At 38.7% G+C, this 43,991-nt stretch carries 42 protein-coding genes; 11 read left to right on the top strand and 31 right to left on the bottom strand.

Annotated elements, in window-relative coordinates:
* Positions 1-208 precede the first annotated feature (208 nt).
* The 18 genes from Q0371_RS18720 to Q0371_RS18635 form a co-directional block, all read right to left on the bottom strand.
* Positions 209-2,659: an ATP-dependent Clp protease ATP-binding subunit gene (locus Q0371_RS18720; protein ID WP_169359396.1), complete on the bottom strand. Its 2,451-nt coding sequence runs from the start codon at positions 2,657-2,659 to the stop codon at positions 209-211.
* Entirely contained in the window at positions 2,656-3,750 is a 1,095-nt protein-coding gene (locus Q0371_RS18715) for a protein arginine kinase (protein WP_298474074.1), read from the bottom strand. Before Q0371_RS18715 ends, Q0371_RS18720 begins: the two co-directional genes overlap by 4 nt.
* Positions 3,740-4,279, bottom strand: a complete 540-nt coding sequence (locus Q0371_RS18710; RefSeq protein WP_169359398.1) for a UvrB/UvrC motif-containing protein — start codon at positions 4,277-4,279, stop codon at positions 3,740-3,742. The genes Q0371_RS18715 and Q0371_RS18710 overlap by 11 nt, the downstream gene beginning before the upstream one ends.
* Before the next feature lie 16 nt (positions 4,280-4,295).
* The gene (locus tag Q0371_RS18705) at positions 4,296-4,769 is read right to left on the bottom strand and encodes a CtsR family transcriptional regulator (protein WP_169359399.1); all 474 of its coding nucleotides are present in this window, start codon (positions 4,767-4,769) and stop codon (positions 4,296-4,298) included.
* A 166-nt stretch (positions 4,770-4,935) separates the two neighbouring features.
* Positions 4,936-5,394, bottom strand: coding sequence for a GNAT family N-acetyltransferase (locus Q0371_RS18700; protein ID WP_298474071.1), 459 nt, complete (start codon positions 5,392-5,394; stop codon positions 4,936-4,938).
* A gap of 11 nt (positions 5,395-5,405) precedes the next feature.
* Positions 5,406-6,467: a ribosome small subunit-dependent GTPase A gene (gene rsgA / locus Q0371_RS18695; protein WP_366518632.1), complete on the bottom strand. Its 1,062-nt coding sequence runs from the start codon at positions 6,465-6,467 to the stop codon at positions 5,406-5,408.
* A gap of 327 nt (positions 6,468-6,794) precedes the next feature.
* Positions 6,795-7,703, bottom strand: coding sequence for an ABC transporter permease subunit (locus Q0371_RS18690; RefSeq protein ID WP_298474065.1), 909 nt, complete (start codon positions 7,701-7,703; stop codon positions 6,795-6,797).
* A complete protein-coding gene (locus tag Q0371_RS18685) occupies positions 7,672-8,595 on the bottom strand; it encodes an ABC transporter ATP-binding protein (protein WP_169359401.1) in 924 nt (307 codons plus the stop codon). Before Q0371_RS18685 ends, Q0371_RS18690 begins: the two co-directional genes overlap by 32 nt.
* Positions 8,596-8,757: 162 nt before the next feature.
* Positions 8,758-9,720 carry an oligopeptide/dipeptide ABC transporter ATP-binding protein gene (locus Q0371_RS18680; RefSeq protein WP_169359402.1) on the bottom strand — a complete coding sequence of 321 codons (963 nt, stop codon included), beginning with the start codon at positions 9,718-9,720 and terminating at the stop codon, positions 8,758-8,760.
* Positions 9,721-9,731: 11 nt separating this feature from the next.
* Entirely contained in the window at positions 9,732-10,655 is a 924-nt protein-coding gene (locus Q0371_RS18675; RefSeq protein ID WP_298474061.1) for a C40 family peptidase, read from the bottom strand.
* The gene (locus Q0371_RS18670; protein WP_298474059.1) at positions 10,652-11,746 is read right to left on the bottom strand and encodes a mandelate racemase/muconate lactonizing enzyme family protein; all 1,095 of its coding nucleotides are present in this window, start codon (positions 11,744-11,746) and stop codon (positions 10,652-10,654) included. Before Q0371_RS18670 ends, Q0371_RS18675 begins: the two co-directional genes overlap by 4 nt.
* Positions 11,747-11,758: 12 nt before the next feature.
* Positions 11,759-12,682, bottom strand: a complete 924-nt coding sequence (locus Q0371_RS18665) for an LD-carboxypeptidase (RefSeq protein ID WP_298474056.1) — start codon at positions 12,680-12,682, stop codon at positions 11,759-11,761.
* 78 nt (positions 12,683-12,760) lie between these two features.
* Entirely contained in the window at positions 12,761-14,419 is a 1,659-nt protein-coding gene (locus Q0371_RS18660; protein WP_298474053.1) for a peptide ABC transporter substrate-binding protein, read from the bottom strand.
* 56 nt (positions 14,420-14,475) lie between these two features.
* Positions 14,476-15,600, bottom strand: coding sequence for an ABC transporter ATP-binding protein (locus Q0371_RS18655; RefSeq protein ID WP_298474050.1), 1,125 nt, complete (start codon positions 15,598-15,600; stop codon positions 14,476-14,478).
* Positions 15,601-15,606: 6 nt separating this feature from the next.
* A complete protein-coding gene (locus Q0371_RS18650) occupies positions 15,607-16,554 on the bottom strand; it encodes an ABC transporter permease (RefSeq protein WP_169359408.1) in 948 nt (315 codons plus the stop codon).
* Positions 16,554-17,489 (bottom strand): ABC transporter permease, encoded by a 936-nt coding sequence (locus Q0371_RS18645; RefSeq protein ID WP_169359409.1) that lies wholly within the window; start codon positions 17,487-17,489, stop codon positions 16,554-16,556. Before Q0371_RS18645 ends, Q0371_RS18650 begins: the two co-directional genes overlap by 1 nt.
* 13 nt (positions 17,490-17,502) lie before the next feature.
* Entirely contained in the window at positions 17,503-18,327 is an 825-nt protein-coding gene (locus Q0371_RS18640) for a M55 family metallopeptidase (protein ID WP_169359410.1), read from the bottom strand.
* 240 nt (positions 18,328-18,567) lie between these two features.
* A complete protein-coding gene (locus tag Q0371_RS18635; RefSeq protein ID WP_169359337.1) occupies positions 18,568-18,888 on the bottom strand; it encodes a hypothetical protein in 321 nt (106 codons plus the stop codon).
* Positions 18,889-19,341: 453 nt separating this feature from the next.
* Between Q0371_RS18635 and Q0371_RS18630 the strand changes: the two genes are divergently transcribed.
* The 3 genes from Q0371_RS18630 to Q0371_RS18620 all read left to right on the top strand — a co-directional run bounded on the left by Q0371_RS18630 (position 19,342) and on the right by Q0371_RS18620 (position 23,012).
* A complete protein-coding gene (locus Q0371_RS18630; RefSeq protein ID WP_169359411.1) occupies positions 19,342-20,832 on the top strand; it encodes a BCCT family transporter in 1,491 nt (496 codons plus the stop codon).
* Positions 20,833-20,934: 102 nt separating this feature from the next.
* Complete coding sequence (gene corA / locus Q0371_RS18625; RefSeq protein WP_298474042.1) at positions 20,935-21,897, top strand: magnesium/cobalt transporter CorA; 963 nt, start codon at positions 20,935-20,937, stop codon at positions 21,895-21,897.
* 20 nt (positions 21,898-21,917) lie between these two features.
* Positions 21,918-23,012, top strand: a complete 1,095-nt coding sequence (locus Q0371_RS18620; protein WP_169359413.1) for an RtcB family protein — start codon at positions 21,918-21,920, stop codon at positions 23,010-23,012.
* Between the two features lie 60 nt (positions 23,013-23,072).
* On the opposite strand, the gene Q0371_RS18615 is transcribed toward Q0371_RS18620, so the two are convergent.
* The 4 genes from Q0371_RS18615 to Q0371_RS18600 form a co-directional block, all read right to left on the bottom strand.
* Positions 23,073-23,882 carry a hypothetical protein gene (locus tag Q0371_RS18615; protein ID WP_169359414.1) on the bottom strand — a complete coding sequence of 270 codons (810 nt, stop codon included), beginning with the start codon at positions 23,880-23,882 and terminating at the stop codon, positions 23,073-23,075.
* Positions 23,883-23,975: 93 nt separating this feature from the next.
* Positions 23,976-24,350, bottom strand: coding sequence for a hypothetical protein (locus tag Q0371_RS18610; RefSeq protein WP_169359415.1), 375 nt, complete (start codon positions 24,348-24,350; stop codon positions 23,976-23,978).
* A gap of 16 nt (positions 24,351-24,366) precedes the next feature.
* Positions 24,367-24,825, bottom strand: a complete 459-nt coding sequence (locus Q0371_RS18605; RefSeq protein WP_169359432.1) for an acyl-CoA thioesterase — start codon at positions 24,823-24,825, stop codon at positions 24,367-24,369.
* Between the two features lie 93 nt (positions 24,826-24,918).
* Positions 24,919-25,881, bottom strand: a complete 963-nt coding sequence (locus Q0371_RS18600; RefSeq protein ID WP_169359416.1) for a DUF4003 family protein — start codon at positions 25,879-25,881, stop codon at positions 24,919-24,921.
* A gap of 94 nt (positions 25,882-25,975) precedes the next feature.
* Between Q0371_RS18600 and rluF the strand changes: the two genes are divergently transcribed.
* A complete protein-coding gene (gene rluF, locus Q0371_RS18595) occupies positions 25,976-26,680 on the top strand; it encodes a 23S rRNA pseudouridine(2604) synthase RluF (protein ID WP_169359433.1) in 705 nt (234 codons plus the stop codon).
* A 47-nt stretch (positions 26,681-26,727) separates the two neighbouring features.
* On the opposite strand, the gene murE is transcribed toward rluF, so the two are convergent.
* The 6 genes from murE to Q0371_RS18565 form a co-directional block, all read right to left on the bottom strand.
* Positions 26,728-28,266: a UDP-N-acetylmuramyl-tripeptide synthetase gene (murE, locus tag Q0371_RS18590; protein WP_298474037.1), complete on the bottom strand. Its 1,539-nt coding sequence runs from the start codon at positions 28,264-28,266 to the stop codon at positions 26,728-26,730.
* A gap of 334 nt (positions 28,267-28,600) precedes the next feature.
* Positions 28,601-28,894, bottom strand: coding sequence for a DUF6509 family protein (locus Q0371_RS18585; protein ID WP_169359418.1), 294 nt, complete (start codon positions 28,892-28,894; stop codon positions 28,601-28,603).
* Between the two features lie 284 nt (positions 28,895-29,178).
* Positions 29,179-30,198 (bottom strand): serine hydrolase, encoded by a 1,020-nt coding sequence (locus Q0371_RS18580; RefSeq protein ID WP_298474034.1) that lies wholly within the window; start codon positions 30,196-30,198, stop codon positions 29,179-29,181.
* Between the two features lie 24 nt (positions 30,199-30,222).
* Positions 30,223-32,838 (bottom strand): calcium-translocating P-type ATPase, PMCA-type, encoded by a 2,616-nt coding sequence (locus Q0371_RS18575; protein WP_298474031.1) that lies wholly within the window; start codon positions 32,836-32,838, stop codon positions 30,223-30,225.
* Positions 32,839-32,977: 139 nt separating this feature from the next.
* A complete protein-coding gene (locus Q0371_RS18570) occupies positions 32,978-33,640 on the bottom strand; it encodes a glyoxalase (protein WP_169359420.1) in 663 nt (220 codons plus the stop codon).
* 14 nt (positions 33,641-33,654) lie between these two features.
* A complete protein-coding gene (locus Q0371_RS18565) occupies positions 33,655-34,098 on the bottom strand; it encodes an ASCH domain-containing protein (RefSeq protein WP_298474028.1) in 444 nt (147 codons plus the stop codon).
* Positions 34,099-34,324: 226 nt separating this feature from the next.
* On the opposite strand from Q0371_RS18565, the gene Q0371_RS18560 reads away from it, so the two are divergent.
* The 6 genes from Q0371_RS18560 (at position 34,325) to Q0371_RS18535 (ending at position 39,601) form a co-directional block, all read left to right on the top strand.
* Positions 34,325-35,497 carry a DHHA1 domain-containing protein gene (locus Q0371_RS18560; RefSeq protein WP_298474026.1) on the top strand — a complete coding sequence of 391 codons (1,173 nt, stop codon included), beginning with the start codon at positions 34,325-34,327 and terminating at the stop codon, positions 35,495-35,497.
* Between the two features lie 61 nt (positions 35,498-35,558).
* Positions 35,559-36,083, top strand: coding sequence for a hypothetical protein (locus tag Q0371_RS18555; protein ID WP_298474023.1), 525 nt, complete (start codon positions 35,559-35,561; stop codon positions 36,081-36,083).
* Positions 36,084-36,204: 121 nt separating this feature from the next.
* The gene (locus tag Q0371_RS18550) at positions 36,205-36,609 is read left to right on the top strand and encodes a MarR family transcriptional regulator (RefSeq protein ID WP_169359424.1); all 405 of its coding nucleotides are present in this window, start codon (positions 36,205-36,207) and stop codon (positions 36,607-36,609) included.
* 6 nt (positions 36,610-36,615) lie between these two features.
* Positions 36,616-37,791: an MFS transporter gene (locus tag Q0371_RS18545; protein WP_169359425.1), complete on the top strand. Its 1,176-nt coding sequence runs from the start codon at positions 36,616-36,618 to the stop codon at positions 37,789-37,791.
* A gap of 173 nt (positions 37,792-37,964) precedes the next feature.
* A complete protein-coding gene (locus tag Q0371_RS18540; protein WP_251555631.1) occupies positions 37,965-38,501 on the top strand; it encodes a superoxide dismutase family protein in 537 nt (178 codons plus the stop codon).
* A gap of 17 nt (positions 38,502-38,518) precedes the next feature.
* On the top strand, positions 38,519-39,601 hold the full coding sequence (locus Q0371_RS18535) for a CAP-associated domain-containing protein (RefSeq protein ID WP_298474017.1): 1,083 nt from the start codon (positions 38,519-38,521) through the stop codon (positions 39,599-39,601).
* Between the two features lie 53 nt (positions 39,602-39,654).
* Here the strand turns inward: Q0371_RS18535 and Q0371_RS18530 are convergent, their stop codons facing one another.
* From Q0371_RS18530 to adh, 3 genes are all read right to left on the bottom strand, one after another.
* Positions 39,655-40,386 carry an NADPH-dependent oxidoreductase gene (locus Q0371_RS18530; RefSeq protein ID WP_298474014.1) on the bottom strand — a complete coding sequence of 244 codons (732 nt, stop codon included), beginning with the start codon at positions 40,384-40,386 and terminating at the stop codon, positions 39,655-39,657.
* A 193-nt stretch (positions 40,387-40,579) separates the two neighbouring features.
* Entirely contained in the window at positions 40,580-40,906 is a 327-nt protein-coding gene (locus Q0371_RS18525; RefSeq protein ID WP_298474011.1) for a DUF779 domain-containing protein, read from the bottom strand.
* 22 nt (positions 40,907-40,928) lie between these two features.
* Positions 40,929-42,449 carry an aldehyde dehydrogenase gene (adh, locus tag Q0371_RS18520; RefSeq protein ID WP_169359428.1) on the bottom strand — a complete coding sequence of 507 codons (1,521 nt, stop codon included), beginning with the start codon at positions 42,447-42,449 and terminating at the stop codon, positions 40,929-40,931.
* 414 nt (positions 42,450-42,863) lie between these two features.
* On the opposite strand from adh, the gene Q0371_RS18515 reads away from it, so the two are divergent.
* Positions 42,864-43,760, top strand: a complete 897-nt coding sequence (locus Q0371_RS18515) for a YitT family protein (RefSeq protein WP_353056462.1) — start codon at positions 42,864-42,866, stop codon at positions 43,758-43,760.
* Positions 43,761-43,991: the final 231 nt, after the last annotated feature.

The following is a 43,991-nucleotide window of genomic DNA, read 5'->3' as shown; positions in this document are numbered from 1 at the left end:
TGCGACGAGCTCGCGCAGGAGCAGTATTTTCCCATTTGACCCCGAGGGGCAAGGCACTGGAGCTAGACATCTTGAAAAGCGCAAGTGCCTGTTCTGCCCCGACAGGCACATGGAGAAAAGCGAGGAGGCAGTTCTTCAGCCACCTCACATACTCTTAGTTGCACTATGTAAAAAAAGGCATTCCGGTGATCTCGGAATGCCTATATTATTAACTTTCTGTGACAGGCTCTGTTGTTCGAACAACAAATTCGTCATTTTCTACATCAAATACTACACGCTGACCCGTTAAGACTTCACCTTTTAACAGTTCCTCTGAAAGACGATCTTCCACATGCTTTTGTAATGCACGGCGCAACGGACGTGCTCCATATGTTGGATCGTAGCCTTCTGTAGTAATTTTATCTTGAGCAGCTTCAGTAAGTACTAGCTCTATTCCTTGTTCTTTTAAACGCTTCGCTAGCTGCTCTGTCATTAATGTCACAATTTGTTTTAAGTGTTCCTTCTCTAATGAGTGGAATACAATCATTTCATCTAAACGGTTTAAGAATTCAGGACGGAAGGCTTTCTTCAATTCTTCCAGCATTTTTCCTTTCATATCTTTATAATCCGTTTTTCCTGCTTCTTGTAAGTTAAACCCTACATGTTTATTATACTTAAGTGCATCTGCTCCAACATTAGATGTCATAATCACTACTGTATTGCGGAAGTCGACTGTGCGACCTTTCGAATCAGTTAATCGACCATCCTCTAATACTTGTAAAAGTATATTGAATACGTCTGGATGTGCTTTTTCAATTTCATCTAATAAAATTACAGAATACGGTTTACGGCGAACTTTTTCAGTCAACTGACCACCATCATCAAAGCCAACATACCCCGGAGGTGAACCTACTAAACGAGAAGTAGAATGTTTTTCCATGTACTCAGACATGTCTACTCGGATCATCGCGTCCTCGTCTCCAAACATTACCTCTGCTAAAGCACGAGCTAACTCCGTTTTACCTACTCCTGTAGGTCCTAAGAAGATAAATGAACCAATTGGTCGCTTCGGATCTTTTAAGCCCGCTCGAGCTCGTCGGATAGCACGAGAAATAGCATCTACCGCTTCTTTTTGTCCGATTACACGTTCATGTAATTTATCCTCTAGCTTTAACAACTTCTCGGACTCTGTTTGAGCTAACTTGGAAACAGGAATTCCAGTCCACATCGAAACGACAGCAGCGATATCCTCGACTGTAACCTCTGACTCTTCTTTTCCTTGTTTTTCTTTCCAAGTATTTTTCATAGTTTCTAATTTATCTTTAATCTTTTGTTCTTTATCTCGGAAAGAAGCTGCCTTCTCAAATTCCTGGCTTTGCACAGCTGCATTTTTCTCAGAGCGAACAGCCTCTAGCTTCGTTTCTAATTCTTTTAAATTAGGAGGAGTTGTATAGGAACGAAGGCGAACCTTAGAACCTGCCTCATCAATTAAATCTATTGCTTTATCAGGCAAGAAACGATCTGAAATGTAACGATCAGACATTTTAACTGCCGCTTCTACTGCTTCATCCGTAATTTTCACACGGTGATGTGCTTCATAACGATCGCGTAACCCATAAATAATTTGTACAGCTTCCTCAGAAGAAGGCTCATCAACTTGGATTGGTTGGAAGCGACGTTCAAGCGCAGCATCTTTTTCAATGTATTTGCGATATTCGTCTAATGTAGTAGCACCGATACATTGAATTTCTCCTCGAGCCAGTGCCGGTTTCAAGATATTAGAAGCATCAATTGCCCCCTCTGCTCCACCTGCACCGATTAACGTATGAAGTTCATCAATGAAAAGAATAACATTTCCTGCTTGGCGAATTTCATCCATCACTTTTTTCAGACGGTCTTCAAATTCACCACGATATTTAGTACCCGCTACAACAGTACCCATATCTAAAGTCATTACACGTTTATCTCTTAAAATTTCAGGAACCTCATTTTGTACGATTTGTTGTGCAAGACCTTCTGCAATAGCAGTCTTACCTACACCTGGCTCCCCAATTAGGACCGGATTATTTTTCGTACGACGAGCTAATATTTCAATAACACGTGTGATTTCCTTGCTACGCCCTATTACAGGATCTAGCGTACCTTCTCTTGCAATTTGTGTTAAATCGCGTGCTAACCCGTCTAATGTCGGTGTACTAGCAGGAGCGACTCCGTTGTTATTACTATTGCTATGAGATTGATCGGAACTTCCTAATAATTGAAGCACTTGCTGACGCGCCTTGTTCAAGCTTACACCTGCATTGTTCAATACTCTTGCTGCTACTCCTTCTCCTTCACGAATTAAAGCAAGAAGTAAATGTTCTGTTCCAATGTATGAGTGACCTAGTTTTCTTGATTCATCTACTGACAGCTCAATGACTTTCTTAGCACGAGGCGTATAGTGAACAATCGGACCAACTTCCTCTGCTCCAGTTCCAACCAGCTCCTCGATCCCTGCCTCTATCACTTTTGGATCTACTTCTATTGCTTCTAATGCTTTTGCGGCAATTCCGCTACCTTCACGGATAAGACCGAGTAAAATATGTTCTGTTCCAATAGATTCATGCTTTAAACGAATAGCCTCTTCTTGAGCTAATTGTAAAACTTTTTGCGATCTTTGCGTAAATCGATTAAACATCATGCAGGTTCCTCTCCTTTTGTATTATCTTTTTCTCCTTTTTGCAAACGTTCCCTTAACAGCTTAGCTCGAAACATGTCACGCTCCGTGGCATTTAAAGTAGTGCCAGCGTACTTTTGTAAAAAACCAGGCTGCATAAAGATCATACATTCATTTAGGATGGACATATCTATATCCTTAATAAGTCCAATATCTATTCCTAAACGCACATCAGACAGACATCTTGCCGCCTCCTCTGTGGTCATTAGACGAGCATAGGATAAGGTTCCTAGTGAACGGTAAAGACGATCCTCCAATGTATTTGGGGAGTGCTGTAAAAGTGCGTCTCTTGCTTCTCTTTCTTTTTGAATAATTTGTTCTGCTATACTTTGAAGATCAGCAAGTATATCTTCCTCAGTCTTACCAAGTGTCGTTTGATTTGATACCTGATAAACATTGCCGAGCGCTTCACTACCCTCTCCATATATTCCTCTTACGACCATACCAAGCCGAGAAATAATGGTTACGATTCGATTCATTTGCTTTGTTTTTGTTAAAGCAGGTAAGTGCATCATGACAGATGCTCTAAGTCCTGTTCCAGTGTTTGTAGGGCAGCTTGTCAAATAACCAAACTGTTCGTCAAATGCATATGGTAATTCCTTTTCTAATAAACGATCTATTGTATCTGCCCGTTCGTAAGCTTGTTGGATTTGGAGTCCTGGAAATAGGCATTGAATTCGAATATGGTCCTCTTCATTCACCATGACACTAACAGACTCATCTTCTGATAAAAGGACAGATCCCGTATTTGGTGAATTTGCGAGCTTAGGACTTATTAAATGTTTTTCAACCAAGACTTGACGCCCTAGCTCAGATACATCTTTAATATGCACAGATGTAAAATTTTTCTGTAATTCTTCATCTGCATCTAACAGTGTGGAGGATACAGATTGGTCAATTTTATGCGCTTCGTCCTCTGTAAATGCTAGAGGGAAGCGAAAACCATTAAGGTTTCTCGCCAAGCGAATTCTGGTGCTCATCACGATGTCAGAATGTTCTCCTTCCCCTTCCATCCAACTAGATCTGGAATTATCTAAAAAGTTCTCAATCGACATGTGAATCGTCACCTCCTCCGGCAAGTTGTTTTTCAAGGTCTTTAACTTCGTCTCTTAACTTCGCGGCATCTTCAAATTGCTCTTGCTCAACTGCCTGCTTCATTTGAGCCCTAATTGCTTCAATTCGTTTCTTTAAAGCTATTTTTTCACCAAGTCGCCCTGGTGCTTTTCCAATATGTGTAGTGTTACCATTGTGTAGACGTTTTAGGGCTTGAGGTAAATGAGGACGGAAGCTTTCGTAGCATGATGCACATCCAAACTTACCTTCTTCTAGAAATCTCTCAATAGACCAACCACATTCATCACATTCAAGTGTTTTTTGTTGTTTTTGTTGAACTATCTGATCTGCTTGGTTAAACCAATTAGATAGAAGCTGATGAAGAGATAATGGGTCTTGTTTGTATTCAACATAAAACGGGTGGAGGCTATTGGCACAGACCTCACAATAATGTCTTTCAAAGTGTTCTCCGTTATGCACTTGTGTAACCGTCACTTTAGCTGGCCGTTGTTTACAATTTTCACAAATCACCTTATCAACACCCCGTTCAATTTTCACTTTTTTCATATTTTAGTGTTAAAAGCATGGCACATAGTATACGTGCTCGTAGCTCATCTCTTGCTGGTAGTGGGATGGCTAAAGTTGTTCTGTCTAGAGCTGCTAAAATTATCTTCGCCTCTCTTTTCGTAATAACCTCTTCATCCAATAAACGAAAAACAATATCCTCTGTAGTGGATGCAGATGCTCCTGCTTCCAGACTTTGTATTATATGCTCAATTAATTCAGCTTTTGTGTGGGCTCGAACGCGGAGAATTCGAATATACCCACCACCACCACGTTTACTTTCCACCAAATATCCACGATCCAGTGTGAATCGGGTGTTTATTACATAATTTATTTGTGAAGGTACACATTGAAATTTTTCTGCGATCTCGCTTCTTTTGATTTCAATTTGCCCTCTACTTTCTTGTTCGATAATTGCCTTCAAATAACCTTCAATAATGTCAGATATATTTTTCATCTTCTCTCACCTCTTCTCACAAAAACTGACTTTGACTATCTTTGACTATATTATATAATGAATTTTTTGGTTGTGCAATTCATTTGCCTAGCATAAAAGAAACAAAAAAACTACCAACATTTATTGTCAGTAGTTTTAGGGTGTATCAAAATGAAAACTTATATTCTTATATTTGTGAATTGTATTTAAGCTGCGTAATAAAAATTGTTGGCTCTACCTCAATATCTTGTACTTTGAAAAAGTGATGTCTTTCATACAAAGCAAGAGCTGGTAAATTTTTTGCGCCGGTAGAAACTATTATACTTACAGCTTTTGAAGTAGTGCTCAAAACATGCTGGAGCAACTCAGAAGCTATCCCTTTTCTAAAATAATTTGGGTGGACAACTAACCTACAAATACTTAGTACGTCTCCCTCATATTCATAGGAGATAAAACCAAGTAGCTTCTCCATATGATACTTTCCTATAAAAATCTCTTTAGATACTTTAATATCCTCGATTGTTTCCTTAAGCTGTGGTATGCCTTCAAAACCGATGATCTCTGCTTCCTTGCGGTAAGCCGGAAGCTGTATTTCGAGCATTTCCTCTGCTATAGAATGCTTTTGGTGATCAATTAATCGAATCATATGCACCTCTATTAAACTTTTCTTCTCTTATTGGTTTTTTGGATCTTCGATACTTGCTTCCATTTATCACGTTCTGTTTTTTGAGCAGCTAAGTTGTTTTTACGCTCGATATGAGCAAGCTCACGCAATAATTTTACATAGCTTACATATCTATCCTCTTTTAGTAAACCAGTTTGAATGGCTTCTTGAATGGCGCAGCCCGGCTCTTTTTTATGCTGGCAGTCTCTAAATCTGCATTCGATAGCAAGTTCTTCGATATCCTGAAAACTGTTGCTAATACCTTCGCTAGAATCCCAGAGCTGGAACTCTCTCATTCCCGGGGTATCAATTAATAGTCCCCCACCAGGTAATAAGGAAAGCTCTCTATGAGTGGTTGTATGACGTCCTTTACTGTCATCCGCTCGAATATCGCTAACCTCCATTACATCCTCACCAGATAGAGCATTGATCAAAGAGGATTTCCCTACGCCTGAAGAACCTAGTAAGGCCCCCGTTTTACCGTTGACTAGGAGAGCGGCTAAGTCATCTATTCCCTCTCCCGTGACACTAGATACAGCGAATACATTTACGCCAAATGCAATCATTTCGACTTCACTGATGAAATAATCCACCTGTTCACAAGCGTCTTTTTTCGTTAGTACCACGACAGGTGTAGCACCAGAATCCCAAGCTGCAAGTAGATAGCGTTCTAACCTTCTTATATTAAAATCATGGTTGAGTGACATCACTAAAAATACATAGTCTACATTCACTGCTACCAATTGGATTTCTGTTGTTGTACCTGCCACTTTTCTCGAGAATTGGGATTGTCTCGGTAAAACCTGTTGAATAATACCTTTATCTTCTCCGGGCATCTGCTCTAAAACCACCCAATCTCCTACGGCTGGGTAGGCTTCACGGTTGTGATCAAACTTAAATCTACCCGAAAGAGAGCAAAGCCACTCACCTTCATTCGTAATTACTCGATAAGAATGCTTATGTTCGAGTAAAACTCGACCTACTAATCCTTTGTTCGACATCTTTTCTTCCCATTTACTATTCCATCCATAATGTTCGATTAAATTCAATTTCAATTTCCTCCTAATTTTCCCATTAAAATATTTGAATCGCCATTATATTAAGCGAATTACTGGGCAACAAAAAAACCATGATTGCTCGAATCAGCAATCATGGTCTCCCGTTCATTAGTAAAGAAATTTCAAAAAGTATGAAGAAATAAGCTCGATTGTCTGTATACAATCAAACTAATACCTATTCCGCCTACATTTTAGAAAATAACAGGGTAAGACATCATGAACTTACTGATTCGAATCGAATTATATACAATAGCCATAATGCCTCACCTCTTTCTTTAAGTTAAATTCAGAATACTACAAGTTTTTGAAATATGCAATAGGCAATTATGCCGTTACATCACGTTTTGTAAATGACCAGTAGCTCGTCACAAGGAAAACTGCAAGGTAAATAAGAATTACGACAATAGAGAAGGCCATCGTCATTCCCTCTATTGAGGGATCATTTGCGCCAATGTATTGCCCCAAATTTGTATTAGCAAATAAAATATATTTCGAAGCCTCGATTTTCAGCGCCGCAAGAACTCCTGTAACTTGTACTCCTGTAAACATCAAGAAAATAGATATTCCTATTGCCAATGAGCTCGAACGGAAAACAGAGCCAATCATAAAGGCCAACGTTCCAATCACTAATACATTGATTAGCGATAAAGCAGTTAACAGTAACAATCTACCCCAGAATGAAACTTCAACTACAGCTCCGTCTACTAACTCTAACTGGGTTCCTGGTACATTATCAAAGAATATATAGCCAAAAATGATGCCTGAAATAAGAAGAATACCAGTCATTGCTACTGCAAATAAACCAACCGTTAACAGTTTAGACGTAAGGATCTTCCAACGCTTTACTGGTCTTGTTAATAACATTTTAATCGTTCCTTGAGAAAACTCAGAAGCTACAATACCACCGGCAACAACTACTGTAAGTAATGTAACAACTGACATCATACTAGGAAGGCCGGTGATAAAGCCTTGTGCACTATCATCTATAATTGGTGGCAGTTCATTATCCAATCTATATTTAGTTATTTCAGGTTCCTCCGCAACGGCCGTCATCTGGCTCACTGTTATAGTTTCTCCTGAATCGTCCTGTCCTACTTCTAAGGAATTCATCCATTTCACAAAGCCCGCAGAACCAAGCATTACCAATACGAGCAGTATAGCCATGATCCAGGTTGCTTTTTTACTCCATAGTTTTAACCACTCATTTCGTACGAGATTCAGCAATTTGTCCACCTCCTGTAATTTCTAAGAATTGATCTTCTAATGTTTTTCTATTTGGAGTGATGGAATAGATTTGTAGGCCATTCGCAATCATCTCTGCAACTAATGCAGGCACTTCCTCTTTATTAAGTGGGATTATAAAACCACTTCCTTGAGCCTCCATTGTAATCTCTTTATGTTTAAAGAAATCTACTACTTTTTCTAGTTCAGATGCTTCGATGTAATAATAAGATTTTTGCTGTTCATTTACCTCTTGAATAGATAAGAGCTTCCCATTTTGAATAACGGCAATTCTATCACACATTAATTCTATCTCTGCGAGCAAATGACTTGAAACAAAGATAGCAACACCATCTTCTACTGCGATCTTTTTTAAGTATGTGCGGAATTCCCGAATCCCTGCAGGATCTAACCCGTTTGTGGGCTCGTCTAAAATAAGAAATTTAGGCTTATGTAGGATAGCCTGTGCTAGGCCAAGACGCTGTCTCATTCCTAAAGAATAGGTGGATACCTTTTCGTGAATACGCTTTTGAAGTCCCACCTGAGCAATTACTTCATCAATACGTTCTTTGGTGATGTTCTTATTCATTCGAGCAAAATGAACGAGATTTTTATATCCGCTCATAAACTTATACATTTCAGGGTTCTCTACAATTACCCCTACCTTGCTCATGGACCCCTCAAAATCCTCGGACAAAGGCTTGCCTTCTATAAATACCTCTCCCGATGTTGGCTTCATAAGACCAGTCATCATCCGTATAGTTGTTGTTTTCCCTGCTCCATTCGGCCCTAAGAATCCTGTTATTTGCCCAGAATACAAGTCTAATGTCAGGTCGTCGATAATTTTCTTTTTCCCAATTATTTTAGAAAGATTTTGTAACCTTACTATTGTTTTTTGTTCCAAATTAACTCACCTTCCTTATCACTAATTTTGTCCCTATTAAGTTATACGTCTCAAACTTAAATAAGTTCTATAAAAATCTAATTAATTTGTTTACCTTCTAAGCGAACAATTCAAAAAATAAAAAACACCAATCCACTTTAATTAGATTGGTGTAATCCCATATTAATTATAAAGATGACAGGCAACAAAATGGCCTGGTTCCTGCTCTTGCCAAATTGGCTTTTTCTCTGCACATATAGACATCGCGTGAGGGCATCTTGTCCGAAATACACAACCCGATGGTGGATTGATCGGACTTGGTAGCTCGCCTTGTAGGATAATCCGTTGACGGGATTCCTCAATATCAGGATCTGGAATTGGAATTGCCGACAACAATGCCTGCGTATAAGGATGTAATGGGCTTTCATAAAGCTGACTACTTGTTGTTAGTTCAACCATATGCCCTAAATACATTACACCAATACGATCAGAAATATATTTAACCATAGATAGATCATGAGCGATAAATAAGTAGGTTAACCCTTTTTCCTTTTGAAGACGCTGTAACAATTTTACTACTTGAGCTTGTACAGAAACGTCCAATGCAGATATTGGCTCATCTGCTATGATAAATTCTGGATCTAATGCCAGGGCTCGCGCAATTCCTATACGTTGTCTTTGTCCGCCTGAGAATTCATGTGGATACCTATTAGCATGATCTCGATTTAGTCCGACATCTTCTAACAGCTCATAAACTCTTTCTCTAACCTCTTTTTTAGAGCTATATAATTTATGAATTTCGATAGGCTCTGCAATAATTTCGAGGACTGTGGACCTAGGATTTAGAGATGCGTAGGGATCTTGGAAAATCATTTGCATTTTCTTCAAATAGTCTTTGCGTTCTTTATCATTCATTTCATGTACATTCTTTTGTTCGAATAGCACATCTCCCTCAGTCCGGTTATACAGACCTAGGATAGTACGTCCAGCGGTAGATTTACCACAGCCCGATTCCCCTACTAAGCCAAATGTTTCTCCCTTGAGAATGTCAAAGCTAATCCCATCCACTGCCTTTAAAGTGCTACCTTGACCAATATCAAAATGTCTCTTTAAATCCTTTACAGATAATAGTACATTCTCCGTCATATCTTTCCCCCCTAAACGGCATATCTTCTCACAGCACATATCTCTTTTTGTAGCTTGGAGCCTTCTAATACTAAAATTTCCACTGACTTCCCTGTTGAAGGTGAATGTAATAATTGACCATTCCCATAGTAAAATCCAACATGACGAACTGAGCCTGTGCCTTCGTCATTTGCAAAAAATAGCAAGTCTCCCTTTTTCCATGAAGAAGGTTCATCCTTAGAGACCTCTATACCTTCTCTCGCCTGATCACTTGCATCGCGTGGGATAAAATAGCCACACGCCTTTAACATGTTGTATGAAAATCCTGAGCAATCAAAGCCATATGGAGACATCCCTCCCCATAGATATGGTAAGTCTAAGTAGGCTTCCCCCAGCCTCACAGTTTCCTCTAGTGGGAGTTTTGGTAATTGTTCCTTAGATGCAGCATATTGCACATTTTCTTTTCGGAGCAGCCCTTCTCCATGTGGTGCTCGAACCTTATAGAAATCATCCGTTTCCGCTAGAACAGGTAGAATTGTATTAAAAGGTAGAATCAGTAATGGTTTTTCTTCCGTATCCCATAACTGGGTTCTTGTACCCTTTACTCGAACAATTCCTTTGTTGCCAGCCTCTACTATTTCTTTCAATTGAGCCAATGGCACCCAACCCGGATAGCCCCTTTCGTCTTTTTTAGAGGGCTGCCAGACTGCAATTATTTTAGCCCAATCGTCCTTTATCTCATCCACAATAACTGGCTCTCCATAAAGAAGCTGAGTTTGAACACGGTTCTCATCACAAAGGGCTAGTCGCTCCTTGTATGGCAAAGCTTCTAGCCATTCAACAAGCAGTACAGGATTGGATATTCCAGGACCATCTACTTCCCGAGCGGAAGCCGGCTCTGTCCAGACCGTCGCAACCTTTACTGAACAAGCCCAATAACTTTTTTCTATTGTCATTTTTGTCCCTCCCCTATTTTAACGCTTGCAATGCCTAGCCCATAGGATTTCGAAAAGGTCATCGTGCTAGCTTGGTAGATGATACCACCTGTAACAATGTCCTCCGCCAGCATTAAAGGGGCATCAAAATCATAAAAAAGGATATTAGGCTGACTCGCTGCCAAATGAGCTGCTGCTGTTATTCCTATTTTAGTTTCAATCATACTCCCTACCATACATGTGATATCATTTGCCTCTGCCAATGTATTAATCTTTAATGCCTGATAAATGCCACCAGATTTCATTAATTTAATATTAATTAAGTCTGCAGCCCGCATTTCTAATACACGCTTAGCATCATAAATCGAGAAAACACTCTCATCTGCCATAATAGGGGTTGCCGTTCGTTCAGTTACGTATTTTAAGCCTTCTAGATCCTCAGCAGGAACTGGCTGTTCGACAAACTCAATATTAAGCCCAGTGTCTTCCATAGTACCTATAGCGCGTACGGCTTCTTTTGCATTCCATCCCTGATTGGCATCGAGCCTTATTTTAATATCTTTTCCTACTCGCCTCCTAATAGCCTCAATACGTTCAATATCCTCTTGTATCGTGCCTATTCCAACCTTTACTTTGAGTATTTGAAACCCTTCTCTTACGTAGCGTTCAGCATCCTCTGCCATCTCAGCTGGTTCATTGACACTCACAGTAAAATCGGTTGTAAGGCTATTTCGATAGCCTCCTAAATATTGATAAAGTGGTAGCTCAGCATATTGGCCTAAAAGGTCAAAGATTGCCATGTCAACTGCAGCTTTCGCACTCGTATTTCTAACAAGTGCTTTATGGAGCTTCTGAAAGATTATCTCCTTTTCTAGTAAAGAAAGTCCGATTAGCTGCGGAGAAATAATTTCATTTATAGCGTATTGGATACTTTCTAATGACTCACCAGTGATCACATGAGTAGGTGGTGCCTCTCCGTAACCTACTTTTCCTTCATCAGAGGTTACCTTCACGACAACGGAAAAAGCAGTGGTAACTGTACGTAATGCTGTTTTGAAAGGTTTAGTCAGTGGAACAGCAACATAAAACGTTTCAATAGCTTGTATTTTCACCCTAAATTCCTCCTACTCTACTCCTGGTAATATAGATAACGTTAGGCTCTCTGTATTTAACATGCCGTCTACTCCTAATGGAATCGCAAAGTGAGGCTGACAGTGTCCGATAAGAAAACCTTTTATTGCTGGTTTACCTAAGTTCCCTAAGTAATGGTCAAAAACCTCATCCATTGTAAGAGATTTTTTACCTCTCCTTGGCTCCGCGTCACAGAAGTCTCCAATGACGAATCCAGCAGCTGCATCTAGCTTGCCAGCTAAACGTAGCTGATTTAGCATTCCGTCTACCTTATATGGCTCTTCTCCAATGTCCTCTATTAGCAGAAGCTTACGATTGGTATCCACTTCATATTTGGTCCCAATTCCGCTTGCAAGAAGAGAGAGATTTCCACCAACCAGCTCCCCTCTGGCTACCCCAGGAGCAACTATGGATAAAGGAGATATATCCTCTGTGTAATGTAACTCTATTGGCTGAAACAGCTGATAAAACATTTTTTTGGATAGCTCATTAAATGTGCTTTTACCCACGTCTGAAGCTAACATGGGACCATGGAATGTGACAATATCCGAATATAAATTCATTGCACTATGTAAATAAGTGATGTCTGAATAACCCCAAAAAATTTTCGGATTTTCATTCATTAATTGATAATCGATTTGGTCTGCATACCTTGCAGCACCATATCCTCCGCCAGCACAAATTATTCCGTTGATGTTAGGGTCTGCGAACATCTCATGTAAATCCTCTAGTCGCTCTTCGTCTGTGCCCGCTAAATACCCGTTAACTTGCTCTACACTTTTTCCCATCCTATAAGATAATCCTAATTCCTCTAAAAACGATAGGGAGCGTTTCAGTTGATCTAAGTTAGGAGGACTAGCTGGAGCAATAATTCCAATTGTATCCCCTTTTTTCAATCTATTTGGTTTTATTTTCATATGTATAATCTCCTTTGTTTTTAAAGAAAAGGGCGGCACTTGCAAAAGTGCCGCATCTTTTGTGGGGGAAAAAATGCTTTATTCCTTATCTGCCCATTTTAAATCCATGTATCCAACTGGATGTCTTACAATACCTTTAACATTCGATTTCTCCAGTGTTACTTGGTTGTAATAGTGGACTGGAATAACAGGCATTTCTTCCATTAAGAATTTGTCAGCCTCTATTAGCATATCCCAACGTTTTTGCTCATCTGTTTCATTTTTAATATCAGCAATCATTTTATCGAACTCTGGACTAGACCAAGTAGTACGATTCATAGAAGAACCAGTTATAAAGCTTTCTAATGCGTTTACAGGATCAGCATAGTCAAATAAGAAGGAAGAGCGTGATAACATGTATTTGAACTCTTTTTGCTCAGAAGCAAATACGCTAGCCTCTACATTTTGTAGTGCTACTTCTACTCCTAGAACTTCCTTAAATTTACTTTGAAGTGCCTCTGCAATTTTCTTGTGTGTATCACTTGTAGAATAAGTTAACGTTACTTGAGGTAGTTCAGTGTAACCTTCTTCTTTCATGCCTTCTGCTAAAAGTGCTTTTGCTTTTTCCGCATCATGCTGTATTAGCTTTCCTGCAGTCTCTCTAAATTCCTTGCCATCAGGACCTTTAAATCCGTACGGTACAAATCCCTCAGCAGGTTTCTCTCCATTTTTCGTAACGAATTCTACGATTTCTTGTTGGTCAACAGCCATCCCAAATGCTTGGCGAATTTTTTTGTTTGTAAATGGTTCCATTGAAACGTTATAGCGGAAGAAATACAGACCTGCTTGGTCTTCGTTTTTTAACTCAGGATCATCTTTTAATTGGTCTGCAAGCTCTGCAGGAACACCAGAAACGTCTAAATCTCCTGTTGAATACATTTGATACTCTGTATTGGAATCATCAATCATTGCCCACTCGACTTTGTCTAACTTAACCGTATCGGCATCCCAATAGCTTTCATTTTTCTCAAAAGTGAAGCTTACATCATGATCCCAACTAGCCAATTTAAAAGGACCATTCCCAACAAATGATTCTGCTTCTGTAAACCATTCAGGATTTTCTGTAGCTACCTTCTCGTTGACCGGGAAGAAGCTTGGGTTCGTGATAATATTTAAAAATGCTTCAGTTGGAGCAGCAAGTTTAACTTCAAATACTTTCTCACTAACAGCTTTAATCGCTACTGCATCAGCTGCTCCTTCTCCATTGTTATAAGCCTCTGCCCCTTCAATAAAATAGGCCAAGAACGCTGCTGGAGAAGCAGTTTCAGGATTTAACATATGCAACCATCCATAAACAAAATCTCCTGCTACAACAGGGTCTCCATTAGACCATTTTGCATTTTCACGAATCGTAAATGTATACGTTAGCCCATCCTCTGATATATCAATCTTCTCCGCCGTAGCCTCTTCAGCTTGATGGTCTTTGTTTAATCTTACTAGACCCTCCATAAGGTTGTTTAACGCGCTCCATGATACTGCATCAAACCCTACCGATGGATCAAATGACGTTGGCTCATTGCCATTATTTAGCTTAAGTACTTTTTCTGCCTCTGGAGCAGGTTCCTCTTTACCCTCGTCCGTCTTTGTTGTCGTCGGCTCAGTCTCGGTCGGTGTCTTCCCAGCCTCTTCATTGGCTGTACACGCGCTTAACACAAGAACAAACAAAGCCACAATTAATAATGAAAGCCATTTTTTCATCCTAGTTTCCCCCTCTGTATTGTATATGTGAATGCACTTGCGCGCTCTCATCCTTTTTACTTTTGTAATTGTAAAACCTTTGCTCTGTCATCCTGGAGCCAGCAATCTACCTTATGGGCATCTGATAGCTTACTTGTAAATGGATACACATGATCACATACTACCATGGCAAACTTGCATCGTGCAGTAAACGGACAGCCAGTAGGAGGTGAGAAAAGGTCAGGTGGTGTTCCATCAATTGGCTGCAACTCCTCATCCATTAAATCCAAACGTGGAACTGAGTTTAGAAGCCCTTGAGTATAAGGATGCTGTGGAGTGTAAAAAATTTCTCTTTTATCCCCTATCTCCACAATTTTACCTGCATACATCACCGCTATGCGATCAGCTATCTTTGCTACTACCCCTAAATCATGAGTAATTAAAATAATTGAAATATCGGTTTTCCTTTGAATTTCTTCAAAGAGCTCCAATATTTGTGCTTGTATCGTTACGTCTAAGGCAGTGGTAGGTTCATCTGCTATAAGCAGTTCTGGATCGCAGATTAAAGCAATGGCGATTACGATACGCTGTCTCATCCCACCAGAGAATTGGTGAGGATACTGTTTTAATCTTTCCGAAGGATTCGGGATGCCTACCAGGTTTAGCATTTCGATTGCCTTTAGCCTAGCCTCTTGTTTTCCAACCTTCTTATGTGTCCTCAAACCTTCCGTTAACTGCTCCCCTATAGTAAGCGTAGGATTTAAGGCTGTCATAGGGTCTTGAAAAATCATGGATACATCAATACCTTGGATCTTTCTGAGTTCTGATTTACTTAGCTTCGTAAGCTCTTTGTTTTTAAATAAGATACTTCCATTCTTAATCTTGCCTGCTGGCTCCGGTATCAATCCCATGATGGCATTAGAGGTCACACTCTTACCACAGCCAGATTCACCAACGATTGCTAATGTTTCACCTTTATATAAATCAAAGTTGACTCCCCTGACTGCTTCTACCTCTCCCCCATACGTTTTAAATGAAACTTGTAGGTTATTAACCTGTAATATTTTTTCATCCGTTATCTTCTTTCTTGCTTTCTTACCGTTAGGCCTAGCTAAAGAGTCACCCGATTGTAAGGATGCAGCTACTTCATCTACTTTCCCTCGAGCAAGTTCCTTTGCATGATCTAATTGATGTTCATTCATCCATTCTTACCTCCTAAGCTTTGGATCAAGTGCATCCTGTAAGCCATCTCCTAATACATTAAATGCAAACATTGTCACAGAGATAAAGAATGCAGGGAAAAACAACCTCCACCAATGGCCAGATAAAATTACTGGCAAGGCATCATTTGCCATTACACCCCAGCTGGCAGCGGGTGCAGATACTCCTAGTCCTAAAAAACTAAGAAATGCCTCTGCAAATATCGCACTCGGTACAGTAAGAGTCATTTGGACAATAATAGGCCCCATCGTATTAGGCAATAAGTTTTTCCGTATGATTCTTGAGCTTTTGGCACCAAAGGATTTGGATGCAGTTACAAATTCATAATTTTTAATCTGTAATACCTGGCCCCGTACAATCCTAGCCATACCTACCCAGCCAGTTACCGTTAACGCCACTATAATGGTTGTTAGACTTGGACCCATTACAACCATCAATAAAATAACTACCAGTAAATGCGGTAGACCATAAAGTACTTCAATAATACGCATCATGATCGCATCTGCTCTGCCGCCTTTGTAACCACTAAAGCCTCCATAAATAATTCCAATAAAGAAATCAATTAATGCAGCCATTACCCCTACAAATAACGAAACCCTAGCACCGTACCATGTTCTTGTAAAAACATCTCGACCTGCCTCGTCCGTACCGAACCAATGCTCAGCTGATGGACCTTGATTTTGCATTGGATAATTTACTTCATCCATATCATAGGGTGAAAAGATCGGACCAAATATAGCAAACAGGGTGAGAAGAACTAAAAAGAGCAGTCCTCCCATTGCAAGCTTATTTTTCTTTAGTCTTCTCCATGCATCCTTCCAATAGGACAAAGAAGGTCTTACAACAGATTCGGCTTCTCCCTCTTCTTTTACTTTTGGACGAAACCATTCATCCTTTATTTCTACTGGGGATACAGTCTCTTGTGTTTTAACCATTAAGCATCCCCCTCTTTACGATGTAATTTGATACGTGGATCTAATATGCCATAGACAATGTCTACTAAGAACAGCATAAATACTAAGAATGCACTATAAAAGACCGTCGTTCCCATGATAACTGGATAATCACGATTATTAATGCTTTCTACAAAGTATTTTCCCATTCCTGGAATGGCAAAAATGCGTTCTATTACGAAGGTACCTGTTAGAATACCTGCTAACATCGTACCCATAATGGTTACTACTGGCATTAAGGCATTTCTTAAGGCATGACGAAAAACAATTCTAACTGGAGAAAGTCCTTTAGCTCTTGCCATTTTGATATAATCCTGTGTCAATACTTCTAGCATGCTGGATCTAGTCAAACGAGCGATTATTGCCGTAGGTCCCGTGGCCAATGCTAGGGTTGGAAGAATCATATGCAACGGACTACTCCAAGTGGCTGGCGGTAATAACTCCCACGTTACTGCCACTTGCTGAATCAGTAAAGTAGCTAAAACAAAGTTAGGAACTGATATACCAATTACCGCAAAAGTCATAGCCAAATAATCAATAACACCGTTATGCCGGAGAGCTGCCAATGTACCTAAAAGAACCCCAGACAATAAAGCAACTAGGATAGTTGCCATCCCTAACTCAAAGGAAATTGGAAATCCCCTTGCTAACAGTTCATTGACTGATTCATTTGGTTTTTTAATCGATGGACCAAAATCGAATGTAACAATTGACTTCAAATAGTTCAAATATTGGACGTACATAGGCTGGTCTAGCTTATAAAACTTTTCTAAGTTTGCTTGAATAGTAGGATTCGAAGTTCTTTCACCATCAAAAGGAGAACCCGGTATGGTGTGCATTAATGCAAATGTGAGAGTCGCGATGATGAGGATTGTTGCTATCATCATCATAAAACGCTTAATAATATACTTCGTCACGGCAGGCTTCCTCCTAACAGAATTTGGTTTGCATTGCTAGCTCTACCATGACAAGCATCGCACGATACGCTTCAAGAATATCTTTTGCTTCAAATTTTACGATAGTTGTTCCTTCTATTATTTCACAGCCAGGCATAAGTGCTGCCCACTCAGCTTGTCCGTAGTTTGTAAATTCAATTTTTAATATTGGGTGCTCGGGAGGTGTCAGTGGTGGAATATGATTTCTTTTTTTAATAGCCTCTGCTACTTTTTCTTTAAGAAGGGCTTGTGATTTTTGAGGATGTAATGTTTTTACAGCAGACCTAGATATAGACTGCTTTACAGCAGCTGTTACAATGCCAGGTATAAGAGCTTCTGCCTCTCGACAAGCTCCGTCATCTCCAGCAACCATAATGACAGGAACTCCGTAATAGCCAGCCACGTATGCATTAAGTCCAAGCTCGCCTATCTCTACGTCATTGATGTACATATTACGAACTCCAAAAATCATGGAATGGCTCATAACCCCAGGTTGTCCTGCTCTAGAATGATATCCCGCAAATACTGCTCCTATGTAACTTTCGTCTAAAGACTGTACCATCGAATAAGGCTTAAGGTCTCCTGTTATTAGAGAGGCTTCTGGATGTAATTCCTCCACTAAAAGATTATTCATTTTTGAATGGCTGTCATTAACTAGGACCTCGTTAACTCCTGTAGATAGTGCCCCTTCTATAATTGCATTGGCTTCTTGCGTCATGATGCGTCTTGCTCTTTCATAGTTATGCTTGTTCGACTCCACAAATGTGTAATCCGGCAGACCTGTTATGCCTTCCATATCAACCGAAAGAAATAGCTTCAATACATTCTCCCCCAAATTCTAACTCTATTTTTCTATTAGTAAGACCAACTTTATCAAAATTTACGGAAAATTACAATATCTCGTTTTTGCTACATGTTTAGTATATTAAAAAAAAATTAATAAATTCATTTCTTCCTTTACCGAGAAAATAAAAAAGCAAATGCACCTTTTATAAAGGGCATTTGCAATATTCGATAAAGATAGACAAAACTTGGTTAAGTCGACGCTATAGTTCAAAAATTAACGAAATCTAGAGAAAAATCCACGATGGGATCCACCTGAAAACTGATTGTTAACAGGGTAAGCATTTTGTGCTTCAGGTACTACCACTGTTTCATTCGATTCTGTAACGTAATATTGCGGAACATTTACGATATGCTCTCTATTAACATTTACAATTGGTTGAATGACTGGCTGAACTCTTGGTATGAAAGAATCACAAACGCGATATTGCGGTGGGCAAATAATTGGCTCAGCTGCTGGTAGCTGTCTATTGCACCCACATTGTTGGCCCCAACTCATATTCTTCCCGCATGAATGGCACATATGATGATTACTCATATTTTTCACCTCCTCTTGCACTTATAGTAATAAATGCAAGAAATCATAAGAGGAATAGACAAACACCTCAATCACCAAAAAAAAAGAATAATTTTATGTAAGCCATTATGCAAGATAAAACCAAGACAGACTTGATCCTTATTTAATTTTCCTTAGCTATGGGCAGCTTATGAATAGCTTCATTTGATACGGACCATACTTTAAGAGACACTATCTCGGCCCCTACAATTCGGTCTGGTCATGCTAGTACTCATTAAAATTATTACCAAATAATGTTTAATATGGATAATATCTGTTTATCAAATTAATACTCATAGATTTTATCGTATAAAATACCTAAAAAAAGCGTTTAAGTTGATTGAAAAACGGTTATTCTGGGCATATGGGTTGATTAAACAACTTTATCTTAGTATAGTAATAGACTTAACTTAGTTGATTTTAAAAGGAGGAAACATGAAGAATATTTCAAAAGTATTTTATATCACGATCGGCCTTATTATTATAGCGGTCGGTTATGGAGCACTAGCTCCGGAAAGTTTTGAGGCGCTTACTACACGAGGTAAGTCGTTTGTTTCAACATCATTTGGTTGGTATTACATGCTACTCATGTCAGTGATGTTGTTAGTTAGTATATTTTTTATCTTCAGTCCGTACGGGAAGATACGATTAGGTAAGGATACTGATCGACCAGATTTCAGTTTAATTTCCTGGTTAGCCATGCTATTCTCAGCAGGAATGGGAATCGGTCTTGTCTTTTATGGTGCCGCTGAACCTCTATCTCACTTCGCAACTAGTCCTGCTACTGAAGAACCTAACACGGATGCTGCATTTAAAGAAGGATTACGACAATCCTTTTTTCATTGGGGATTACACGTTTGGGCAATGTATGGAGTAATTGCTTTAACACTTGCTTACTTCCAGTTCCGTAAAGGGGAACCGGGGTTAATTTCGGCAACACTGAAGCCAATCTTCGGCAAAAAAATGGAAGGTCCTTGGGGTGTCCTTGTCGATGTGCTAGCTGTCTTTGCAACAGCATTTGGAGTTGCTACTTCCCTTGGCTTCGGCGCTGTTCAAATTAACGCAGGTCTTAACTACTTATTCGGTTTTGAAATAGGTATCTTTTCACAATTTATCATTATTTCTGTGGTTACTGTCTTATTTGTGGCCTCTGCATGGTCAGGGTTGAGTAAAGGTATTAAGTATCTTTCAAATCTAAACTTAATACTTGCTCTTGCCCTTTTACTATTTGTAATTGTTCTAGGACCAACTTTACTCATTCTAAATATGTTCACGGATTCATTTGGTGGTTATTTAGCAAATATTATTCAAATGAGCTTTAGAACGGCTCCATTAAGTTCTACCAATAGAGATTGGTTGGATATGTGGACGATCTTTTACTGGGCTTGGTGGATATCCTGGGCTCCATTTGTGAGCATGTTCATCGCTCGAGTTTCTAAAGGTAGAACCATTCGCGAGTTTATGATTGGAGTATTACTAGTACCTACTCTTTTGGGTGCAATTTGGTTCTCATCTTTCGGAACAACAGCTATTGATATACAAAAAAGAGGCGTGGCAGATTTAGCAAGCCTTTCAACGGAGCTAACTATTTTCGAGATGTTTAATACCATGCCATTCTCTTTTATTATTTCTTTGGTAGCAATTTTGTTAATAGCATCGTTCTTTATTACGTCAGCGGACTCTGCAACATTTGTTCTCGGTATGCAGTCTACTAATGGGTCACTTACCCCACCTAATAGTGTCAAGCTTACGTGGGGAGTAATCCAGTCGACCATTGCGCTTATATTACTATCGGTCAATGGGCTCACTGCTTTACAAAACACTATCATCATTGCAGCTCTACCGTTCTCTTTTATTATGATACTCATGGTCATATCATTATTTAAATCATTAAACGGTGAAACTAAGTTAAAAAAGAAAAGATAAACAAAAATGCCAGGGAAAACCCCTTGGCATTTTTGTTTTAATATTTTTCATTGGGATATTATGAGATAATATACAAAGATCTGGTGAAAGTGTGGTTTCTTTATGATAAGTACAATAGGCAGGACAGTCAACCAAGAGGTCATTATGGATTTTCCTTTAGAATATATACAAACAAACGAACTGGAATGGTATTGGGTGGATATTGGTGAACCGACAAAAGAAGAGGAACAACTTTTAAGCTCCTTCTTTCACTTCCATCCACTTGCTATCGAGGATTGTTTGCAAATGTTGCAACGTCCTAAGTTAGATCACTATGTTGATTATGAATTTTTTGTTTTACATGCCTTTAATGAGAAAGAAATGGAGGCTGAGGAGCTCAACCTTTTTGTCGGAAAGGATTTTGTTGTAAGTTTCCACTTTCCCCCTATGCAAGAGTTACAAGAAGCTAGAGAGAGAATTAGAAGTAACCCTAGAAATTGGGATCGTGGCAACATCCTCATTACGTACAATATCGTGGATAAAGTAGTAGACACCTACTTCCCAATTGTTTACCACATCGAGGATTATTTGAATGAGGTAGACGAAAGGCTATCGATGGACATGGATCATTTGTCTATGGATCAAGTATTTGACCTACGAAGTGACTTATTGCGTTTACGAAGAACTATCATTCCTATGCGAGACTTGCTATACCGAGTGATGTACTCCGAGCGTATTAACTTAAACCAGAGTGAGCGTGCATATTTTGATGACATTTATGATCATCTTCTGAAGTTAACCGAGATGGTAGAAGCTAATCGAGAGTTAACTGCAGATATAAGGGACAGCTATGATTCAATCAATGCTAGCCGAATGAATCGTATTATGATGATACTGACCACGGTTTCTACCGTCTTTATCCCGTTAACGTTTATCGTTGGAGTGTACGGCATGAATTTTATTAATATGCCTGAGTTAGAGTGGAAGTATGGCTACTTTATTGTCGTTGGTTTAATGGTAGTAATTGCTACTGGGATGATTGCTTGGTTCAAGTATAAGGGCTGGTTTAATTTGTTTAGAAGTTAAAATTTACTTAGGGGGATAATATGATTGAGATTAAAGGAACACATAATAATGCATTAGTTTTTACAGATACAATAGAAGAAACTGCAAAATCTCAGGTAGAACAGCTTTGTAGTCTTCCATTTCTTCAGGACACCAAAATTAGAATGATGCCAGATTTACATGCTGGAAAAGGCTGTACGGTAGGCACTACTATGACGATTACTGATAAAGTAGTCCCTAATTTTGTAGGAGTCGATTTAGGATGCGGAATGATTTGTGCAAAGCTAGATACTAGAAAAGAAGATGTGGATTTTGCCAAGCTTGATAAGACAATCAAGAAAAATGTACCAAGCGGAACTCGTATTCGCCAAAAAGAACATCGTAATACAATAGAAATACCTTTCGAAGAAGTAGCTGCTCCTATTAATGAACAGCGCGCAAGGTTAAGCCTAGGTTCACTAGGAGGGGGAAACCACTTTATAGAACTGAATGAAGGGGAAGATGGCAGTATCTATCTAGTCATTCACTCTGGAAGTAGAAACTTAGGAAAACAAATTGCAGAGCATTATCAGCAAGTAGCAGCCGATACTTTAGGTAACAGCGTATCAAGAGATCTTGCATATGTAGAAGGAGACAATATGAAGGATTATTTATATGATCTTTCCATTGCCCAAAAGTACGCCGCATTTAATCGTAAGACAATGGTTGATGTTATTTGTAGAGGAATGAACTGGAGTGTTCAATCAGAGTTTGATACCATTCATAATTATATTGACTTAGATAACATGATTTTACGCAAGGGAGCAATATCGGCTCAAGCTGATGAAATCGTAATTATACCAATGAATATGCGTGATGGCTCACTTATCTGTCGCGGAAAAGGAAATCCTGAATGGAATTATTCTGGCCCTCATGGAGCTGGCCGTTTAATGAGCCGTTCTCAAGCAAGAAAACAAGTAGCGTTAGAGGACTTTCAAGCTTCAATGGAAGGAATTTGGAGTACTTCCGTAGTGTCTGCCACAGTAGATGAATCTCCTTTTGCCTACAAGGCTATGGAGGATATACTTGCTCATATTCATGACACGGTTGATGTATTAGAGGTTATTAAGCCCATCTATAATTATAAAGCACACTAATATAAAGGAGGCACATCATATTTTCTTATGATGAGCCTCCTTCTTATATCTCCATTTAAATCAGGACTGATTAGCTGTCCAGTAATAAAATAAAGCTGTAAAAGTTAGTTTTTCTACATATGATAGGCCTTCTGCAAATGAAACGTGAACATTCATCCCTTGCAGCTCAAAGGCCGGGTGTGTAGCATACGGAAACATACCAAAGCGATAGGTTGCTAATCTTTTACCGTTCAAATCATTTACGTCTATATCACCGTATACACTCTTTGCTTCCATCTGATGTGTTTTTTCCCGATTTGGGTCAAATACTAGTGCTCTATTTTTTACTGAAAAAACTGGAAGTACTACAGTTGAAAGGTGTACCTGCTTATGATCAAACACTTGTATCTCCATAAATTTAAATTTGTTTGCAATAGTAAACTTGCTAACCACTTGACCATCCATTGTTATAACATCATAAGTTACTGGAAATATCATTCCTTTTCGAATAAGTGGAAATGCATTTAGCCTTCTTATGACCGGCTGTTCCACTGTAGGACTGATGCTATAAAGCCTTTCACCAGTGGGGGATACTAAAAAGCTCCTCGGAATAATCGAGACATCACTTTGGAAATTTAACTCCTTTAATGTAAATTCAGATGGAGTTTGTTCTGTAACTGTGCTCTGCTCCACTGGTAGCTTGTTCGCTGCTTGTTGGAACAAGAAAGTCAAACTAAAGAAAATGAGAAGCGTCCATCCTACAGATATATGTAATTCCCAATCCGTTAATAAAGTGTCCCTAAAGCCCAAAATTGCTGCTATGTAAACTATTAAAACAGTAATAGAGGCTATTTTAGCATATTTGGCTGTCCGTTCATAAATATGTTTCATCTACATCCCCCCTACCCCTTTTACGAAAACCTTCAGGAAATAGTTTCATAAAAAAATCCCTCCTAAAAGATTTCTCTTTTGGAGGGTCTTCTTTTAATGCTCTAATGCTCGCTTAAACAGTTTTCGTAAAAATTGCCACAAAATATAGAGGCCAAACGCTAGAAATAATACCACTAAAATGGTCTCTACTGCGTGTGGTAGATTAAATGGGTTTAAGAAGATTTGAAGCGTAACTAGCAAATAGATGAGTCCGGCGATTCCAGCAATAACTACAATACCCATTATTGCAATCTGCATATAACTAAGTTGCTTCATTTGATGACGGTGTATAAATAATTCTAAAATGATGACCAAAAGGATAACCATAATTGTAATTGTCATCTCATGGAGATAGATAGAATTTATTAAATAGATGCCAAGAAATAAAATCATTAAGTACTTATAATTCTCATCTATTAGCTTTAACATACAGTCACCTCGGTTTTTAATATTTCATCGCTAGACGTTGTTTACGGTGGGCCCTTCTTGCTGGTCCAGTTTCATACAGACGTTTTTCATCCTCATTTTCTGGATGAATACCCGGGACTGGAACTGGTTTCCCCTCTTCATCTACTGCAACCATTGTCAGGAATGATTCGGTTGTAAGTTTTTCTTCTCCTGTCAGTAGATTCATGGAAGTTACGCGAACGTATACCTCCATTGAACTGCGTCCCGTTGAGGATACAATTGCATCTAATTCAATTACATCTCCAACTTTTGCTGAAGATAAAAAGTCTACGGAATCAATAGAAGCGGTCACGACAGCTCCTTTTGCATGTTTCATCGCAGTGATGGCTGCGATTTCATCTATAAACGCTAAAACCTTGCCACCAAATATAGTTTCATGATGATTAGTATCTGGAGGTAAGATTAAATGGGTTTGAATTGTTCTTGATTGACTCATTGGATTAGTATTCACGAAAATCTCTCCTTGATGTTTAACTTCGATGTATAGATCTTTCTTATATTCTTACTTACTTAGTATAGCATTCCTTCTTTAATTTGAGTTGGAAGAAGATGCGAAACTTGTCGCTGCAATAGATGAAATCATCATAGCCTGCTGAGCCTGCAAAAGTAATTCAAGGGAGGTAGTCATTGATATTGCGGTAGTTTCACGTATGTCCCTAGAAGGATTCAAAGTCAGTCCAAGAGCAATAGGTAGTGCTGATTCCTTGTACCAGGTAAAAAGCTTCATATTAGTCAATGCTCTGTATGTCTCTACTATATCCATTAGCTGATTCTCGTTTAATTTAAGAGCAGCCATAAAACCAATAAGTGGATATTGCGAAATAGAGAATTTTATCTTCACACTTTTAAAACCATCCCTAATAACCACTACCCTTGGTACTGTTTCCTTATCATACCCTGGATTTGTATAAGTAAGCACTTGAGATAACCACTGGAGCTCATTTCCTGCATAAAATTTATGATTCTTTAACTCCTCATAGTATTTATTCATGGTCGCTGCCCTCGTTGTAATATCCCCTTCCAGCTTACCTAAAAAGATGGCAAATGGATAATCATCACTATTAGTTAAGAAACGATGATGGACCTTCATCGCTGACATAAGCTCCATAGCTCTACTGATTTCAAAATCCCACTTATCTGATTCATCCGACATCATTAGAGCAGCAACGTATGTGTAATCATTCATCTTAAACGATTTTTTCTTCAATTCCTCTACCTTCAGTAACAACTGATCGATTGCTTCTTCCGGTTCTTGGCCACTTACATCCAAAACGGAAGTAAATAATGGCTGTAGGTGGGAACGCAAGGGAGAGAACACACTTACTCTGTTCTTCAGAATCTCTTTTATCTTGTTAAAGCGAACTGAATCCACATCTTTTTCTAGGGACGTATAATAGCCAGCAAGGGACAGTGTTACTCTTTTATCTACTGACCATCCTAAAATCTCTTTGAGCTTATTATAATTATGCTCTACTTTTTGTATTTTCATCATTTTACCCACTCCTTTACTTTTTTACTGCTTAAAACCCATGAAAGTTTCACTAATTTGTTATACTAATACCACAAAGAAAAGTAGGTGTTAAATGATGCGTATAAATAAATTTTTAAGCGAGGCTGGCATAGTATCTAGACGTGGTGCAGACAAATGGATAGCAGAGGGCAAGGTTACCATTAATGGGGCAGTTGCTGAACTAGGAAGTAAAGTAGAGACTGGCGATGATGTACGTGTAGATGGAAAGCCGGTAACTGTGGAGCAGCCTTTAGTATACCTTGCTTTAAATAAGCCAGTAGGTATAACTAGTACAACAGAGCGTAATATTAAAGGAAATATCGTGGACTTTGTTAATCACCCACTCCGCATCTTCCATATTGGTCGCTTAGACAAAGATTCTGATGGCTTAATATTACTAACAAACGATGGGGATATTGTGAATGAAATTCTTCGGGCAGAAAACAAGCATGAAAAAGAATATATTGTAACTGTCAATGAGAAAATAACAGACACTTTTATTGAAAAAATGTCGTCTGGAGTTAACATTCTTGATACAACTACTTTACCATGTAAAGTAAAAAAAATAGGACCAAAAACATTTAATATTATTTTAACTCAAGGCTTAAATCGCCAAATACGTAGGATGTGTTCTGCCTTAGGATTTACAGTTAAGAGATTACAACGAGTTCGTATTATGAACATTTCCATTGATGGTCTTGCTATTGGTGAATGGCGCGATTTAACTGAGCAAGAAAGAAAAGAACTATTTATGGAATTAGATTATCATCCAAAACGATAATAAAAGAAGCAGTCCCCATTTTAAATGCGGACTGCTTCTTTTATTATCTAGTTTCCAGCCACACGTTTCTCTAATGGTTGGAATAATTTCTTTTTATCTACATCTGGTCGAAGGGATTCTAGCTGTTCTAAAGCAATCTTAGCACCATAGTCCATTCCTTGACATCCACCTAACAGAACAAGATCGCCTTCAGACACCTCACTCAAGCCAAAGCTAATGGCCTCTGGTAGTTCTTCATATAAATGAACCGTAATGCCTGCTTCGTCCATTACTTCTTTAAATACTTGTAACTCTTGTTCAGACACAACATCTTTCTTAGTAACGTGGGATTTACTAATGGTAGCAGTGATCTCATGAATACCTAATCTTGGTGCCCATTTAGCGATAGCTTCTGCATTTTCTCTATTGACGGTTACCCCTCTATCTCCTCGAATTGCATATACAAGGGACAAGCGGTTAAAATCCATTTTTTCTAAAGTTCCAAGTGTGATATCTATGTTCCCACTATTTGCAAAGTGGTCATCTATAATTTTAAAATCTTCCTCAAAAATGATTTCAAAACGTCTTTCTACCCCTACAAATTCGGAGAGGCTTTTTTGGATGGTCTCCACTGGAACACCACATAACAAGCCGGCTACAATACTAACCATGGAATTGTAAACGGAGTGGTAACCCGGTGTAGAAAGCTCAATTGAAAATTGTTGCTTGGGTATGATCATATCATTTGTAACTAAATCACGTTGAATAACTAGATTGAATTTTGCTCTTCCTGTTGATAAATCCAATTCTTCACATATTACATCTGCCGATTGGTCTTCTACACCAATAGTAATAACTGTAGCCTTTGTTTTGTTAATTAGAGAGGCAGAATAAGCATCATCTAAATTCAGAATCGCTACCTTGTCTGCTCCAGCGTCTCGTATAAGACTAGATTTATGTTCAAAATATTTTTCAAAGGATGAATGTAAGTCGATATGTTCTCGACTTATATTGTTTAACGTCACAATGTCAAAATCGACACAGCCTACACGTTTTAACTCTAAAGCAGAGGATGAAACCTCCATAGTAGCGTGAGTCACGCCTTCATCGACCATCTTAGCGTAAAATCGCTGTAGATCCAGCGATTCTGGTGTTGTCAGTTCAGAAGGCTCTGCATAATCACCAATTTTAACTACGACAGTTCCCATTAGACCTGTTTTAAGACCATGATTCTCTAAAATTGCATTAGTCATAAAGGAGGTTGATGTCTTTCCATTAGTTGCCGTAATACCTATCGTTTTAAGCTTATGGGTTGGATGATCATAGTAAGCAGCAGCAAGTTCAGCTAGAGCTTTACGTGCATCCCCAACTTTATATTGTGGAACCTCTAAAGCATCTATAAACTCCTCTACCACAAGTGCTACAGCACCATTTTCCACTGCTTGTCCAGCAAACTTATGTCCGTCCGCTTTAAAGCCTTTTATACAAACAAATACTTGGCCCTTCTCCACCTTCTGTGAATTATAAGCAAGTCCTGTAATATTCATATTTTTAGCATTTTTGACGTCAATTATAGATAGTTGATTCATCAAATTTGTTAGTTCCATCAAAACAGCCACCTTTATATGTAAAATCTTCTCAGTTAAGTTTACATCAATTCAAATAAGAAGGAAACTAAAAGGAAATACAAAAACTATTTCCTTAATAGTCCTTCAATTGAGTCTATTCCATCATTTCTCTTGTTAAAAAGTCAGGCCGTTCCTGGAAAGAATGGCGACATAAAATATATGCTTTTCGTGAGAAGAAAGTAATCAATTTTTCACTTACAACGAGACATCTTTCGTCTAGGCATCTCGCCCTTAATCTGTCTACCTTCGCCTCAAATGAAAAAACGTGATATCCTAACGATTTCACGTTTCTCATTATTTGAGGCTAGTTGCGTTATTCCGCCTCGTTATAGTGTTCCATGCAAAAAGCAAGAACTACAGACTCTTCATTTTCTTCTAATCCGTAGTCTAATACTTTTCCATTACTGCGATCAAGAATGTGATATTGAACAATTTTTGACCCCGTATCTAAAACAGCTAAAATAACTCTTAAATCTAAAGAGCTTGCCTCTTCAAATAACTCGTCATCCTCTGGAACTTCAAAGCCTAATAAAAATTCATATCGATCCCCAGCAATTATTCCTGTTGGGTCCTTTATCTTTTCAACCTCATAAGATGTTATATTCACAAAGTCCACCTCCGTCTATAGTTTATCATTTTTACAGAGCTTTTTCTTATTTTGTTCGCTATAATAGAGAGATTATAAAAAGAAGGAGAGAGTCTCTCATGCTTAACCCTGAAAAAATAATATATATACTTGTACCTGTTTTTCTTCTCGTATTAGTATTCGGTGAAGGTCTAAATAATATCGTATATTCTATCCTATCTTTCCTCTTAGGCTTGTCGATGCTTTACCTTGCTTATTCCCTTTTACGTAAACAACGCGAGGAGCGAAAGCAACGCAAATAATATTTAAAGGCAGTACATTTGCTCCAACACTTTCATCATAGCAAAAGCACCCTTGGACTTATTAGAGCAGATAGCTAATTTAAGTTGTTGAGCAGGATAGTACGCCGAGTGAAAGCTAACTCCAGGGTCATATCCCATTACGTGGTACTTGCTAATATTGTTCCCGTCTTTCTTTATCCATACCCCATATCCATAGTAATCATCATCCCGTTCTTTTACGTATGGTTGGAGTAAGGCTGCCGTTGTTTGCTCTTCTAATAGTTTATTGTCTAGGAGGGCATCCCAAAAATGAAGCATATCCTGAGCCGTTGTAAAAGCTCCTCCATCCGACCCGCCTAGGACGGGTAGAGAATAAATATTAGTTTTCCATGATCCATCCTCATAATCTATATAACCTATTGCCGTATTATTTGGTAAGGCATCCATCGGAAAATACCCTGAGTCCTTCATTCCCGCTTTCTCAAAAATATTTTTTTCTACATATCGTTGAAACGAAAGCCCTGTAGTTTCTTCTACGATTAAACCAAGTAAGATATAACCTGCGTTGTTGTAATGAAATTGTTCTCCTGGCGTAAATCTCATCTTACCATTCTGAAATAATGGTAAGAAGTCCTCTAACTTACGCATATGGTACATCGGCTTTTCAATCCAAAGCTCTTCAAAGTCATCCATCACTTCTTCATCAAAATAGTCTGGGACTCCAGAAGTATGTGTCAGTAAGTGATGAATAGTTATTGAATTATCAAAGTGAGGAAGAGTGATGGACGTACAATCCTTTAATTTTTGGTCATAAGCTAATTTCCCTGCCTCTACTAGCTGGCTAATGGCAACCGCTGTAAAAATTTTGCAACCAGATGCAATACCAAACCTGGTATCTATCGTGTTAAGTAGCAGATCGGAGCGGTTAGCATATCCAAAATTAGTCTCTACTAGCGAGGAATCCTTGTTTTTCAATAGAATACTTCCTGAAAACTGCGATTCTTTTTGAGCCACTTCTATTTGTTGATTGTTCATCTCTCCCATAACATTTCCCCCTGAAGATTATCTCTATTTTCTAAAAATCTTTACTACCTCGTTTACGATTAGTGGTAGTAAGCTAAGCCCAATAACAATTAACCAGTCCTCTAATTGTAGCGACTGTACACTAAACACATCTGCAATTGGTCCAATTGAAACAATGAGCACCTGCAATACAACACCTAACAAAATAGAATATATTAATAACTTATTTTTAAACAACCCCGCTTTAAACACTGACTGGTTCATAGATCGGAAATTTAAGGAATGAACTAGCTGAGAAAAGCTTAAAGTGATAAAGGCCATCGTCTGAGCATGTGTCAATACTTCCTCGGACACATTCTTTGTAACTCCCTCTAGCCCAATTAAAAAGGCAACTAAAGTTGCAATACCTATTAGTAGACCGTTTAGCAATAAGAAAGGAATCATTCCATGAAATAATTGTTCCTTTTTTGGTCTTGGCTTTTCCTTCATTACTCCCGGTTCCTCAGGATCCATCCCAAGAGCAAGAGCTGGGAAAGTATCGGTCACTAGGTTAATCCATAAAATGTGAATGGAACGTAAAGGAGTCGGCCATCCAGCAATGATTGCGAAAAATAATGCTATGATTTCTCCAAGATTACAAGACAAAAGGAAGATAATAGACTTTTTTATGTTTTTATAAATATTTCGACCTTCTTCAACTGCTTTTACAATGGAAGAAAAATTATCATCCGTAAGTACCATGTCTGAGGCACCTTTTGCTACATCCGTTCCGGTTATACCCATAGCAACTCCTATATCTGCCTCTTTTAAGGATGGTGCATCGTTCACTCCATCTCCTGTCATCGAAACCGTATTACCAGCGGCCTTCATAGCTTGGACAATTTTCACCTTGTGCTCAGGAGAAACACGAGCAAACACATTGATGTTTTGGCATGACTTAACCAATTGTGCTTGGTCTAAGGAGTCTAATTCAACGCCCTCCATAACCTCCTCATCAGAAGAAGCAATTCCAAGATCCTTGGCAATAGCAAATGCGGTGTCCTTGTGATCTCCCGTTATCATTACCGTACGAATACCTGCACTTTTACATAGTGCAATAGAGTCTTTAACTTCTAATCTAGGAGGGTCAATCATTCCAACGAATCCAACGAAAATAAGGTCATTTTCAGCCTGCTCCAGCTCTATCTCTGCATCCACTTTATATGCCGCAGCTAACACTCGCAGTGCCTCGCTAGACATCGAGTGAGATGCATTTAAAATGATTACTTTATCCTCTTCCGTTAATGGTTTAACTTCTCCATTACTCCAAATTCTATTACATCGACCAAGTAATCGATCTATTGCCCCTTTGGTCATATAGTAATAGCCGTCTTCAGACTCGTGGATCGTCGTCATTAACTTTCGTTCCGAATCAAATGGAATCTCTGCGACTCTTTTTAACTCCGCTTCTAGGACATTTTTGTCAATCCCATGGCTCGCTCCTGCAGCGATTAATGCAATTTCAGTTGGATCACCTGTTTCAGCACCTCTCGTATAGGTAGCATCATTACATAAAACAAAAATTCTCATTAAACGTTCATGCCCAGTACTAGCCTTTTTTAGATTTGCTATTTCCTGAGTCTCTCCATTTAAGAAAAACTTTGTTACAGTCATTTTGTTTTGCGTAAGTGTGCCGGTCTTATCAGAACAGATTACATTTACGGATCCTAAAGCCTCAACCGCTGGGAGCTTACGAATGATTACATGTTGTTTAATCATTCTTTGTACACCAATTGCCAACACAATAGAGACTATAGCCGGCATACCTTCAGGAATAGCAGCAACTGCAAGACTGATCGCAATCATGAACATCTCTAGTAAATCTCTTCCTTGAAACATTCCGATTAAGAAAATCAGCAAAGAAATCCCCATTGCTGCAAAACCTAAATACTTACCTACTTGAGCAAGGCTTTTTTGTAATGGAGTTTGCTCATCCCCCGTATGTAGCATGCCTGCTATTTTACCAATTTGGGTGTTCATACCTGTTCCTACTGCTATGCCTGTTCCTCTACCAGCTGTGACTAGGGTGGACATGAATAACATATTTTTTTGATCACCTAGAGGAATTGTCTTTTCCTCTGTATTAAGCTTTACATGTGCATCCTTTTCAACGGGAACAGATTCTCCAGTTAAAGCTGCTTCCTCTACTTTGAGGTTGGCGGATTCAATTAACCTAATATCACATGGTATATACGATCCCGCACCTACCACAATAATGTCACCCGTTACTACCTCAATCGAATCTATCTCTTTAGATTGACCATCCCTTTTGACTACAGCCTTTGGAGTGGACATATTTTTTAGTGCTTCTAATGCTTCCTCTGCTTTTGACTCTTGAACGACACCTACAACTGCATTGATAATAACTACTATCCCAATAATAATTGCGTCTGCCACTTCTCCTACAAAAGCTGAAACCGCTGCAGCAACTATAAGTACATAAATAAGCACATTGTTAATTTGAGCAAATATTCTTTCAAACCATGATTTCTTTTTGGCAGCTGCCAGTCGGTTAGGTCCATTTTTTTCTAATCTCTGCCGTGCTTCATCAGTGGTTAGACCTTCTTGTAGATTAACCTGTAACTCTGTTGCTATCTCTTCGGTCCTTTTGTTATACCACATAAGTTTTCATGCCTCCTTTTTATGTATATCTTTCCCCTAGAAAAAATTTTAATGTAAATAATTTTAAATATCAGTTGTACTTTAGGGTCTAAAAAAGCGACATTCTAAAAAAAAGCGACTGTAACACTAGAAGTGTTACCTAGTCGCTCTCATCCTCTGATAACTCGCCTTTTTCATTAATTGCAACTCTTTTACCATTCGTAAAATGAATGTCTATTGGAGAGGTAACACTCATCTTTCTAGAGAAATACCATCTGCGTTGTGGAGGGACGAGTAATATAAATGTATCTTTTCTACCTATAAAGTTTAGCTCCTCAGGCTCGATCCGAACATGACCTGACACAGCAATACCTAGATTTTGAAGCTGTTCTCCTACCTGTTTTACAAAAGGAGTTGTTATACTTACCTCACTTATATTCAGTAAAGATTCAATACTGAAGTCACTCCATTTATCTACATGTCTTCTAGCGATAAACTCGATTACATTACCAGCCGGGTCCTCAAAATAGAATGCGTCTGCGTCAAACCGACTATAGTATATATCGTCTAACCCATCCTCTCTATTTAGCACAACTCTTTCCTTTGCCCAAAGTTTAGCAAGTGTGTATTGATTGCCTGGAATATTAATCGCAAAATGATACAACGAAGCAAGTTCTGTTTCTTGAAAAACAAGAGTAGACTCGCCAATTTCTACTTGAAAGTAATGGTCATCTGCTGCTGTAACATTGAGCTCTAGCACATTCCCATAAAATCCTCGCAGCTCCTGTAACTTATTTGTATACATGGTTACTGTTTTAAACATACTCGCACCCCTTTTTATTTAACATCAATTACTTCAAATCGTTCACAGACTAACAATAAATCTTCTTCAAACTTCAACCCAACTTTGTCTAATTCATTTGTGAAAAAATTTATGTGGGTTTTTTTCCAGTAATTATAACTTCTGTCTCCTTCACCCTCTGCATGCGCAAATTCTTCAGAAATTCTATTCATCGGTTTAATGGTGACATCCTTTGTTTTTATAATACAAACTGGTTCATCCTTGGTATTTAAGATAATATTATACTCACCAACCTGTGGAAGTGGCTCATTTTCTTTTTCATATAGAATATGAGCGGAACAGGTAGCAGTTTTTATTCTGTTTACAACTAGTTGTGCCAAAGTGTCCGCATCTTCTCCAAATTGCCAAGCGGAGACCTTGGGCTCAAACTCTTTGTCTTTCCAAAAACTGTTCCAGTATTCTCTAGCAGCTACATTCATATGGATTACCTCTTTTATTTAATATTTCGTTAATTTTAGTATAGAGAAGGATTTTTTAAAATACTATTGATATTTTCACTATTTCTTTCAAAGTTACCAGAACTAACTAGAAGTAATGGAGGATTTATAAGATATTAGTGTATACAGTAAGACAAGAAGAACAAACATACAGGGATGCAATCGCTAATGAAGCCATCATGACATCCTACATAAGGGAGCTAATGAAATGACTAACAAATTATATTACGAAGATCCTTACCTAACTACTTTTACTGCCTCTATCATAAAAAAAGAACCGGAATATGTAATAATTTCAGAAACAGCTTTCTATCCTACTGGCGGCGGCCAACCATGTGATATTGGTAGTCTAAATGATATTTCCGTAGTCAACGTAGAGATTATAGATGGAGAAATAAGACATTTTCTAGCTGAGCCATTAGATTCTCAGTCCATAGAAGTGAAGGGGAGTATTAACTGGATGAGACGTTTCGACCATATGCAACAGCATGCTGGTCAGCACATCTTATCTGCAGCCTTTGCAGAGCTTTTCCAAATGCAAACAGTAAGCTTCCACCTTGGTAAAGAAACTGCAACAATTGATTTAGATACAACCGAAGTTACTGAGGAGCAATTGAAAAAAGTAGAAGAATTAGCTAATCAAATAATTCTTGAAAACCGCGCTATTGAAACAAAGTGGGTGACAGAAGATGAGCTTACTCAATACAAATTACGTAAAGCAACTAGTATTAAGGAAGATATCCGATTAGTCATCATTCCTGATTTCGATTACAACGCTTGCGGCGGCACTCATCCATCTTCGACTGGACAAGTAGGTTCCATTAAAATCCTACAGACAGAGAAACAAAAACGGCATATTCGAGTGGAATTTGTCTGCGGTAAAAGAGTGTTAACACAACTTGACCGTAAGCAAAATGTATTACTTAACCTAATTAGCAGGCTGAGTTCACCGGAGGAAAAGCTAGTCGATGCTGCAAATAACCTATTGCATACTAACAAAAATTTAGAAAAGCTATTAAATGAGCACAAACAGGAGCTTTTAAAGTTCGAAGCCAAGGAGTTATTAAAACAATCTATTAACGATATAGTAGGTGTTACTTTTGAAAATAGAACTATTCAGGATCTACAAAGGCTTGCTCGCTTCCTTGTAGAGGAATCCCCTTCCTCCCTATGTGTATTAGTTTCACACAATGAAGAAAAGCTTCAAATCGTAACTGCCCGTGGTACAAATAGAGAAGAGAGTATGAAAGCATTGCTTCTACAGCTACTTCCTCTAATTAATGGTAAGGGTGGAGGAAACGATACACTTGCCCAAGGTGGAGGCGAAGCAGCGCTCTCTAGTACAGAGCTCTTAAATAAGGCTTTAACTTACATTAAGTAGCCGTGCCATAAAAGCTCCTTCTACATATACTAACTTGACTAAGTAGAAGGAGGATATTATTTTGACGAATCAATTTAATTTTCCGGGTTTATTTCCCGGCGGATTTCCGGGAAGACCACCTGGTGGACCTGGAAGCACAGGAAGACCGCCAGGAGGGCCAGGTGGCTTTCCGGGTATACCAGGTTTTCCAGGATCACCGGGTTCGCCAGGTTTTCCAGGGTCTCCGGGTTTTCCGGGCTCGCCAGGGATGCCTGGATTTCCAAATAGACCGCCAGGTGGCGGGCAGAATCCAGGTACACCAGGTAGGCCTCCAGGACAAAATACACAAGGAGGGCCACCTACTAGCCCTCCGCCCTCGTTTATTCCTCAACAAAGACAGGATGTAGGCGTGTTTGCGGTTGACCCTGGCGCTATTAGGAATTGCTTGTTCCGGAACACTTATATTTGGTTAAATAACGGAAGAGGCTTTTGGATTTACCCAACCTATGTAGGTAGAAATTCAGTTTCTGGTTTTCGATGGAATGGTTTTCGTTGGACCTTCTACGGTACAGACCTAGGAAGAATAACATCTTTTCAATGCTTTTAAAAAGCCGAGTCTTCTCGGCTTTTTCTTATTTCTCCAGTTTTCTCCCACTTTACAAAGTGTATAATGAGGATTAAAATAAAACTTAGCTAGTTAAATAATTTTCCAGACAAGGAGCTAGAAGATGACAAATCCACTTATTCATGAGCTTTTCCAAAAGACTCGTTATTTATCGTATGAGGTAAACAAAACGCTAAAGGGTTATAATCTTTATTCATCTCAATGGTCTGTCTTGAATTGCGTCTATCGACATAATGAAATGACACTGACTCAAATTTGGAAGTATTTAAATGTGGAAGCCCCTACGATCACTCGTACAGTCAATCGATTGGCTGTTTTAGGTTGGCTAGACATAAAGGCTGGAAAAGACCGTCGTGAAAAAATAGTAAGACTTTCAACCAAAGCGCTAGAAACCTTTCCTACTATTGAAAACTCTATGAATGTTTTCGAAAACGAAATGATTTCTGCCCTGTCTAAAGAAGACCAACAGCTTTTAATGGAGTTGTTAAAAAAAATTAATAAGGAGTAATGTTTTTTGACTAACAAGGAACCAATATGGACTAAACCTTTTATCAGTTTGTTCAGTACAAACTTCTCCATATTTATCATCTTCTATGGCTTAGTAACTGTTCTTCCTCTTTACGCTACCGATGTATTAGAGCGTTCGGATGAAGATGCCGGTTTACTAATGACCATTTTTTTAATTTCTGCAATTATTATGCGTCCGTTTACCGGTAAGCTTTTAGATTTAGCCGGTAAGAGAAAGATGCTATGGATCAGTTTATTTTTATACTTGATTTGCACAGTTATGTATTACTTCATAGAACCCTTTAGTATCTTGCTTATTTTGCGCTTTGTCCAAGGTATTTGGTTTAGTATCGCTACAACCGCCAGTGGCTCCCTTGCTGCAGACAATATTCCACCATCTAGACGTGGTGCAGGATTAGGATACTTTACTATGTCTACAAATTTAGCTGTAGTAGTAGGTCCCTTCATCGCTTTGACGATTGTTCAGTACTTCTCATATGATATTTTCTTTATAGCTATGAGTCTACTTTTATTAATTGGTGCTTTAACGGCATTATCCATTCCTCCTGAGAAACAGCCAGCCGTGCCACCTGTCAGAGCAAAAATGACTTTAAACGATCTTTTTGAAAAGAAATCTTTACCAATCGCATTAATCGGGAGCTTAGTCGCTTTTTCATACGCAAGCATTCTATCTTATCTTTCTATATACTCCCAACAAAAAGATTTGTTGTATCTAACTAGTAGCTTCTTTGCAGTTTTTGCTATTGTGATGCTTGTAAGTAGACCATTTACCGGAAGAATTTTTGATGAAAAAGGACCAAGATACATAATAATACCGGGATTAGTCTTCTTTATGTTTGGACTTATTTTATTAGCATATATGGATAGTCCCTTTACATTCTTATTGTCTGGCGCTTTTATTGGTTTAGGATATGGAGCGATTGTGCCTAGCTTTCAAACACTAGCTATACAATCGACTACTCATGAGAGAAGTGGCTATGCAACAGCTACCTTCTTTACATTGTTCGATACTGGTATTGCTATAGGTTCTTTCATCCTCGGAATTGTTGCATCGAAACTTGGGTATCAAGGGCTTTACCTGCTATCTAGCGGTATTGTTGCCTTGACCTTGATTGTATTCTTAATGCAAATGAAGCGATTGAGAGCAAACCTTAATCGCTAAGCTTAATGCCTTTTGAGGGACAAACGCTTTGTTCCGAGTTAATCCGTTTATATTATAAAAAGCACAATGCAGAAGTCGACTGCATTGTGCTTTTTATTTAAATAGATGTATATAAACCCTATATTTGGTAAGACTTATGTGGACTTAAAAATGTAAAATTAGGAGGGACATAAGTGTATAAACATATTACAGTTACTTTAGTAATTACTAGCGTTTTATTAGCAGGGTGTAGCTTTTCTTCAGTTGATGCAGATAAAGGTGAGATGGTGGATGTTTCATTGATGAATTCAGAAGGTAAACAAGTAGGAACTGCAACGCTTTCAGAAACCTCCAAGGGTACCCATATTTTATTAAAAGCAGAGGGGTTAGCTCCTGGAATTAAGGCCATCCATTTTCATGAGAAGGCTAGCTGTGAAAAACCAACGTTTGAATCCGCCGGAGGTCATTTTAATCCTACTGGAAAAGAGCATGGATTTCAAAATCATAAGGGGTATCATGCCGGAGATCTACCCAATATTGAAATAGACAAGGATGGAACTGTTGAGTTAGAAACTATTTCACCTGCTGTAGTGTTAACTCAAGGGAAAAGTAATTCTTTGTTAGATGCTGATGGTAGTGCTATTGTTATTCATGAAAGTGCTGATGACTATAAAACCGATCCTGCAGGTAATTCTGGCAAAAGAATTGTATGCGGAGAAATTAAGAAATAAGTTGGAGTGTGAAACACGTGAGAAAAGTAGGCTGGTTTCTTCTTTTGTTAGTAGCCATTTTCTTCTCCAGACCTTTGTGGGAGGAATATACAACTGAATATGTTGATCTTTCTTTTCTTCAGCCTGTAGATGAATGGATAGAGTCTATGGAGGTTGGTCAGTATCTAAATGAAGCGAAGGCTTACTGGCAAGAGATGAAATCTAATCCTACTTCCTCCCCAACTAAAACGAACATTCCTCTTTCTGATGCAGGCATTGAGCTAGATCAGATTAAGATGGGTATGAAAAAAAGCGAGATTGAAACGATATATGGAAAAGCTCAAAGAGTTAGTCTAAACGAATACGGGTTAGTTTGGCATACTCACCATGAAAACTATCAAAATTTCATGATGGTTTCTTATGATTCTCAAAATAAGGTAAATGCCATGTTCACTAATCAGCCCTCTAACTCCATGTTTTTAGGGATGACTATGGATAGTAATAGAGAGCAGGTGCTTGCTGCTTTAGGAGAACCTATCAAACGTTTAAAAAAGGGTAACATCGTCTATATACTCCCAGACTCGGGGGAATATGATTTGTTTTTGGTCAATAACAACTATGTTACTTTTTTTTATGATATACATGAGAGCAGTACTATTACAGCAATACAAATTGTGGAGGAATCCGTGGAAAAAAATCATAAAAAAACATTTGGTGAGCCTTCTGAGGAATTGAAAAAAGGATTTGAATATCAGCTTTTCGATTTAACAAATGCTGCTCGTGCGATTCGTGGTTTACCTATCCTCGCGTACGATGAATCAGTAAGTGACACCGCTCGGAAGCATAGTGAGGATATGGCTGTCCATAATTATTTTAGTCATGACAACTTACAGGGGCTAACTCCTTTTGACCGAATGGAGCAGGACGGTCTTAGCTTTACCTATGCTGGTGAAAATTTAGCATACGGACAAAGCAGCAGTATATTTGCCCATGAGGGATTGATGAACTCACTTGGTCATCGTAAAAATATTCTCAGTCCAAATTACAGGAACTTAGGAGTCGGAACTGCTTTTAATGATACTGCTACACCCTACTACACTGAAAACTTTTTTACACAGTAAAAAGCTATAGAGAGGATCACGACTAATGTCGGATCCTCTCTTCTAAATTTCACTTACTTTAAGTTAAATCCTTTACTTGCTAAGAAATCTCTCACATGGGGTCTGCGAGGACTTTCTAGGAAGTCTGCCATTTGACTTGTCCAAGTAGATACTTTTTGGTTAGATCCACGACTCAAGTAATATTCCTTCATCGTTTCATCATACTCTTTGAGAAGCTCTCCGTATTTACCAGAATTATAATCATTTTCGTGGAGAATGGCCTCCACTGGTAGACGTGGCTTCACCTCATTTTGTTGGTCAGGCACACCTAGTGTAATTGCAAAGAGTGGAAATACCCCTTCTGGCAGATTAAACAAAGTACTAATTTCATCTAATGCATTTCTTACCCCACCTATGTAGCAGATGCCATAGCCTTTGTCTTCGGCAGCAATAACAAGATTTTGCGCGAACAGGGCTACGTCTACTGTTCCGACAATTACATTTTCAACCGTATCAATCGTTATTTCTTTTTCTTGAATTTTGCCAGCCGCTTGTAAGCGATTGAAGTCTGCACACATTAGAAGAGCTGCTCCTGCAGTAGCAAATTGAGTAGGGTTTTTGGATAGTCTACCTAGTTCTTCTTTTTTCTCCTCATCGGAAACCCATATCACGCTATAGGCTTGTACGAAGTGGGAGCTGGCAGCATGTTGAGCAGTTTCTATAAGCTCTACTACTTCTTCTCTCGGCAACTTATAGTCTTTATATTTTCTCACAGAAGCATGCGCTCGTAACAGTTCTTTAACCATTCGTATTCCTTCTTTCGTTGTTTTTTCTAAAGTAAGTATAGCTTAATTTATTTTAAGAATGAAACAAATCACACTCTAAGGAAACGGGATGGCTATTAAAGACGGCAAGTAACAAGCTATGGGCTCTGCAGTGTTTGTTGAGTCAATTACAAATAAGCACAGGAAGGGGATACCATTACTGTGCTTATTTCCATTATTCATAACTACTAAGCTGAGTGTTCTCGTCAGAGGTAAATGCCCGAGATCTTGTTAGGAATCGTTTGCCCTCTACCACATCAATGATTAGCTGGGTATGCTTCCAGTATTCAAACTGATTCTTGTGCATGTAAAACGGAACATCCCCAATATGTCCTAAGAGGATATCCTGATCTCCGACAATTAGCTCCCCATTGGGATAGCACATAGGAGAGGACCCGTCACAGCACCCTCCTGATTGATGAAACATTAAGGGACCGTGCTTACTTTTCAATTGCTCGATTAGCTCTAGTGAAGCATCTGTTGCGATGACCCTTTCGACCATCTACATTCATCCTCTCTGTTGCTTAAAAGAATCCTAATTTATTTTCACTATAGCTCACTAATAGATTTTTGGTTTGTTGATAGTGACTGAGCATCATCAAATGATTTTCTCGGCCTATTCCAGACATTTTGTAGCCTCCGAAAGCAGCATGGGCCGGGTATTGATGATAACAATTTGTCCATACACGTCCTGCTTGAATAGCACGTCCAAAACGATATGCTGTATTCATATTGCGTGTCCATATTCCAGAACCTAAGCCGTATAACGTGTCATTAGCAATTTCCAGAGCTTCTTCTTTCGTCTTAAATGTGGTAACCGACACCACTGGACCAAAAATTTCTTCCTGGAATATACGCATTTTGTTATGACCCTTAAAGACTGTCGGCTTAATGTAATAGCCCTCTGCCAATTCACCTTCTAATGTATTCCGTTCGCCACCGATCAGGCACTCTGCTCCCTCTTGTTTTCCAATATCCAAGTAGGATAGAATTTTCTCCATTTGCTCTGTGGAAGCCTGTGCTCCCATCATTACATCAGGGTCTAAAGGATTTCCTATGTTAATAGACTCCACTCGAGCAATTACTCGTTCCATAAACTTATCATAAATAGACTCTTGAATAAGCACCCTTGAAGGACATGTACACACTTCTCCTTGATTTAAAGCGAACAATACAAAGCCCTCTATTGCTTTGTCTAAAAATGCATCATCTTCATCCATTATGTCCTCAAAGAAGATATTTGGTGATTTCCCACCAAGCTCTAGTGTTACTGGAATAAGGTTTTGAGAAGCATACTGCATGATTAAACGGCCAGTGGTAGTTTCTCCGGTAAAGGCAATTTTACTGATTCTAGGACTAGAGGCTAAAGGTTTACCAGCTTCTAAGCCAAATCCATTTACGATATTCACCACGCCAGCGGGAAGTAAATCCTCAATCAGCTCCATTAGTACTAATATAGAGGCTGGCGTTTGCTCTGCTGGTTTTAGCACGACACAGTTACCAGCTGCTAAGGCCGGGGCTAGCTTCCATACTGCCATTAGGATAGGGAAATTCCAAGGAATAATTTGTCCCACTACACCAAGAGGTTCATGGAAATGATATGCAACCGTATCATTGTCTATTTGGCTAAGTCGACCTTCTTGTGCTCTTATGGCACCAGCAAAATAACGAAAGTGATCAATAGCTAAAGGTAAATCAGCATTTAAAGTCTCTCGTACCGCTTTACCGTTATCCCAAGTCTCTGCAATAGCTAACATTTCTAAATTTTCTTCTAAACGGTTAGCAATTTTGTTCAAAATATTTGATCGCTCAGTTACCGATGTCAATCCCCAAGCTTCCTTTGCGGCATGAGCTGCATCTAAAGCCAATTCAATATCCTCCGATGTGGAACGAGCAACCATTGTAAATACCTTTCCTGTCACAGGAGTGACATTCTCAAAGTACTGCCCATTAACCGGTGGTGTCCACTCTCCGTTGATATAATTATCATACTTGTCCTTAAAGGAAACCTTTGCCCCTTCAGTATTAGGAAATGCATAAACCATCCCTATTCCTCCCCCACATTTTTTTGCGCATTTAAATAATATGCAAAAGAATAATTATGTATGCGCTTACAATTTTAATTACTTTCCATGAATTTGAATCTTATATCCCCCCTCTAATAATATCAATCTTACAATAATATTAACAGATTAAAATGAATATTCAAACTATATAATTTGATAAACTTATTTAAAGATGGGCTCTGTTATTTTCATAATTCCTCTATCAGCCACGTGCAATATTAAAGCCTTCATTATTCTTTTCAGAAAGGACTACATAAATTTAAATAGATAGATTAAAAATGCTTATAACATTTTTTGGATAATTTTATTAATATATAGAAAACACTCTTTTAATTTTTTGAATTTTTTTATAAAATAGAAGAATGGCTATTTTTTAGAAAAGAGGAGATTAAATTGAGTGATATAGCGATTGAGCTGGCAAAAGTTAAAATACCTCACAGAAAAACCCCCAAAAAAGTTGTTGCTGGGCGCATGATCATGATAGCAATTGGAGCTATCCTGATGGCCGTCGGTCTAGAACTTTTCTTAGTTCCCAATCAAATTCTCGATGGTGGAGTAGTAGGAGTTTCTATCATTATTTCACATCTAACGGGAGTAAGATTAGGAGTTTTTATCTTCATACTAAACATTCCATTCTTTTTCTTAGGATACAAGCAAATCGGAAAAACCTTTGCACTATCCACTCTTTTTGGTATTACTATACTGTCACTCTGTACATCTTATTTACACCATATTGATGCTTTTACAAAGGATTTACTCCTATCAACTGTATTTGGAGGCATCGTTCTTGGCGTCGGAGTAGGATTAGTTATTCGTCATGGAGGTTCCTTGGATGGCTCTGAAATTTTAGCTATTCTTTTTAATAAAGCATTACCTTTTTCAGTTGGCGAGATTATTATGATAATAAATCTAGTCATATTCTCTGTTGCCGGTTTCGTCTTCACTTGGGAGCAAGCTATGTATTCCTTTTTAGCCTACTTTGTAGCATTTAAAACTATTGATATCGTTATTCAAGGTTTAGATGAATCTAAATCCGTCTTTATTATTAGTGATAAAGTTGAGATTATTGGTGATACTGTCATGGACCGTCTTGGTCGGGGAGTAACATATCTTCATGGGGAAGGTGCCTATACAGGAGATAGTAAGAAGGTAATCTTTACAGTTGTTACTCGATTAGAGGAAGCCAAGCTAAAATCTATTGTGGAAGAAATAGATTCCCATGCCTTTTTAGCAGTAGGCAACATAGCCGAGGTACAAGGCGGCAGATTTAAGAAAAAAGACATTCATTAAAAAGAAAAGCGTAATCGCCTATCTCTGCCCCGACAGGCAAATGGGGAAATGCGAGGAGGCAGTTCTTCAGCCACCGCAGTTTTTTCCCATTTGACCCCGAGGGGCAAGGCGGTGCAGCTAGACATCGAGAAAAGCGCAACCGCCTATCTCTGCCCCGACAGGCAAATGGAGAAAAACGAGGAGGCAGTTCCTCAGCCACCGGAGCTTTTCTCCATTTGACCCCGAGGGGCA

It is taken from the genome of uncultured Psychrobacillus sp. (genome assembly GCF_938022135.1).
Lineage (GTDB): Bacteria > Bacillota > Bacilli > Bacillales_A > Planococcaceae > Psychrobacillus.
This window is presented reverse-complemented; position numbering and strand designations above follow the sequence as displayed.

Coding starts and splice junctions, on each gene's coding strand:
- Q0371_RS18720 (WP_169359396.1), bottom strand. CDS start 2,659: ATGATGTTTAATCGATTTACGCAAAGATCGCAAAAAGTTTTACAATTA.
- Q0371_RS18600 (WP_169359416.1), bottom strand. CDS start 25,881: ATGATGAAAATACAAAAAGTAGAGCATAATTATAATAAGCTCAAAGAG.
- Q0371_RS18610 (WP_169359415.1), bottom strand. CDS start 24,350: ATGTTAAAGCTAATAGATGAGAATTATAAGTACTTAATGATTTTATTT.
- corA (WP_298474042.1), top strand. CDS start 20,935: ATGATAAGTACAATAGGCAGGACAGTCAACCAAGAGGTCATTATGGAT.
- Q0371_RS18635 (WP_169359337.1), bottom strand. CDS start 18,888: ATGAGTAATCATCATATGTGCCATTCATGCGGGAAGAATATGAGTTGG.
- Q0371_RS18700 (WP_298474071.1), bottom strand. CDS start 5,394: ATGATTCGATTAATTGATCACCAAAAGCATTCTATAGCAGAGGAAATG.
- murE (WP_298474037.1), bottom strand. CDS start 28,266: ATGGAACTAACAAATTTGATGAATCAACTATCTATAATTGACGTCAAA.
- Q0371_RS18680 (WP_169359402.1), bottom strand. CDS start 9,720: ATGACGGAGAATGTACTATTATCTGTAAAGGATTTAAAGAGACATTTT.
- Q0371_RS18620 (WP_169359413.1), top strand. CDS start 21,918: ATGATTGAGATTAAAGGAACACATAATAATGCATTAGTTTTTACAGAT.
- Q0371_RS18615 (WP_169359414.1), bottom strand. CDS start 23,882: ATGAAACATATTTATGAACGGACAGCCAAATATGCTAAAATAGCCTCT.
- Q0371_RS18660 (WP_298474053.1), bottom strand. CDS start 14,419: ATGAAAAAATGGCTTTCATTATTAATTGTGGCTTTGTTTGTTCTTGTG.
- Q0371_RS18630 (WP_169359411.1), top strand. CDS start 19,342: ATGAAGAATATTTCAAAAGTATTTTATATCACGATCGGCCTTATTATT.
- rluF (WP_169359433.1), top strand. CDS start 25,976: ATGCGTATAAATAAATTTTTAAGCGAGGCTGGCATAGTATCTAGACGT.
- Q0371_RS18665 (WP_298474056.1), bottom strand. CDS start 12,682: ATGAAAATAAAACCAAATAGATTGAAAAAAGGGGATACAATTGGAATT.
- Q0371_RS18530 (WP_298474014.1), bottom strand. CDS start 40,386: ATGGTTAAAGAACTGTTACGAGCGCATGCTTCTGTGAGAAAATATAAA.
- Q0371_RS18580 (WP_298474034.1), bottom strand. CDS start 30,198: ATGGGAGAGATGAACAATCAACAAATAGAAGTGGCTCAAAAAGAATCG.
- Q0371_RS18715 (WP_298474074.1), bottom strand. CDS start 3,750: ATGTCGATTGAGAACTTTTTAGATAATTCCAGATCTAGTTGGATGGAA.
- Q0371_RS18570 (WP_169359420.1), bottom strand. CDS start 33,640: ATGTTTAAAACAGTAACCATGTATACAAATAAGTTACAGGAGCTGCGA.
- Q0371_RS18705 (WP_169359399.1), bottom strand. CDS start 4,769: ATGAAAAATATATCTGACATTATTGAAGGTTATTTGAAGGCAATTATC.
- Q0371_RS18575 (WP_298474031.1), bottom strand. CDS start 32,838: ATGTGGTATAACAAAAGGACCGAAGAGATAGCAACAGAGTTACAGGTT.
- adh (WP_169359428.1), bottom strand. CDS start 42,449: ATGGTTTATGCATTTCCTAATACTGAAGGGGCAAAGGTTTCCTTTAAG.
- Q0371_RS18675 (WP_298474061.1), bottom strand. CDS start 10,655: ATGACAATAGAAAAAAGTTATTGGGCTTGTTCAGTAAAGGTTGCGACG.
- Q0371_RS18525 (WP_298474011.1), bottom strand. CDS start 40,906: ATGGTCGAAAGGGTCATCGCAACAGATGCTTCACTAGAGCTAATCGAG.
- Q0371_RS18605 (WP_169359432.1), bottom strand. CDS start 24,825: ATGAGTCAATCAAGAACAATTCAAACCCATTTAATCTTACCTCCAGAT.
- Q0371_RS18655 (WP_298474050.1), bottom strand. CDS start 15,600: ATGAATGAACATCAATTAGATCATGCAAAGGAACTTGCTCGAGGGAAA.
- Q0371_RS18560 (WP_298474026.1), top strand. CDS start 34,325: ATGACTAACAAATTATATTACGAAGATCCTTACCTAACTACTTTTACT.
- Q0371_RS18650 (WP_169359408.1), bottom strand. CDS start 16,554: ATGGTTAAAACACAAGAGACTGTATCCCCAGTAGAAATAAAGGATGAA.
- Q0371_RS18550 (WP_169359424.1), top strand. CDS start 36,205: ATGACAAATCCACTTATTCATGAGCTTTTCCAAAAGACTCGTTATTTA.
- Q0371_RS18565 (WP_298474028.1), bottom strand. CDS start 34,098: ATGAATGTAGCTGCTAGAGAATACTGGAACAGTTTTTGGAAAGACAAA.